The organism is Streptomyces sp. NPDC101225, assembly GCF_044767585.1.
Taxonomy (GTDB): domain Bacteria; phylum Actinomycetota; class Actinomycetes; order Streptomycetales; family Streptomycetaceae; genus Streptomyces.
In genome coordinates this window covers 294105-350659 of sequence record NZ_JBIWOE010000005.1, presented here as the reverse complement: position 1 = coordinate 350659, position 56555 = coordinate 294105, and the positions used below count along the sequence as shown (strand labels likewise).

The window sequence follows — 56555 nt, the reverse complement described above, 5'->3', positions numbered from 1 at the left end:
GGCCGGCGGCCGGACGACGCTCCTTCCGCACCACGCCCTGGTGCCGCGGCAGGCACGGGCACGGGAGCGGTGGGACCGCCCTCAGGCCCGGCTCCGGCTGCCGTCGACGCCGCGGGCCAGGGTGCGGCGCAGGGCGCGGGTGACGATCGGGGGCAGGATGTCCGCACCGATGCGGCGGACCCGGGAGCGGGGGCGCGGCCGGGGACGGGCGGGCGCGGGTGAGGGTGCGGGTGCGGCCGGGGCAGGACGCGGCGGTTCGGGCGCGGTGTGGTGGCGCGAGCGGGGGAAGGACGGCGGCTGCATCCCCTTCTGCGCGCGGGTGCGGACCAGGCGGTGCCCGGCGGCGTCCTGGACGCTCAGACCGCAGTCCGGGCGCTCCCTGAGCATCGCCAGCAGCTCCTCCTGGACGGGCTCGGGGTCCTCCCAGGTGCCGTAGAGCTTCTGGGTGCTCAGGCATATCGGGCGCAGCCCACGGTTGAGCACCGCTTCCCAGGTGGCGACCGAGACGCCGGGGGTGTGCTCGGAGCGGAAGTCGTCGAGGACGACGATGCCGCCCGGCAGCAGGAGGTCGCGGGCGGCACCGATGTCGGCGCGGACGTGCTCGTACAGGTGCGAGGCGTCGATGTGCACGAAGCGGCAGCTGTCCGCCTCGACCTCGTCGGGGATCACCGAGGTGGTGGCCTCGATCACCCTGGGCAGGGCGTCGTGGAAGGCGAGGTAGTTGCGCTCGAAGGCCCGCCGGGTCAGCGAGGAGTACGACTTGGCCGTCTCGGCCGCGTTGGCCCCGTCCGGCGCCTCGCCGCCGAACAGGTCGCAGACGGTGAACTTCTCGCCGTCCTGGAGGTGCTGCCCGAGCAGGATCGCGCTCTTGCCCATGTACGCGCCGAGCTCCACCAGGTCGCCCCCGAAGCCGCGCGTCTCCTGCCGCTCCAGGAACCAGGTGAACAGCAGCCGGTCCAGCGGCGGGAACCAGCCGGGGACGTCCTCGAGCTCGCCGGGAATCTTGTCGGTTGCTTGTGCAGTCGCCATGAGACGAGTGTGCTCATTGCGGGCCGCGGAAACTGTCACCGGGCTGAACGTCCCGTGAACACCTCGGCCTGCCGCGGCCCCCGCACGGTCACACCCGCAGGCCGTGCGGCAGAGCCGTGCAGCGGCTGGTCCACGGCGACGACCCGGTGGCCGCGCAGCGCCGGCTCGCGGCCGATCGCCGTCCAGGAGGATCCGGCGCTGTGGATGCCGTGGACGAGGACGTAGGTGCGGACGCCGTCCCGGGGGTGCCCGGCCCTGCCCGCGCGGCGGCCACGGGCGTCCCCGTGCCGGCGGCGAGCGCGGCGCCCGAGGCCCCGGCCGTCAAACGCAGCGCGCGCCGCGGCCGGCCGGCCATGGCCCATGGAATCGCGGGACCTCACGTGCACTCGCGGGACCTCACGTGGACTCGCGGACCACCAGCCTGCACGGCACCGTGTGGACGCCGGGCACCGGCTCGGCATCGATGGCCTCCAGCAGCTTCAGTGCCGCTATCCGCCCGATCTCGGACAGGTCCATGTCGATCGTGGTCAGCGGTGGTCGGCTGGCCAGTGCCATGGTGTCCCAGTTGTCGTAGCCCACGACGGCGATCTCCCCGGGCACGTCCCGGCCGCGCTCGCGCAGTGCGTCGGCCACGCCGCGGGCGATCTGGTCGTTGCCGCAGAAGAAGGCGTCGGTGTCGGCCGCCGTGCGCAGCACCGCGTCGGCGGCGCGGCGGCCCCACGCCTCGCTCCACTCACCGAAGTGCACCCGGCCACTGGCCAGTCGGGCCCCGGCCTGGTCCAGCAGGTCGACGGCGTGGCGGGCCCGGTCGCGGGCCGCCGCGTGGTGCTCCGGTCCGGTGACGTGGGCGATCCGGGTGCGTCCCGAGGCGAGCAGGTGCTCCACGGCGAGGAGGGCGCCACCCCGGTCGTCGGAGGCCACCGAGGTGTCGGCCGGGTCCGTGGACGGCGAGAGGGCGTAGACGATCGGGATGCCCTCGACGCCCTTCAGGGGTGGGCGCGGGTCGGTGCGGCGGCCGGTGACGATGATGCCGTCCACCCTGCGGTCCATGAGGTTGCGCAGGTGGTGCTGCTCGCGGATGGTGTCGCCCCGCGTGTCGCAGAGCAGCACGGAGATCTTGCCGGCGCCGAGCGCGTCCTCGGCGCCCAGCAGCACCGGGGTGCTGAAGCGGCCGATGCCGTCGGTGGTCATCAGGCCGACGCTCCAGCTGCGGCCGGCGTGCAGGCTCTGCGCGTGCTGATTGGGCCGGAAGCCGAGCGTCTCCACGGCGTCGAGCACCCGCTGCCGGGTCTCCGGCCGCATCCGGCCGCTGCCGCTCAGGGCCTTCGACGCGGTGCCGACGCTGACGCCGGCGAGGGCGGCGACGTCGGCGAGCTTGGCCCGGCCGGCAGTGGGCGGACGCGGAGCGGCTTCGGTCACGGGCAATCCTTTTCTCGCTGGTCGGGCCCCGCGGGTGCGGCCCGGCCCATGGTGGCAGGCGGCCGGATGGAGTACCAGCCCTTGAGCAAATTGAGAAACTCGGTCAGAACCCTTGACCGGAAATCCCCGACTCCACTCTACTCTTCGGCGAGGAAAACGGTTGCTCATCCACTTGCCCAACCGTGGTCCGCACCTCCCGCCGTCCAGCACCCGGAGAACCATGCCCCACGCCCGTTCCACCCAGCCCTCCCCCACGTCCTGCGGCGGCCCCGTCCGTCCCGGCCCCGGCGCCCACGCCGCCCTGCGCCCCGCCGCCGCCGAGGTGGCGGACGGTTTCTGGCACACCCGGCGCGAGGTCAACGCACGCATCTCCATCCCGCAGGGCCCCGGCCTGCTGGAATCCGCGGGCAACCTGCACAACCTGCGGCTCGCGGGGTCCGCGCCGGCGGACGCGGCAGCCGGGGACGCGTTCCAGGGCGCCTTTCCGTTCATGGACTCGGACGTCTACAAGTGGCTGGAGGCCGCGTCCTGGCAACTCGGCCAGGGCCCCTCCACGGAGCTGGAGGCCGACGTCGAGCGGATCACCGCCCTGGTCGCCGCGGCCCAGCAGCCGGACGGCTATCTCAACACCTGGTTCCAGCTGGTGAAGAACGGCGAACGCTACCGGGACCTGCGCTGGGGCCACGAGCTGTACTGCGCGGGCCATCTGATGCAGGCCGCGGTCGCCCGCCACCGCACCACCGGACACCCCGAACTCCTCGGCGTGGCACGCAAGTTCGCCGACCACATCGACTCCGTCTTCGGGCCGCCCGGCAGCGGCCGGCAGATCGACGGCATCGACGGCCACCCCGAGGTCGAGACCGCCCTGGTCGAGCTGTACCGGGAGACCGGCGAGCGGCGCTACCTCGACCTCGCCGGCTACTTCGTCGACCGCCACGGCCACGGTCTGCTCGGCGGTGAGGCCTACTGCCAGGACCACGTCCCGGTGCGCCGGGCGACGCACGTCGAGGGGCACGCCGTACGGCAGTTGTATCTGCTGGCCGCCGCCGCGGACCTCGCCACCGAGACGGGTGAGCCCGAACTGCGCGCCGCCACGGAGCGGTTGTGGCGGGCGATGACCGCCACCAAGACCCATCTCACCGGCGGCCTGGGCGCCCATCACGAGTGGGAGGACTTCGGCGACCCGTACGAACTCCCCAACGAGCGCGCCTACTGCGAGACCTGCGCCGCCATCGCCTCCGTGCAGTGGAGCTGGCGCATGGCCCTGCTCACCGGTGAGGCCCGCTACGCCGACCTGATCGAGCGCACCCTCTTCAACGGCTTCCTCGCCGGTGTCTCCCTGGACGGCGAGCGCTGGCTGTACGTCAACCCGCTCCAGGTGCGCGACGGGCACACCGATCACGGCGGCGACCAGTCGGCCCGCCGCACCCGCTGGTTCCGCTGCGCCTGCTGCCCGCCGAACGTGATGCGGCTGCTGGCCTCCCTGGAGCACTACCTCGCCACCGGCGACGGCGACGGACTGCAGATCCACCAGTACGTCACCGGCCGCTACGCCTCCGGCCCGATCGCGGTGCGCGCCGCGACGGACTACCCCTGGCACGGCACGATCGCCCTCACCGTCGAGGAGACCCCCGCCGAGAGCCCCTGGACGCTCTCCCTGCGCATCCCCCAGTGGTGCAGCGAGTTCCGGCTGCGCTGCGGGGAGCTGACGTACGACCAGACCGACGCGCCGGTCGACGACGGCTGGCTGCGCATCGAGCGCACCTGGGCGCCGGGCGACGTGGTCGTGCTGGAACTCGGCCTGGAGCCGCGGCTCACGGCGGCCGACCCGCGCGTGGACGCCGTACGGGGGTGCGTGGCGATCGAGCGCGGGCCGCTCGTGTACTGCCTGGAGCAGGCCGACCACCCCGGCGGCGGGCTCGACGACCTCGTCCTGGACACCACCCGCCCGCTCGCGGTCAAACACCGCCCGGACCTGCTCGGCGGGGTCACGACGGTCATGGCGGCCGGGCGGCGGCGCGACCCGTCCGGAGCCGGCTGGTGGCCCTACCGTCCGGCCGCCGACTCCACCCCCGCGGCGGGCGAGCCGGTCGAGCTCACCGCGATCCCCTACTACGCCTGGGCCAACCGGCAGGACGGCGCCATGCGCGTCTGGCTGCCCACCTCCTGACTCTCCCTCACCTTCGCCCTACGACAACGAGGTCACCCCGTGATACCCACCCGCCGCGGTCTCCTGGCCGCACTCGCCGCCGTCGGCACGCTCGCCTCCCTCACCGCGTGCGGAGGCGGCTCCGACTCCTCGGGCTCCTCCTCCGGCGCGTCCTCGGGCACGTACACCTTCTGGGACCCCTATCCGCAGCTCGACGCGTCCTCGGCCTGGGGCAAGCTCGTGACCTCCTGCGGCACGAAGGCCGGCGTGCAGATCAAGCGCACCCCGTTCGACACCACCGACCTGGGCAACAAGGCGCTGCTGGCCGCCCAGCAGGGCAACGCGCCCGACGTCATGCTGGTGGACAACCCGGTGGTCTCCACGCTGGTGGAGGCCGGGATCCTCAACAAGACCGGCGACCTGGGCCTGGACACCACGTCCATCCAGAAGAACATCATCGGCGCGGGCACCCTCGACGGCGCGTCGTACGGGGTGCCGATCGGTGCCAACACCCTGGCCCTGTACTACAACAAGAAGGTCCTGGCCGCGGCGCACGTCGACCCGGCCTCCGTCAAGGACTGGAGCTCGCTCACGGCCGCCCTGCAGAAGGTCAAGGCGGCGGGCGGGAAGGGCATCACCTTCTCCGCCATCAACACCGAGGAGGGCAGCTTCCAGTTCCTGCCCTGGTTCTGGGGCGCGGGCGGCGATCTGACGAAGCTCGACAGCGCCAAGGGGGTTGCGGCGCTGTCGCTGTGGCAGCAGTGGGTGAAGGACGGCTACGCGCCCAAGGACGTACTGCAGAACACGCAGACCACCGCCTGGCAGGAGTTCGCCACGGGCGACTACGCCTTCGGCGAGAACGGCACCTGGCAGCTGGGCAACGCCGACAAGGCCGGCTTCGCCTACGGTGTCATCAACATCCCCGGGCAGAAGGGCGGTTCGGCGCCCGTACCCACGGGCGGCGAGTTCGTCACCGTGCCCGTGCAGAAGGACTCGGCGCGCTACGCCGTCAGCAAGAAGATCGTCACATGTCTGACCAGCGACGCGAACCTGCTGCCCACCGACACGTCGCTGATGTACGTCGCCCCCACGGCCGCCGTGCAGGCCGAGCAGGTGAAGCGGAACCCGAAGCTGAAGCCCTGGGTGGACGCGGTGGCGTCGGCGCGCGGCCGCACCAGCGGCGGTCTGGGCACCAGGTACCCGGCCATCTCGCAGCCGATGTGGACCGCCGTGCAGGCGGCGCTCTCGGGCAGCAAGAGTCCCCAGGACGCCCTGGACACGGCCCAGTCGAGCGCGCGGAAGGGCTAGGACGGCATGACCACCGCCCGGGTCGACCGTCCGCGGCGAGCACCGGCGGCCGCGCGGACGAACGCCGGCGACGCCCCGGTCCCGCGCCGCCACCGGCGCAGGACCAGGCTGACCGCACTCGCCTTCGTGACCCCCCTGCTGGCCTATCTCGCCGCCTTCTACCTGTATCCGCTCTACCGCAACCTCGATCTGAGCCTGCGCGACTACACCGTCCGCTCGTTCGTGTCCGGGGACGCGCCGTTCACCGGCTGGGCCAACTTCCGGCGGGTGCTGGACGATCCGACGTTCGGCCCGGCGATGCGGCACACGATGGTCTTCACCTTCGTGTCGATCGCCTTCCAGTACGCCATCGGGCTCGCCCTCGCCGTCTTCTTCGACCGGCACTTCAGGCTCTCGACCGTGCTGCGGGCGCTGTTCCTCGTCCCGTGGCTGCTGCCGCTGATCGTGTCGGCGTCCACGTGGTCGTGGATGTTCAACAGCGAGTCGGGAGTGGTGAACTACTTCCTGCACTTCCTCGGCGCCGACCCGGTCGGCTGGCTCACCTCGCCGGACTGGGCGCTGACGTCGGTGATCGTCGCCAACATCTGGATCGGCATCCCCTTCAACCTGGTCATCCTCCACAGCGGCCTGCAGAACATCCCGGCCGAGCTGTACGAGGCGGCGGCGCTGGACGGGGCGAGCGGCTGGCAGCAGTTCCGCCGTATCACCTTCCCGCTGCTGCGCCCGGTGTCGGCGATCACCCTGCTCCTCGGACTCGTCTACACGCTCAAGGTGTTCGACCTGATCTGGATCATGACCAAGGGCGGGCCGGGTGACGCCTCGTCCACCCTGGCGACCTGGTCGTACCAGCTCGGCTTCGGCACGCTGCTGCCCAGGTTCGGCCCCGGGGCGGCGGTCGGCGACATCCTCATCCTCATCGCGCTCGTCTTCGGGCTGGCGTACATCCGTGTCCAGAGGAGGCAGGAGGCGTGAAGTCCCGCACGAGCAAGCGCCGTTACACGGTCATCGGGATCGTCCTGACCGCGCTGATGCTGTTCCCGGTGTACTGGATGCTCAACGTCTCCCTCACCCCCCAGCAGAACATGCGCAAGGATCCGCCGGACCTGCTCCCGCTGCACCCCACCGTCGAGGGCTACCGGGCCGTCCTGCACGACCAGGTGCCCTACCTCGGCACCAGCCTGCTCATCGGCCTGGGCACGGTCGCGCTCACCCTGCTGCTCGCGGCCCCGGCCGGCTACTCGCTGGCGAAGCTGCGCCCGCGGGGCGGCGGCGCGCTCGGCCTGGCGCTGCTGATCGCGCAGATGATCCCGGGGATCGTCATGGCCATGGGCTTCTACGGCATCTTCCTGGACCTCGGCCTGCTGGGCTCCTGGTGGGGTCTGGTCATCGCGGACTCCACCATCGCCGTGCCCTTCGGCGTCATGATCTTCACGGCGTTCATGTCGGGCATCCCGGGCGAGTTGATCGCCGCCTCCCGGATCGACGGGGCCGGGACCTTCCGCACCTTCTGGTCCGTGGTGCTGCCGGTGAGCCGCAACGCGCTGGTCACCGTCTCGCTGTTCAGCTTCCTGTGGGCCTGGTCCGACTTCGTCTTCGCCAACACCCTCGACGGCGGCGGCGACCTGAGGCCGATCACCCTCGGCATCTACAAGTACATCGGCAACAACAACCAGGAGTGGAACGCGATCATGGCCACGGCGGTGGTCGCGTCCGTACCGGCGGCGGTGCTGCTGGTTCTTGCGCAACGGTACGTGGCGGCCGGGGTTACCGCCGGGGCCGTCAAGGACTAGGCCGTCCGTCGTCCGCCGCCGGGTTGTCCGCCGCCGCGTCTGTGGCTGGTCGTGCAGTTCCCCGCGCCCCTGCAGGGCGCTTCCCCCCAACCCTCTCCGTAAGGACCCCCATGAGCCGCACCAGACCTTCAAGTCCCCTGCGCCTGACCGCAGTCCTCGGCGCTGCCGCCCTCACCGCCGCGCTCGCGACCGCGCCCGCGCAGGCGGCCCCCACCGCCGCTACCACGCTGGTCGTCGACGCGGACCGGACGCTGCGGCCCGTCACCCATGTGGCGACCGGCAGTCTCTACGGCCTCGCCGACGCCGGCACTCCGGCCGACAGCCTGGTCACCCCGCTCAGGCCGAACACCTTCGTGCAGATGGCTCCCGGCGGCTCCCAACTGCCCAACGGGGAGCCCAGGCCGGCCGGGGACGCGCTCGTGGTGGCGCCGAAGGCGGCACGCGCCGGCGCCAAGGTGGTCGTCCGCATGCCCGACTGGTATCCGGACTTCCCCTACAAGTGGGTGAGCTGGAACGACTGGCTGGCCGCCGTGGACCGGCAGGTCGCCTCCGTGCAGTCCTCGGGCGCCTCCAACATCGCCGCCTACGAGCTGTGGAACGAGCCCGACTGGACGTGGGACACCGCCGACGCGGGCGCGTTCGACGCGGGCTGGGCCCGCACCTACCGGCAGGTGCGGGCCAGGGACACCGGCACGCCCGTCCAGGGGCCGAGCTACTCGGCCTGGAACCAGTCCTGGATGAGCACCTTCCTCACGGACGCCAAGGCGAGCGGCACCGTCCCGGACGTCATCGCCTGGCACGAGCTGCAGGGCAGCAAGGACATCGCCGCGCACGTGTCCGCCTACCGCGCCCTGGAGAGCGGTCTCGGGATCAGCCCGCGGCCGATCGCGATCGAGGAGTACGGCACGCCGGGCGAGATCGGTGTGCCCGGTCCGCTGGTCGGCTACGTCGCCAAGTTCGAGCGGGCGGGGGTGCACGACGCCGAACTGGCCTTCTGGAACCACTACGGCACCCTCGGGGACACCCTGACCGACACCGGCGCCGCACCCAACGGCTCGTACTGGCTGTACAAGTGGTACGGCGACATGTCCGGGAACATGCTGGTCACCACTCCCCCGGCGCAGACCGGCATCGACGGTGCCGCCTCGCTGACGGGTGACGGCCGGCGGATCAGCGTGATCTTCGGCGGGTCGGCCGGTTCAAGTGCCGTGCAGGTCAAGGGACTCGGCTCCCTCCCGGCGTTCGGCTCCACCGTGCACGTGACGCTGGAGTACACCCCGTCCAAGGGCCGTACGACCGCCGTCTCCGGGCCGGTCACCGTCTCGGAGGCCGACTATCCCGTCTCCGACGGCTCCGTCACGGTCCCCGTGACGACGAACGCCTCCGACGGCTACCACCTGGTGATCACACCGAGCGGCTCGTCGGCCTCCCTGGCGGGGACGTACCGGATCACCAACCGGAACAGCGGGCTCGCGCTGGACACGCGGGGCGCCGGGACGGCGCAGGGCACGGCGGCCGTGCAGGCGGCGTCGGGCACGGGTACGAGCCAGTCGTGGACGCTGAGTCCGGCCGGCTCGGGTCTCTACACGATCACGAACGGGGCGAGCGGGCTGCTGCTCGGCATCGACAGCATGAGCACGGCCGACGGCGGCAAGGCCCTGATCTGGGGTGACAACGGCACCGCGGACCACCTGTGGCAGTTCATCCCGTCCGGTGACGGCTTCTACAAGATCGCCAACTACAACAGCGGGCTGCTGCTCGGGGTGGACGGCATGAGCACCTCCTCCGGCGCCCAGGTCCTCCAGTGGGACGACAACGGCACGGCCGACCACCTGTGGAGGCTGACACCCCGGTAACCCGGGCAAGGGCGGTGCGCGCGGGCCGGCGCCTGGGCACGCAGTCGGCTCCAGCCTCGACAGGCCGGTTGTCAGTGCCCGGCGCTACTGTGCCCACAAGTGACGTTCGTCCCTTTTCAGGAGGCTCTCATGACCTCGCGGCTCAACCCGTACATCAGCTTCGACGGTGACGCACGGCAGGCGATGGAGTTCTACAAGGAGGTGTTCGGCGGCACGCTGACGCTCAGTACCTTCGGTGATTTCGGCCAGTCGGAGGCGCCTCACGCCGACAAGATCATGCACGGTCTGCTGGACACGGCCGCCGGCTTCACCCTCATGGCCGCGGACACCCCACCGGGCATGCAGCACGCGCCGGGCACCAATTTCGCGGTGAGCGTGAGCGGTGACGACGACGCCGAACTGCGCGGCTACTGGCAGAAGCTGTCGGACGGCGGCGCCGTGTCCGTGCCGCTGGAGAAGCAGATGTGGGGTGATGTGTTCGGCATGTGCACGGACCGGTTCGGCATTCCCTGGATGGTGAACATCGGCGCGCCACAGGGCTGACAGATGCCGTCCGCGCCCGCTCCCGGTGTCCTTCGGGGGGACCTGCGGGCCGGGCGCGGACGGTGCGGCCGTGTGCCGGGAACTCAGCCCAGCTTCCGGAGCAGTTCCTCGGCGACCGGAGCCGAGGAGGCGGGGTTCTGGCCGGTGACGAGGTTGCGGTCGACGACGACCTTGGGTGCCCACGGCTCGCCGGCCTCGACCAGGACGCCGGCGCCGGTCAGGCGGTCCTGGAGCAGCCATGGGGCCTGGTCGGCGAAGCCGGCCTGGGTCTCCTCGGCGTTGGTGAAGGCGGCCACCCGGTACCCGGCGAAGGAGTTCACGCCGTCCCGTTCGGCGGCCAGCAGCGCCGCCGGGCCGTGGCAGACGACACCGAGCGGCTTGCCCGACTCCAGGGCCCGGGTGAGCAGCCGGCCGGACGTGGCGTCGACGGCCAGGTCCTCCATCGGGCCGTGGCCGCCCGGGTAGTACACGGCGGCGTAGTCGTCGAGGTTCACGCCGTCCAGGGGTACGGGGTGCTGGAGTTCGGCCGCGGCGCCGAGGACCGCGGCGATCCGGTCGGCGTTCTCCTGGCCGCCGTTGACCTCGGGCGCGAGGCTGGACTTGTCCACGGTGGGCACGACGCCGCCCGGGGTGGCGACGACGATCTCGTGGCCGGCCGCCTTGAACGCCTGGTACGGGGCGACGGCCTCCTCGGCCCAGAAGCCGGTGGGGTGCAGGGTGCCGTCGGCCAGAGTCCAGTGGTCCGCTCCGGTCAGCACGAAAAGGATCTTCGACATGGGGTGGGTCTCCGAGGGGTCGCGAAAGCTTGTCGGACTCCGACCGTAGGACCCTCGTGCCATTGGAATCCAATAGGCTCGTCCATGTGAGAGATAGGGAAGCCAATGGCAAGGAGGCGAGGTCCCGGAGTGGCGACGCCTCCGCGCCGGATCTCAATCTGCTGCGCACGTTCCTCGCCGTCTACCGGACCGGTTCCTTCACGGCCGCGGCCCTGGTGCTCGGACTGTCGCAGCCCACGGTGACCACGCAGGTGCGCGCGCTGGAGCGGCAGCTGGGCCGGGAGCTGTTCGAGCGCCAGGCCCGCGGCGTCTCCCCCGTTCCGTACGCGGACGAGCTCGCCTCCCGGATCGTGCAGCCGCTGGACGCGCTCGCCGAGGTCGCGCCCGGCGGGACGGGCGCCGGGCATCCGGTGGAGCCGGTGCATCTGGCCGGGCCGCACGAGTTCCTGACCCGTTCGGTCCTGCCCGGCCTGGCGCCCCTGGTCGAGCGGGGCGTGCGGCTGCGCATCGCCCCGGGCCTCACCGAGCCGCTGCTGGAGGAGCTGCGCGCGGGCCGTCACGACCTGGTGATCGCGACCTACCGGCCACGCGGTCGTACCCTGGCCTGCGTCCCGCTGGAGGACGAGGAGTTCGTGCTGGTCACCTCTCCCGGCTGGGCCGAGCGCGTCGGCGGTCCGGCCCGGATCGCCGCCGCCGGGCCCGCCGCCCTGCACGGCGTCCCGCTGCTCGCCTACGCCGAGGACCTGCCGATCGTCCGCCGCTACTGGCGCCATGTCTTCGGCCGGCGCCTGGTGCGCCGGCCCGCGGTCACCATGCCGGACCTGAACGCGCTCCTGGCCGCGGTCGCCGGCGGTGCGGGTTTCACGGTGCTGCCCCGCTACCTGTGCGCCGGCGAGCTGGCCTCCGGCGACCTGGTCCTGCTGCACGACCCGGACGACCCGCCCATCAACACGGCGTTCCTCGTCCAGCGCCCCGGCGCCGTCACCAACCCGCACGTGACCCTGGTCCGCGACCACCTGCTGGGGAGGGCGCGGGGTGCGTGACCGAGGCGTCAGTACCTCTCGGCGCCCGCCACGATCGCCTCGCGGATGCGGTGGTACGTGCCGCAGCGGCAGACGTTGCGGATCTCGTCGAGGTCGGCCTCGGTGATGTCGCGTCCCTCCTCGCGGGCCTGGCGGACCTTGGCGACGGCGGCCATGATCTGGCCGGGCTGGCAGTAGCCGCACTGCGCGACGTCGTACTCCAGCCAGGCCTCCTGCATCGGATGGAGGTCCTTGCCGACCGTGGCGGGCAGTCCCTCGATGGTCGTCACCTCGTCCGTGGGAGCGAGGTCCTTGACCGGGACGCTGCAAGGGTTGAACGCCTTGCCGTTGATGTGGCTGGTGCAGGCCTGGCAGACGCCGAGCCCGCAGCCGTACTTCGGCCCGGTGACGCCGAGGACGTCCCGCAGCACCCACAGCAGCCGTACGTCGTCCTCGATGTCCACGGTCACCGGGCTGCCGTTGAGGATGAAGGTGTGTTCGGGCACGAGAGGCCTCCTGAACTCCTAGTAGGCGCGGCTCAGGCCGTCGGTGGGGGACGCCGGGACCGGCGGGCTGGTGGGCAGCGGCTCGAAGCCGAGCGGGCCGTCGTGGTTGATCGGGAAGGTCGTCGGCATGGTGCCGGTGGCGCGTCCGTAGGCGCAGGCCACGGCCGCCGTCGCGCCGGCCACGGCGAGTTCGCCGGCGCCGCCGGGCCTGCCGCTGGTCGGCGGCATGACGACGATCTCCAGCTTCGGCGGGGTGTTCCACTGGCGGGTGTAGAAGTAGTCGTCCCAGCTGCCCTCCAGGAAGTGCCCGTCGTCCAGGTGCAGCCCCGAGCTGAGCGTGATCGCGATGCCGTCCATGATGCCGCCCATCATCTGCGCCTCCAGGCCGCGCGGGTTGACGGCGAGCCCGACGTCGACGGCGCAGACGACCTTGGTGACCCGGGGCCCGGTGCAGGCGTCGGGGACCGTGCGTCCGGTGGTCCGCGGACGGCAGTCGATCTCGGCGAGGACGGCGACGTAGCCGTGGTACTCGGGGTGCAGGGCGATCCCCTGGGCCGTCCCCGCGGGCATGTCCCGTCCCCAGCCGCCCACGTCGGCCACCTTGTCGAGGACGGCACGGGCGCGCTCCTCCTTGAGGAAGGACCGGCGGAAGTGGTACGGGTCCCCGCCCGTCCGCCGGGCCAGCTCGTCCACCACCAGCTCCTGCGCGCACCGCACGTCGGGCGAGTAGATGTTGCGCATGGAGCCGGTGTGGAAGCCCTTGCCGGTCTCGCTGAGCAGTTGGGTCACGACCCCGAAGTCGTACGGCGTCTGCTGCGTGAGCGTGAAGATCGTCTCGGAGAAGGTCAGGTCGCCGACGGGCAGTTGGGCCGCTTCGGCGGTGATGATCTCGCCGACGCCGTGGCCGAAGTCGGTGGCCACGGAGGTGTGGTGCTGCCGGTAGGTGAGGACCTGGCCGAGGGCGTAGGAGGCACGCACACGGGAGGTGGACATGGGATGGGTGCGTCCGTGCCGGAAGTCGTCGGTGCGGTGCCACATCAGCCGGACCGGCTTGCCCGTCGCCCGGGAGATCTCGGCGGCCTCGGCGGCGCCGTCGTGAAAGAGCCTGCGCCCGAACGAGCCGCCGCCCTCGGTGACATGGGTGGCGCTGCCGCCGGCGTTCCGGCGGGAGCGGGACGGTACGTGGACCGCCAAGTGGCGGCACCCGTACCTGAAGGGAAGGCCGTCGGCCAACCGCGTCGAGGGCGTCCGCGTGACGGTGGCGACCCTGCCGCGCGGCATCGCCGGGCGCGAGCACCTGACGGTCCGCCATGTCACCCGCCCGGTGGCCGGGGCGATCGGGCGACGGAGGTCGACCGTGCGGGACCGCGAGACCCTTCCGGCGGGCAAGGGCCCTCGCGTCTCGTCACGCGAGGGCCCTTCGCGCTGCCGTGAGGGCCTGCTCGGCATAGCCGCGGCCGAAGAGCACGGCATGCACCAGCAGGGGAAAGAGCTGGTGCAGCCCGATCCGGTCCGCCCAACCGTCCGCGAGCGGGGCCGTCTGCCGGTAGCCGTCGAGGATCTGGTCCAGGTGCGGGCAGCCGAAGAGGTGGAGCATCGCGAGGTCGGTCTCCCGGTGTCCGCCGTGCGCGGCCGGGTCGATCAGCCAGACGGCACCGTCGGCGCCCCACAGCACGTTGCCGCTCCACAGGTCGCCGTGCAGCCGGGCGGGTGGCTCGGCGGGCCCGGCCAGTTCGGGCAGCCGCTCGCAGACGCGCTCGACCACGGCCGTCTCGGCGGACCGGATCGTGCCCTGGTCGACCGCTGCGCGCAGATAGGGCAGCACGCGGTGCTCGGCGTACCAGAGGGGCCAGTCGGCGCCGGCGATGTTCCGCATGGGGGCGAGTCCGATGTACGCCTCGACAAGGCCGCCGGGCGGTGGCGCGCCGAACGCGGGAGCGCCCGCGGCATGCAGCGCGGCCAGCCCGATCCCGAACTCCCGTGCCGCACGGGCCGACGGCCGGCCCTGCGGGACGAGGTCGGTCACCAGCCAACGTGCCTCGTGGCCGTGGACCTCGGGAATGCGGACGGTGCCGGCCTCGGCCAGCCAGCGCAGTCCCGCCGCCTCGGCCTGCGCCGCGCCTGGATCGTCCGCGCGTTTGACCATGACCGACGGCCCGCCGTCGAGGCCGACTTCGGCGAGCGCCGCGGACCGGGGGCGCTCGCGGCGCACGCCACGGCCGGTGATCCGGGCGGCGGCCGCGGCCGGTCCGCCGCCGATGCCGTCGCCGTGGCAGGGGTCCGTGTGGGAGGAGGAGCCGTCGGTGGGTGAGTCCTCGGAGGGGATGCCGCTGTGCACGGGGCCAGGGTAGGACCGCCGGAGAGCCGGCCGGGGTCAGCCCGGGCGCTCCTGCTCGTCACCGCCGCGGCCACCACTGCCTCCGTCGCCGTCGCCCTCTTCGCTGTCGTCGTGCGTGGCGTACGGATGCACGTACCCCTCGTCCCCGAAGGGGAGGAACCAGTCCTGGACGAGTCCCTTGCCCGCGCCGTTCCCGGCCGGCGCGTAGAGCCACTCGTGGTCCATGTCGTCGCCCACGCCGTCGGCGAAGACCTGGAGCGCCGTCTCGACCTCCTCGCTCAGCAGCTCGTACAGGTCGGCCGTCGCCTCGGCCTGTCCGACGAGGAACTTGAGCAGCAGTTCCTCGGCCACGCAGCTCAGCCGGCCGAAGTGGGGCTGGGTGAGGCGGCCGGTCAGTGCCACGGCGGTGACGGTCAGACGGCGCGCGAACAGGACCGAGTACTGCTGGGCGAACTGCCGTGGCAGTTCGTCGAGGATCATGAACGGCGCGTCGGTGTCCGCGACGGTGGGCCCGTCCTCCTCCAGGCCCGCCAGGTCGGTGAACAGCTCGTCGACCAGAAGATCGATGGCGTACACGACGGCGCCGGCCGCGATCTCGGCCGCCTCACGGCTGACGATCCGTTTCTCCTCGTCCTCGGAGTGGCCGAAGGACGTGAGCGGGAAGGCCCGCAGGCCGGGCGCGAGGAGACGGAGCCTGCGCCGCATGTCCGCGACGTCGGTGTCGTCGCGTCGGCCGGTGTCGCCGGAGGGGGTGCCCGCCGCGTGCCTGCGGGCGCGCTCGGCGGGGTCCGCCGGCGGCGCGTCGGGGCCGTCGGCCGCGTCGAGGCTCTCCTGGAGCACCTCGGGGGCCAGCTCCACGCCGCAGCGGGTGATCTCCCAGGCGGTGAGCGGTTCGGTCCGCTCCAGCAGTTCCGCGACGACCTCGCGCGCGGCGTCCTCGGCGAACTCCAGCGCGGGCGCGTCGACGCAGAGCTTGAGCCGGGCTCCCCGGGGGTGGACGGTGATGACGTCGTCCACCAGGTCGACCTCCATCCCGTCGGGCCCCTCGATCGCAGCGATCGAATCGAGGCCCTTGCGCAGCAGGAAGACCACGCCCTCCCGCTGCAGAACGTCGAGCTCGGAACCGCCCTTGGGCAGCTCCACGTCCACCGTCACCGCGTACGTCACACGATCATGGTGCCCGAGGAAGGACATCTGGGGGGAGGGAACCGGAAGGAACCCCTCTTCGGGGACGGAGGCGCGAAGGCCGCCGGACGCGCTCGGGGAGACCCGGGGAAAGGCCGCCTGGACACGGCCTTTGCATGACCATGCGAGATGATGCATACTCTTCCCATGTCCAAGGTCCTCACCTCCCTTCCCGCCGGCGAGCGCGTCGGCATCGCCTTCTCGGGCGGCCTCGACACGTCCGTCGCGGTCGCGTGGATGCGCGACAAGGGCGCCGTCCCGTGCACCTACACCGCCGACATCGGTCAGTACGACGAGCCCGACATCGCCTCGGTGCCCGGCCGCGCGAAGACCTACGGCGCGGAGATCGCGCGCCTGGTCGACTGCCGTGCGGCGCTGGTGGAGGAGGGCCTGGCCGCGCTCACCTGCGGCGCGTTCCACATCCGGTCGGGCGGACGGGCGTACTTCAACACCACCCCGCTCGGCCGGGCCGTGACCGGCACGCTGCTGGTGCGGGCCATGCTCGAGGACGACGTGCAGATCTGGGGCGACGGCTCGACCTTCAAGGGCAACGACATCGAGCGGTTCTACCGCTACGGCCTGCTCGCCAACCCGCACCTGCGGATCTACAAGCCCTGGCTGGACGCCCACTTCGTGACCGAGCTCGGCGGCCGCAAGGAGATGTCGGAGTGGCTGGTCGCCCACGGCCTGCCCTACCGCGACAGCACGGAGAAGGCGTACTCCACCGACGCCAACATCTGGGGCGCCACCCACGAGGCCAAGACCCTGGAGCACCTGGACACCGGTGTCGAGACCGTGGAGCCCATCATGGGCCTGCGGTTCTGGGACCCCGAGGTCGACATCGTCACCGAAGACGTGACGATCGGCTTCGACCAGGGCCGCCCGGTGACGATCAACGGCAAGGAGTTCGCCTCCGCCGTCGACCTGGTCATGGAGGCCAACGCCATCGGCGGCCGGCACGGCCTCGGCATGTCCGACCAGATCGAGAACCGCATCATCGAGGCCAAGAGCCGCGGCATCTACGAGGCCCCGGGCATGGCCCTGCTGCACGCCGCCTACGAGCGCCTGGTCAACGCCATCCACAACGAGGACACCCTCGCCCAGTACCACAGCGAGGGACGGCGGCTCGGCCGGCTGATGTACGAGGGCCGCTGGCTGGACCCGCAGGCGCTGATGATCCGCGAGTCGCTGCAGCGCTGGGTCGGCGCGGCCGTCACCGGCGAGGTGACGCTGCGGCTGCGTCGCGGTGAGGACTACTCGGTCCTCGACACCACGGGCCCGGCGTTCAGCTACCACCCGGACAAGCTGTCGATGGAGCGCACCGAGGACTCCGCGTTCGGCCCGGTGGACCGGATCGGCCAGCTCACCATGCGCAACCTGGACATCGCCGACTCGCGCGCCAAGCTGGAGCAGTACGTCGGACTGGGCCTGATCGGCACCGGCAGCCCCACCATCGGCGCCTCCCAGGCCGCCGCGACCGGCCTGATCGGCACCATGCCGGAGCTGCCCGAGGGCGGCGCCGAGGCGATTGCCTCCCGCGGTGAGGTCTCCGAGGAGGACGCGCTGCTGGACCGCGCGGCGATGGAGGCCGGTACGGACTGACTCCGAGGGACCCGGAGCGGAACGCACCTCCGGAAGGGGCCGGTTCGACGGGGCGTGGGCGCCGTCGAACCGGCCCCTTCCGCCACGCTCAGGAATCGGCCTCCGCGTGCAGGGTCCGCAGCACGTCCTCGTCCGTGAGCTGGTCGAACTCCTCGTAGAAGGCGCCCACCGCCATGAAGGCGGGCGGACGGTGCAGGCAGAGCACCTCGTCGGCCTCGGGCCGCAGGCGGTCGGCCGCGTCGGGCGGGCCGACGGGCACGGCCAGGACCAGGCGGGCGGGTTCCCTGCGCCGTACGAAGCGCAGGGCCGCGCGGGCCGTCACTCCGGTGGCGAGCCCGTCGTCCACGACGATCACGGTCCGGCCCCTGAGCTCGGGCACGGGGCGCCCCTGCCGGTACAGGCGCTCGCGACGGCGGAGCTCCTCGCGCTCCCGTCCGACCACCGGGGCGAGTTCCGCGTCGCCGAGGCCGAGCGCGCGCAGGGACTGCTCGTCGTAGAGCGGCTCGTCGTCGCCGACGATCGCGCCGACGCCGAGTTCCTCCTCGTACGGAACCCCGATCTTCCGTACGACCAGGACGTCGAGCGGTGCGTCGAGCGCCGACGCCACCTGCCGGGCCACGGTGACGCCGCCACGCGGCAGGGCGAGGACGAGGGGATCGCACAGCATGCCCTTCTCCTGCTCGATCCGCAGTCTCGCGGCCAGTTCCCGCCCGGCCTGTTCACGGTCATGGAACCGCATCCGGTCGCCGCTCCCTTCCCGTTCGGTCGCGCTGGACGTTCCTCGGGCTCCGGGCGTGCGGGCACCCGCACGCGGTGAAGCTCCTCCGCAGATGATGTCAAGGATCCGCGCAGACGGACCCGTTCCGCGACCCGGCCGGGCGTCCCGGACCGGCCGGCATCCGCCGGGGGCGCGCACCGGGCCGGACCGCAGCGTGCGGCGCCACGGTTCACGGGCGGTGCGCCTGGGCACGGATGCGGCGGAGACCGCGCGGGACGCGCCGTAGCGATATGGCCAGATTCAGCAGCTCATCGTGTGCGGGGTGACATTGTTCGGTCACTGGGCGCTTCTACCAGTGTCGAGTGTTTTCGACGGCAATAGGGAGGGATGCGTGTGGGGCATCGGGGAGGGACGCGTGCGCGCGAGTCGGGAGGGGTGTCTGTGCTGAGACGCAAGACGTTGCGGCTTCCCCGGCATCCGGCCTCGGTGGGGCTGGCCCGGTACCGGGTACGGCAGCATCTGGCCGCCTGGGGGCACGCGAGGGGGGACGAGATCACGGAGCGGGTGGTCCTGCTGGCCTCGGAACTGGCGGCGAACGTCGTGCGCCACGGTCCGATCATGGAGCGCGAGTTCGAGATGGCGGTGACGGCACGGGCCGACGGCTCCTGCTTCATAGCGGTCTCCGACGAGAGCGGGGAGAACCCCGTCCTGCACGAGATACCCACCGAGGACGACGAGCGGGGCAGGGGCCTGCACCTCGTCGACCAGCTGGCCCAGAACTGGGGCGTACGCCACCGAGGACGGCACGGCAAGACGGTGTGGGCGGTGGTGCGCAACCCGCGTCCCCACGGCGCGGTCCAGTCGCCGCAGACGCGGCAGCACAAGTAGGGGCGCTCCCGGCGCCTCGGGCTCCCGTTCCCGCGGCGCGGCCGGGGTGAGCGTCGCCGCCGAGAGCTCGGCCGGGGTGGGGGGGGCGTCGCCGCCGGGGGCGCGGCCCGGACCGGCGGCGGAGCGAGCACCGGGCCTGGTCCGGTACGGTCCTGATCGTCCTCACCCGAGCGCGTGCCGGCCGCCGCACCGCCCGGAGCGCATCGGATCCCGGACGCGCACGCCCCGCCCGTCCGCCGCACCCACCCCACAGGACCTCGCCGCATGACCGTCTTCCGCATCAGCCCCGCCGTCGCAGACGCCTTCCCCGACGTCCTCGTCGCCCTGGTCGCCGCCACCGGCCTGCGCGGCCACGAACCCTGGCCCGCCACCACCGCCGCCGTCGAGGACCTGGAACGGCGACTCGCGGCCGGCACCTGGCAGCCGGCCGACGAGGGCGACCCCCGCATCGAGGCGTGGCACACCGCCTACCGCTCCTTCGGCACCAACCCCCGCCGCGTCCGGCCCAGCGTCGACGCGCTCGGCCGGCGAATGGCCAAGAAGGGCACCTTGCCGCGCGTCAACCCCGCCGTGGACTCCTACAACTCCGTCTCCGTCCGCCACGGCCTGCCCGCCGGCGCCTTCGACCTGGACCGGGTCGCCGGGGACGTCGACATCCGGCACGCCGACGGCAGCGAGGAGTTCGTCCCGCTCGGCGAGCCCGGCACGGTGGAGAACCCCAGGTCCGGCGAGATCATCTACGCCGACGCCGACGGCGTCCTCACCCGGCACTGGAACCACCGCGACGCCCACCGCACCCGGGTGACCGAGGACTCGCTGCGCGTCGCCTTCGCCCTGGAGACCCTGCACGCCACCCGCGACGGCGGCATCCTCAAGACGGCGGCGGACGAACTGCGGTCCCTGCTCGCCCCGCACACCGAGCAGGTAACGGTGCACCTCCTGAGCGCCGGACGGCCCGACGCCGGCGTCTGATCGGCAGGGCGCCGGAGGGCGGACCTACTGCGCCAACTGCGGGTAGAGCGCGGCCAGTTCCCCGGACAGTCCCGCCTTCACCTGGCGCGATACGTCGTCGGCCAGCACCTCGTGGGCTCCGGCCTCGACGCCGTCCAGGGCGAGCGCGGCGACCGTGCGGGGATCCGACTTGGGGGCGTCGATCCGCGTGGTCAGGTCGGTGTCCACATAGCCCACGTGCAGGCCGGTCACGGCGATGCCGCGCGGCCGCAGCTCCAGGCGCAGGGAGTTGGTCTGCTGCCACAGCGCGGCCTTCGAGGCACTGTAGGAGCCGGCGCTGCCGAGCCAGGACAGCACCGAGTGGACGTTGAGGATGTGCCCGCCGCCGTTGCGCTCGATGATCGGGGCGAAGGCGCGCGTCACCAGCAGCGGACCGTAGAAGTTGATGTCGAACTCGCGGCGCACGTCCTCCACCGGGGTGTCCAGGAAGCTCCCGCCGACCGAGTTCCCCGCGTTGTTGATCAGAACGGTGACGTCCTGCGCCTGCTCGGCGGCAGCGGCCACCGAGGCCGGGTCGGTGACCTCCAGCGCCAGCGGGACGGCGTCGGGGTGCGTCACCGTCCGCGGGTCGCGCGCGGTGGCGTACACCTTGCCCGCGCCACGGGTGTACAGCTCCTCCACCAGCGCCTTGCCGATGCCCCGGCTGCCGCCGGTGACGAGGACGACGGCGTTCTTGAGAGCGGTCATGACAGAGTCCTTCCAGGGACAGGAAACCGATCGGTTTCACCCTGATGGTAAACCGATCGGTTTCCTCCGCTCAACCCGTCCCTGCCGCCGCGCTCAGCCTCCCTGCGCCCGACCGGCCGCGGCGGCGCGCTCGCCGAGCCTCTTGAGGGCCGTCTCGCTCCAGCGGAGGTTGGCCCGCTCGTAGGCGATCCCGCCCTGCAGGGTCAGATAGGGGCCGATGCGCTCGGCGGTGGCGAGGTACTCCTCCTCGTCGCGCCCGTCGAGCATGCGCTCCTGCATCCGCAGGTAGCGGGCCAGTTTGGCGGTGGCCCGCTCATGGCGCTCGGCGACCGCGGCCCGTACGGCGTCGAACTCCGCGCCCTCCACGATGTCGACGCACTGCACCTTGACCATCAGCTCGTCCCGCATGGCGGGCGGCCTGTCCGGAGCCGCGCCGACGTAGTCGCGCAGGACCTGAAGGCCCGCTTCGGTGAGCGAGAAGAGCCGTTTGTTGGGCCGGCGTTCCTGCTGGACGACCCGGGCGGAGACCAGCCCCTCCTGCTCCATCCGCTCCAGCTCGCGGTAGAGCTGCTGCGGGGTGGCCATCCAGAAGTTGGCCACCGAGGCCCCGAAGCCCTTCGCGAGGTCGTATCCGGATGCCTCACCCTCCAGAAGCGCGGCCATCACCGCGTTGCGCAGAGCCATGGGCCCAACGTATCAGCGAGTTGATTAATCAACAGATCGACCAGGGCGACCACCGGGTACTACGACGGCCCCTCGGCGACCGCGGTCACCGGGAGCAGCGCGGGCCGCTTGGCCTGCCGTCCGTCGCCGGACGAGCGGCCCCGGGCCCGACGCACGAGCCAGGGGCCGAGGAAGGTGCCCAGCCAGCGCAGTTCGTCGCGGGCGGCCCGCAGGCCCGTGCGCGCCGCCGGGTCCGCGGGCAGGGGCCGCGTCCAGCTGTCGTCGGTGCCCGGCACCTCCAGCGCGTGGGCGACCGCGGCGGCGATGCGCGCGTGGCCGGCCGGGCTGGCGTGCAGCCGGTCCGTGCTCCAGAACCGGGGATCGGTCACCGCGAGGTGCGGTTCCGAGTCGGCCACCACGACGCCGTGCCGGCGGGCCGCCTCCCGGATACGGGCGTTGAGCGCCACGACGCGCGGCGCGAGCGGCCGGGCCAGCGGTGCGATCCGGCCGATGTCGGGGAAGGTGAGCGTCGCGACACGGGCCCCCTGCCCGGTGAGCGCGGCGAACACGGCCTCCAGGTGTCCGGCCACCTCGTCCGGGTCGAAGCGGGGCCGCAGGACGTCGTTGATCCCGGCGACGACCGTGGCCAGGTCGGGCTTCAGCTCCATCGCGGGCGCGAGCTGTTCGGCGCGCACCTGGCCGGCCAGCCGGCCGCGCACGGCGAGGTTGGCGTACCGCAGGCCGGGGCTGTCGTGGGCGAGCTGCTCGGCGAGCCGGTCCGCCCATCCCCGCAGGCCCCGTTCCTCGTCACCGTCGCCGAGCCCTTCGGTCTGACTGTCCCCCAGGGCGACGTAGCGCAGATATCCGCTGCCTGCCACGGCTCGACCGCCTTCCGCCGTCGTCACACGCCGAATGACCACATTGTTGCCTATTCGCATTGTTGACTATACAGCCCGGACGGCACCGCTGCTCCCGTACACGGTCGGGCATCGCCTGATCGGCGCGAACGGCATCCGCCCGCACATCGCAAACCACACCGCACCACCACCGACTGCCGAGCCGCCGGGTCTTATGGCGACCGGGGCCTTGGGCGGCGGGGCCGGGGGCTGCGGGGACGCGGGGCCGAGGCCCCCGGGGGGCTGCGGGCCGCACGACGACGAGCCGCCGGCCCACGAGCCGCGGGGCCGCACGGTCACCGACTGCCGGGCGCCAGGCCACACAGCGAGCGGGTTCTCAGGCCGCGGGGCCCCAGGCCATAGAGCCACCCGGCGACAGGGCCGAGGGGCCACCCGGCCGTCAGGCCGCCGGGCTTCCGTCGCCGGGCCGTCAGGTCGGCTTCAGGCCGGCGCGTCAGTGCACGGACAGGCCGCCGTCGACGAAGATGGACTGGCCGGTGATGTACGCGGAGGCGCGGCTTGCCAGGAAGACCGCGGCGCCTGCGAAGTCCTCGGCCAGGCCGTTGCGGCCGATCATCGTGCGGGCGGCCAGCTCCGCCACCTTCCGCGGGTCGGAGGACAGCCGCGCGTTGAGCGGAGTCATCACGAAGCCCGGCACGAGCGTGTTGCAGGTGACTCCGTGCGGCGACCACGCCTCGGCCTGCGAGCGGGCCAGCGATTCGAGCGCCCCCTTGGACACCCCGTAGGCCCCGCTCCGGACGAACGCGCGGTGCGCCTGCTGCGAGGTGACGTGGATGATCCGCCCGTGGCCGCGCTCGGCCATGCCGGGCCCGAACCGCTGCCCGAGCAGGAAGGGTGCCTCCAGGTTCACCGCCATCGTGCGGTCCCAGACGTCCTCGCCCAACTCTCCCATCGGCGGACGCAGGTTGACGCCCGCGCTGTTGACGAGGATGTCGGGCTCCCCGAAGACCCCGGCCGCCCGGTCCGCGGCGTCACGCACACCGTCGCGGCTGCCCAGGTCGCCCCTCACCCAGGCCGCCCTGCCCCCGTCGGCCGTCAACTCGTCCACCGCGGCGCTCAGTTCCGCCTCCCGGCGGGCCACCACCACGACGCTCGCCCCGGCGCCCGCGAGGGCGCCCGCGATGGCGCGGCCGATGCCGGAGCTGCCGCCGGTCACCACGGCGACCCGGCCGTCCAGCGCGAACAGTTCGGAGAGATACGTCTGCGAGGTCATGCCCGCACCCTAGATCGCCGGGGGGCCTGCCCGGGTCCGGGGCGCCCGAGCGGGTGTAGCGGAAGGCCGTACCGGAAGGCCGTACGGCCGATCAGCCGGCGGTGTAGCCGAGTTGGCGCCTCATGTACGGCGTCATCAGCGTCTTCGCCTTGGCCAGCACCGACGTACGGCCGCCGAGGACCGCGCTCTCGCCGCCCGGCACGGGCAGCAGGGTCAGCCCGTCGCCCGCGCCGAAGGGCACGATGAGCGGAGTGCGGTGCGTCGCCCGGTAGCGGCGCAGCTGTTTGCGGTGCCGGCCCGAACTGGTCAGGTGGGCGCGGATGTTCCAGGCGGCGAGGTCCGCCTGGGCCAGCGCGGCGGGGGTGATCTTGAGCTCGGTGGCGTCGTTGACGTCGCCGACGGCGAACACGTCGAGCCGTCCCGCGACGCGCAGCGTGCGGTCGACCTTGACGTGCCCGGTCTCGTTCAGCCACGCGCCGTGTCCGCCCAGCCGCATCCAGAGGGTGTTGGGCGTGGTGCCGGTCGCCCAGAAGGAAAGGTCCGCCTCGATGACCGTGCCGCGGCTGTCGCGGTAGGTGCCGAAGTCGTTGCCGGGCGACATGAAGGAGTCCAGGCGTACCTCGACGTCGTGCGCCTCCAGCCAGTCCCGCGCCCTGCGACCGGCCCGCTCGACGCCGGTCGAGTGCAGCAGCGCCGGGCCGGCGTGCGCGAGGGTGACCCGGGCGTCCGGCCGTGCGAGGCGTATCTCCGCGCCGAGTTCCACGCCGGAGGGGCCCCCGCCGACGACGAGGATGTGCCCGGCGGTGGCGATCTTCTGCTGGTGCCCGGTCAGTGCCTTCACCGCCTCGTCGGTGGTGGTGCCGGTGAAGCGGGCCGGTTCGGGGTAGTCGGCGCCGCTGGCGATCACCGCCACGTCGTACGGCAGCCGCTCGCCCGTCGCCAGTACGACCTGGCGCTCGGCGGTGTCGATGCGGACCGCCTTGCCCACCGCCACGCGGCCGTTGCGCAGCAGCCGGTCGTAGGGGATGAAGGGAGTCACCGACCACTCGGGGCGCACGCCCGCGCGCAGGGACGCGATGCGGTGGAAGAAGACCTCCTTGCGGTCCACCAGGGTGACCCGCGCGACCGAGTCCAGACGCCGGGCCAGCCGGACCCCCGCGTACCCGCCGCCGATCACCACTACGTCGCCGTCGTGCACCTCGGGTCTCCCGTGCCTGCGGAGGGAGCGGTGCGAGGTGGACGCACTCGGCCGCTCGGACTGCGGTCGAGCGTAGCGCTTGAAACCTAAAGTTCACCCTGGGATGTGTGGGCATTCTGTGAAGCGTGGGCCCGGCCTCGAGGAGCACCCGTACGTTCTCCCGCCACTGGACCGGAGCGAGCGCGGCCCCCGCGGCGACGGCGTCGGCGACGTCCACCAGGACATTCGCACGCGGAAGAACCGGAGGTCGAAGCCGAGAAGCCGCCGTCGGTTCCCTGCTTCAGGAAGCCGGGCGAGAGGTTCCGAGGATCTCGCCGCGTCCGAGGATCTCGCCGCACAGGACCACGCACTCGGAGCAGATCCACACATCGGGTCCGGCGGCGAGGCGGCGTTCCGCACTGGATGCGTGCCCGCAGAACGAGCAGCGGTCCGTCTGCTTCTTGCCGGGACGGCCGCGGCGGGAGCGGCGGCCGAAGGGGGTGCGGGGCACGTTGACGTAGCAGTGCAGCAGGCGCTTGACGTCGGCGACGTCCACGCCGAGGTCGTTGAGGACACGGCGGGCGCGGGAGCCGGGGTCGGTGGCGATGACGGCGAGCAGCTGCGGTGTGGTGACGACGACCGGTGCGCAGGCCGGGGTGCGTTCGGCGGCCAGCTGCTCGGCTCCGGCCAGAGCGGCCTGGGCCTCGGCGGAGAAGACGGGCCGGCCCCGGTGCGCGGGGTGGTCGGGGTGGTCGAAGAGGCGGTGGCCGGCGTCGCGGACCGTGGCACGGCTGACGCCGAGCTGTTCCAGGGTGGCGGCGGCCACCCCGTCCGTGAGCAGTCCCAGCAGGATGTGTTCGGTGCCGGCCTGCGCGAGGTGGTCGGCCTCAGCCGCGTCCAGCGCGGCGGTCAGTCCGGCCTCCAGGTCGCGGCCGCGGACCAGGCCGACGGTCGCGGGGGCGTGGGCAACGCGCTCGGCGTATCGCTGACGCGCTCCCTGACGGGAGACGCCGAGCCGTTCACCGATCACCGTCCAGGAGCAGCCCGCGTCGCGGGCCTGCCGTACGACCTGGTCGAGGGCGGCGTCGGCTCGGCCGGACAGGTCTCGGGTCAGGGCCAGGACGGCGTCCAGCAGGTCGAGCGGGTCGTCACCGGTGGCGCGGTTGCGGGCCGCTTGGATGAGCTGGTCCACGGTGGGCTCTTGGCTCATGGTGACAACAGTAGGTTGTCACTCCCCGGCTGACAATCCCTCGTTGTCACGCGGCCGGGACATGACGCCGGCAAGGCGGATGTCCGCGCGGGCGTGGGCGCCCGGTTCGACGTCGGTCGCCCGGTGAGCCGGCGTGGGCAGGGCGGTGCGGGTGGCGGGCGGTTCGGCCGTGCGGTGTCCGGTGCCCCGGCCGCAGCTCTCGTCCGTTACCGCCGGCTCACCTGGAGAAACTCTCGTCCGGCAACCGCTCCAACGTCGTCGCGATCCCCGCCTGTTCCACCGCGTCGATCAGGGCCTGGCCTATCACCGAGACCGGCTCGCGGGCCGGGAGGACCAGGCCGATGCGTTCGGTGCGGACCGGGCGGACCAGGGGGACGGCGTGCATGCCTGCCGGGACGCCGAAGACGTGGAGCCAGGCGTGGGGCACGATGCTCGCCCACTGCCCGGATCTGACCTGGGCGAACAGGGAAGCGATCGAGTCGGTCTCCACGCGCGGGGTCACGGAGACGCCGACCGCCTCGAAGGCCGCCTCCAGGACCTGGCGTCCCTGCATGCCGGGGTGCAGCAGGCAGAGCGGGTACTGGGCCGCGTCCTCCCAGGAGATCTCGTCCGCACGAACGTCACGGGCATCGCGGGCGTCGCGCCGGATCAGCAGGACGTAGCGCTCCCGGTACAGCGGGACGAACTTGAAGCCGTGCTCCACGACGGTGCTGTGGTAGGTGACGGCGGCGTCGAGTTCGTAGGCATGGAGGCGGTCGACGATGTCCACGGACTGCAGGTCCGCGAACACCTGCACCGTGGCCAGCGGGTTGGCGGCGCAGAACGGCTGGGTGAGCAGCGCGACCGCCGTGGCCGCGGTCGGCACGGTGCCGATGCGCAGCCGGCCGCTCAGTCCGGCCTGCAGCGCCTGGATCTCGTCCTGCATCGCGTCCCGGTCGGCCAGGATGCGCTGGGCCCACAGCACGACGCGCTCGCCCTCGGGCGTCAGGCCCTCGAACCTGCGGCCGCGCTGCACGAGGGGGATGCCGAGTTCCTCCTCCAGTTTCCGGATGCCTTCGGACAGCGCCGGCTGGGAGACGTAGCAGGCCTGCGCCGCCTTCGCGAAGTGACGGGCTCGGGCGAGGGCGACGAGGTACTCGAGTTGGCGGAGCAGCACCCTCCAATGATCCACCGCGGCGCGCCGTCCGGCACCGGTGCCGTCGCCGGCCCACCGGCCGTCCGCGCACGGATCACACACGCGGCAGTCATCGGTGCCGCCTCTCAGCCGATAAGAACTTCCGCTTTGACCATGGCCGACGCCCTGGCGAAGAGTGGGCGCGACGCATGGGCGGGACGGGGCCCGGCACGGAGAGGGCGTGGTACTCGATGCGGGACTTCGACGAACCGGACGAGGGCGACCTGTCGGTCTCGGCCCCCAGGACATGGGCCACCGGCGCTCCCGCGGTCGTCCACGCCCTGACGTACGCGCTGGGCCAGACCTCGCCCAGGCGGACCGCGCTGACCCTGCTCAACATCAACCAGGCGAAGGGCTTCGACTGCCCCGGCTGCGCCTGGCCCGAGCCGGCTCCCGGCCGCCGCCACCGCAACGAGTACTGCGAGAACGGCGCCAAGCACATCAGCGACGAGGCCACCTCGCGCCGGGTGACCGCAGAGTTCTTCCGGCAGCACTCGGTCGACGAGCTGAGCCGCAGGTCGGATTACTGGCTCAACCAGCAGGGCCGGCTGACCGAGCCGATGGTGCTGCGCGAGGGCGCGACGCACTACGAGCCGATCGGCTGGGACGAGGCCCTGGACCTGCTCGCCGGCGAACTGCGGGCCCTCGACCACCCGGACGAGGCCCTGTTCTACACCTCCGGCCGGCTGGCCAACGAACCCGCCTTCCTGCTCCAGCTGTTCGCGCGCGCCTTCGGCACCAACAACCTGCCGGACTGCTCCAACATGTGCCACGAGTCGAGCGGTTCGGCCCTCGGTGAGACCCTGGGCATCGGCAAGGGCAGCGTCAGCCTCGACGACCTGTACGAGTCCGACCTGGTGTTCGTCGTCGGGCAGAACCCCGGCACCAACCACCCGCGCATGCTGTCCGCGCTGGAGGAGACCAAGCGCCGCGGCGGCCAGGTCGTCGCCGTCAACCCGCTGCCCGAGGCCGGGCTGCTGCGCTTCAAGCACCCGCAGAAGGCGCGCGGTCTCGTCGGCCGCGGCACGGACATCGCCGACCAGTTCCTGCAGATCCGGCCGGGCGGCGACCTCGCCCTGTTCCAGGCCCTGAATCTGCTGCTGCTGGAGGCCGAGGACAAGGAGCCGGGCACCGTCCTGGACCGGGAGTTCATCGAGGCACACACCACCGGCTACGACGCCTTCGCCGAGCAGCTGCGTGCCACGACGTCCTGGGACGCGGTCCTCCAGGCCACGGGGCTGAGCCGGGACGAGATCGAGCAGGTCCATGAACGCGTGCTGAACAGCCGCAGCGTCATCGTCTGCTGGGCGATGGGCCTGACCCAGCACAAGCACGGCGTGCCGACCATCCGCGAGGTGGTCAACTTCCTTCTGCTGCGCGGCAACATCGGCCGGCCCGGCGCGGGGGTGTGCCCGGTCCGCGGGCACAGCAACGTCCAGGGCGACCGCACCATGGGCATCTGGGAGCGCATGCCGCAGGCGTTCATGGACCGCCTCGGCGCGGAGTTCCGCTTCACCCCACCGACCCGGCACGGCCTGGACTCGGTCGACTCCATCCGGGCCATGCGCGACGGCCGGGCGAAGCTCTTCGTCGGCGTGGCCGGCAACTTCGTGCGGGCCACGCCCGACAGCGACGCCACCGAGCGCGCGCTGCGCAACTGCCGTCTGACCGCGCACATTTCGACCAAGCTCAACCGCTCGCACGCGGTGTGCGGCCGCACCGCGCTGATCCTGCCGACGCTCGGCCGCAGCGACCGGGACGTCCAGGCCGGCGGCGAGCAGTTCATGACGGTCGAGGACTCCATGAGCGAGGTGCACGCCACGCGCGGCCGCCTCGCCCCCGCCTCGGAGCACCTGCTGAGCGAGGTCTCCATCATCACCCGGCTGGCCCGCCGCGTCCTGGGCTCCCGACCCGCCGTCCCCTGGGCCGACTTCGAGGCCGACTACGACCTCGTACGCGACCGTATCGCCCAAGTCGTCGAGGGATTCGAGGACTTCAACGAGCGGGTGCGGCTGCCGGGCGGGTTCCGCCTGCCCAACCCGGTCAACGAGCGGGTGTTCCGCACGCCCGGCGGCAAGGCCGTCTTCACCGTCAACGACTTCACGATGCTGCAGGCGCCCGAGGGCCACCTCGTCCTGCAGACACTGCGCTCGCACGACCAGTGGAACACCGTCCCCTACGCGATGGACGACCGCTACCGGGGCGTCAAGGGCGGCCGGCGCGTCGTCCTGGTCAACCCGGCCGACCTGGCCGGTCTCGGGCTCACCGACGGCGGGCTCGTCGATCTGGTCAGCGTCTGGTCCGACGGCTCCGAGCGCCGCGCGGAGGGTTTCCGCCTCGTCGGTTACCCCACTCCCCCGGGTTCGGCGGCCGCGTACTACCCGGAGACCAACGTCCTCGTACCGCTCGACAGCGTCGCCGACATCAGCAACACGCCGACGTCGAAGGCCGTGATCGTGCGCCTGGAGCGGGCGGAGGAACGGGCCACGGCTTGACCCGGCACCCGGCACCGGCACCCGACACCGGGGCCCCGGGACCGGCCGTCAGGAGTCGAGGTCGTCGGCGAAGTGGCGGTAGCCGTGGCGGGTGCGGTGCATGTCCCACAGCGTGTCCGCGAGCAGGACCGGGTCCTTGCGATGGTGCCCGGGGATGATCGCACCGGGGATGATCAGCTGGGCGACGTGAATGCCCTCGCCGGCGAGCACGTCGTGCAGCAGATGGCCGTAGGCGCTCTCGGCGGCGAAGGCCACGGAGGTGCCGGCCCGGTCGGCGTGCGGCACGACGGCGCTGCCGCCGTTCACGAGGAGGACGGTGCCGCGCCCCAGGGCGCGCATGCCGGGCAGCACCTGCTGGACGGCGGCGACGGGGCCGTAGACGGAGAACTCGATCGGCCCGATGAGGTCGATGTACGTGGTCTCCAGCACCGGCCGCATGAACTCCTGTTGCGGGAGCGGACTGTACTGCAGGACCTCGATCGGGCCCAGCTCGGTGTGCGCCGTGTCGAGTGCGGCCGCCAGGGCCTTCGGATCGCGTACGTCGGCGGCGAAGCCGCGCGCCGTGACGCCCTCGTCGGCCAGCTTCGCGGCGAGCTCGTCCACCCGCTGCCGGCTGCGGGAGACGAGCGCCACGTCGAATCCCTCACGGCCGAAGCGGCGGGCGACGGCGGCGCCGAGCCCGGGGCCGGCTCCGATGACGGCGATGGTGGTCATGGCGGCACTTCCTTCGTCCGGACGATCACTGCTGCGGGCTTAGCGGGATTACAGGACTGCGGGACAGCGGGACTGCTCGACTGCTCGACTGCGGGTCCGGGCCCAGGGCCCGTCAGGATCCACCCGTCCAGGACACCACTCGCCGCACGAACCCGCTCCCGCACCCCGCATCCCGTCGCAGCACTAGCTCCGCAGGTGGTGGCTCAGATCGCCCGCCAGATGGATGCCGACCCGGCGCTCCGCGAACCGCCACCGACCGTCGCGGCGCACGAAGCGGTCGGTGTAGCGGCCCGCGGCGATGGACTGCAGCGGGAGGCCGGGCACGGCCTGGAAGATGGTGACGTAGGAGCGCGCGGCGGCCGTGCCGGCGGCACCGTCGACCTCCACGGTGACGTTGGTCGTGACGTGGTGGGTGCGGGGTGTGCCGTCCTCGTAGAGGATCACGGTGTTCCGGAGCATCCGCTCGACGGCCTCGCCTCCTTCCAGCGGTGCCCCGCTGCCGATGAACACGGCGTCGGCGAACAAGGCGCCGACCCCGGCGAAGTCGCCGGTGTCGACCAGTTCCGCGTACCTGGCGATCAGATTCGTGACGGCGGACGTGTCCGCGGCTGCGCTCATGACCTGTGAGGATATGCGCCCGGGTTCACCCTAGGGCCGTCCGCCGAACTGCCATGTGTGGACCTCGACGACGGCATGGCGGTCGGCCGCCAGGACGGCCCGCGCCGCCTTCTCGTCCGGGGCCCGCAGCAGCGCCGCCGTACCGAGCCAGGTGGCACCGTCGTCCGACAACAGGGGCCCGTACGCGATGAGTTCGTCCGTGTCGTGCGGTACGGCGGGGCCGGCGCCCCCCGCCGGACCGAGACCCAGCACGAGATGGCGGGTGCCGCCCTCCCGGCCGCCGCGGAAGTCCCACATGGTGCGCCCCAGCAGGTTGCGCCACCGGCGCAGCAGCACGTCACGGTAGACGCCGGCCTGATGGTTGGGCTCGTCGAAGGCGAACGCGCGGGCGGCGGCGGGATCGGGCAGATCGAGGATGTGCACGCTGCCGCTGGGGGTGTCGCCGTCGGCGGCGAGGGTCGGACCGCGGGCGATCATCCCGGCCGCGTACCGGTCCATGTAGGACCAGTGCTCCTCCAGCAGTTCGTGACGCAGGGCCGCCGATCCGGCCCGGTCGCGGTGGTAGCAGAAGTACTCCATGACCACGGAGCCTTTCCCATCGGCGGGCACCGCCTCAACCGGGTTACGGCTCAGCGGACGGCGGGAAGGCCGGCGAGCCAGTCGGTCAGGAGGCGGTTGACCTCCTCGGGGCGTTCCTGCTGGATCCAGTGGCCGCAGCCCTCCAGGAGGTGGCAGGAGACCAGACCGGGCAGGGTGACCGGATACGCCTCGATCGCGTCGGACAGCCAGGCCGTGGACGCGTCCAGGGTGCCGCCGGCGAACAGGGACGGCTGGGTGACGGGGGCGCCGTCGTAGGCCACGAGGTCCTCCCAGTCGCGGTCCATGGTGCGGTAGCGGTTGAGGGCTCCGGTGAGGCCGGTGCGTTCGAACTCCCCGGCGTAGACGTCGAGTTCCGCCTCGCTGAGCCATGCGGGCAGCGGCCCGGCGGGGAACCGGTCGCGCAGTGTCCCGCCCTTGCCGACGAAGTGCGGGTCGGGCGCGCCGGGTGCGGGCATGGTGTCGGCGGACAGGGCGGCGTAGAAGCCCGCGAGCCAGCCGCGGACGTCGGGTTCGATCTCGGCCTCGGCGCGGCCCGGCTCCTGGAAGTAGGAGACGTAGAACTCCTCGTCCCCGCCCATGCCGGCGAAGACGTCGCTGGGACGGGGCCCACCGCGCGGGGTGTAGGGGACGCTCAGCAGCCCCACCGCGCGGAAGACCTCGGGCCTGAGCAGGGCGGAGTTCGCGGCGACGGCCGCGCCCCAGTCGTGGCCGACGATCACCGCCGACTCCTCGCCCAGGGCGTGCACGACCGAGACGCTGTCCTCGACCAGTTCGAGCATGCGGTACGCGTCCGCCGCGGCCGGCCTGGAGGAGCGGCCGTAGCCGCGGACGTCGACGGCGACCGCGCGGAATCCCGCCGCGGCGAGGGCGGGCAGCTGGCGGCGCCAGGAGTACCAGGATTCGGGGAAGCCGTGGACGAGCAGCACCAGCGGTCCGGTCCCCTGTTCCGCGAGGTGGATCCGGCCTGCCGGCGCGGGGATCAGCCGGTGTGTGATCTCGGGGACATGGTGCGTCATGGGGTGCGTCATGCGGGCTCTCCTCCAGGACCGTTCCTCTGTGCATGTGCCTCGTACCTGCGCATGCGCCTCGTACGCCGATCATGCGGAAGGCGCGCCTCGGAGGAGGAGCGCGTTTGCCGGTTCGGCAAGTCCTTCGGCGCGCCCCGCACCCCACCGACACGCATCCTTGATGACTTGATTCATTCGAACGAATACTCGAATATGGAGCCATGTCCGCAAGACCGGTGGCGAGCGTGGAAGCACATGTCGGCCCTGCCGGGTCGACGTACCCGTCGCCGCTCGGAGCCCTGCTCCCGGAGGGACGTATCCGCCCGGGAACGACGGTCAGCGCTGGTGGAGACATGCCGCTCCTGCTGGCTCTCGCCGCCGAGGCGGCCGGCGGCACGGCCGGCTGGGCGGCGGTGGGCCTGCCGCAGATGGGGGCGCCGGCGGCGCAGGCGGCCGGGCTGGAGCTGGCGGACGGGATGCGGATCGATGATCCGGGCCGCCAGTGGGCACAGGTTCTCGCCACCGTGGCCGAGGCCGTGCCGGTGGTCCTCGTCGGCCGGCCCGGACCGGTGCCCGACCGGATCGCCCGCCGGCTGGCGGCCGTGCTGCGGCGCAGCGGATCGGTACTTCTGGCCGCGGACTCCTGGCAGGGTGCCGAGGTGCGGATGAGCGTGGTGTCCGCCGTCTGGGAGGGCGTCGGCGGCGGCCACGGCCTGCTGCGCGGACGGCGGGTGCGGGTGGCGTCCGCCGGACGCGGTGCGGCGGCCGCGCCACGCCATGCGGACCTGTGGCTGCCCGGGCCCGACGGCCGGGTCGCCCCCGCAGACGGCGGCACGGGCGCCACGGGCACAGCGGGCACCACGGAACCCGGCCTGCGCGAGGCGGTGGCCCCGGACGGGGCCTCGCGCCCGGCACGGCCGGTCCTGCGCGTGGTGGGCTGAGCCCGTACCCGGTCCGGGGACCGCCTCCCCGCGGGGACCGCCCCCCGGGGCGACGGACCGTTGGGGCAGGCGTTACTGGTTGCCACCCCGCATACCGTGGAGCCAATCTGGAGCAGACGGTCGGGAAGGGACCGCAGTCCGGCGGAAGGATCGGCCGCATGGCACAGGACCCGGCGCCGCCACTGCGCGGCCGTGGCACCACGCCCGGCGCGGCCCTCACCGTGCGGTCGGCGGCCGGCCAGGCGGACATCCTGTGCCGGTCGGGCGTCCTCGACGACGAGGCCGCCACCGCGCTGAGCCAGGACCTGGCCCGCCACGCCGACCGGGCGAGCCGCGCGGGACGGCACCTCGTCCTGGACCTCACGGACCTCCGGCTCGTCAGCGCGGCGGCCGTCCGGGTCCTCGACGCCGGCACGCGCCATCGCACCGAGGACCCGGTCCTGGTGATCGCGGCGGCTCCGCATGTGCAGGCGCTGTTCTCCCCCTCGCCGCCGCCGGGGCTGCGCGTGCACCCCACGCTCGCGGCGGCTCTCGCCGCGGTGGCCCCCGCGGAGTCCCGGGTGCACGTGCCGGGCGGCGGCGAGGACCTGCAGGCCGAACTGTTCGGCCTGCACGCCAAGATCCGCACCGGCCCGCTGATCGGCATGGCCCAGGGCGTCCTGCTGGAGCGCTACGCCCTGGCCGACGCGGACGCGGCCTTCGGCCTGCTGAAGCAGGCGTCCCAGCGGTACAACGCGCCGATGCGGATCCTCGCGTCGGCCGTCGTGACCGCTCCGCCGCCGGGCACGTCCTCGCCCCGGTGGTTTCCCGGGCGCCTGCGCACCGCGCCGCCCCGGCTGGAACTCCTCGGCAGGCAGGGCCTTCGGGCCGACGACCGCAAGCACGTGCTGCGCAGCCTCGTCTACGAGGCCGTCACGCTCGCGGACGCGGACGGCGCGGAGGTGCACCTCCCCGACCGCGCCCTGGAGAACTCCCTGGTACTGGAGGCGCAGGCCGGCCTGGACGCCGCCTATCGCGACCGCCTCGCGCTGGTGAGCGGCCCGCCCGCCGTGTGCGCGCAGGCCAGGGACCTGGGCGAGCCGATCTTCGTCGCGGACGTCGCCGCCGACCCCGATCTCGCCGGGGCCGAGGAGGGGCTGGCCGCACTCGCCACCGGCAGCCGCGCCCTGTACGCCGTGCCCGCCCTGAGCGAGACCGGCGAGTGCACGGGCGTCATCTGCGTCCACCGGATGCGGCCCGGAGGCTGGATGACGGCCGCACAGCACACCGCCCTGTCCGTCCTCGCGGACGACCTGGCCGCCTGGCGCTCCTGGTACCGACGCACGGTCGTCCTCGAAGCGCTGGAGTACGTGCACACGCACGCCCCGCACCACGACCGACCCGCCGGGACGGGACGGACCGGACGCCCGCCGAAGGGTGTGTGAGGCGCCCGCGAAGGGGCTACCCGAGACGGAGAGGGGTTGGGAGAACAGCTCCTCTGGTTCTCCGGGGCCGTTCCGCCCCGGGGAGCCGCCTTCCCGTCGCGTGGGCGCCGCGCGGCGGGACCTTCGCGTGACGCCCGGCGGAATCTTCGCGTGCGGGGAACCGACTTGATTTAATCGCACGCACATTCGAATATCAGTCCATGAACGACGGCCGGAGCAGCAGGATCATCGTCGGCTGGGTGCCCGACTACCCGGTCCTGGCGGCCGGCCCCCGGGGCGCCGAACCGGTCGCGGTCGTCCACCGCGACGAGGTGGTGGCCTGCTCGGCCGCCGCACGGGCGGCAGGCGTACGGCGGCGGATGCGCGTGCGGGTCGCACGGTCCCGCTGTGCACGGCTGCGGGTGGTGGAGCGGGACCTCGCCGCCGAGATCCGGGTGTTCGAGCCCGCCGTCCGTCATGTCGAGGGCACCGTCATGCCGCGCCTGGAGGTGATCCGGCCCGGCCTGATCGCCGCGCCCGCCCAGGGCCCGTCCCGTTACTGGGGCGGTGAGCCGCAGCTGGCCGACCGCCTGGTCGCCGCCCTGGGCGAGGTGGATCTGCCGGCCGGTGCGGGCATCGCCGACTCGGTCTTCGCGGCGGCCCTCGCCGCCCGCACCGGGGCCGTCGTGCCCCACGGCGGCGAGGCGGCCTGGCTCGCCCCGTATCCGGTGGGCATCCTGGGCGCACCCCGGCTGGCCGAGCTGCTGCGCCGCCTGGGCATCCGCACGGTCGGCGCGTACGCGGCGCTGCCCGAGGCCAAGGTGCTGGCCCGGTTCGGCGCCGAGGGCATCACCGCCCACCGCACCGCCCGCGGCCGCCACGACCGCCCGCTCGCCCCGCGGGAGGACACGGAGGCACACACCGTGGCGTACGCCTTCGAGCCGGCCGCCGGTCTCCTCGAACCCGTGGTGTTCGCCGCGAAGGCGAGCGCCGGGCAGCTCCATGAACGCCTCGCCTCGGCCGGGCTGGTGTGCGCCCGGCTGGAGGCCGCCGTGGAGCTCGCCGACGGCCGCACCCTGTCGCGGATCTTCCGCCACGAGGGCCGTCTGTCCGCGCTCGCGGTCGCCGAGCGGGTGCGCGGAGTCCTGCAGGCGTGGGCGGACGCGGGACTGCTCGACACCGGCGGTGAACAGGGCATCGTCCGCCTCGCGCTGCGTCCCGAGCAGCTGACCACGGCCACCGGCCGCCAGACCGCGCTGTTCGGCGAGCGTCACACCCCCGAGGAGATCGAGCGGGCCGCCGCCCGTGTGCAGGCGATGCTCGGCCACCGTGCCGTGGTGCGCGTGGAGCTGGGCGGCGGCCGGGGCCCTGCGGACCAGGTCCGGCTCGTCCCGTTCGGCGACCTGGACACCGGCCCGCGTCCGCCCGACGGCCCCTGGCCGGGCCGGTTGCCGGCCCCTCACCCGGCCACGGTCTTCCCGCGCTGGCTGCCCGCCGATCTCACCGACGCGGGCGGCCGACGGGTGGCGGTCTCCGGCCGCATGTCGCTGTCCGCCGCCCCGGCCCGCCTCGCCGTGGAGGGCTACGGCGAGGCCACGGTCGAGGGCTGGGCCGGCCCCTGGCCGGTACTGGAGTGGTGGTGGGACCACGACCGCTCCCGCCGCATCGCGCGGATGCAGATCACCGCCGCCGACGGCCGCGCCTGGCTCCTGGTCGTCGAACACGGCCGCTGGTGGGCCGAGGCCCACTACGGCTGACACCGGCAGCGAGGGACGCGGGAGACGCGAGCCCTCCGGTCGAGGCTGCCGCCGCGGCGACGAACGGCGCCCCCGGGCCGCGGGACTGGCCGCGGCAGGCGCGTACGAGGTGCCGGCTCCGCCGACCACCGCACCGGTCGAACCGCCCGGATCGCGCCGGGCCGGCCCGCCGACCGCCCCCTCGAGCCCCAGGAGCTCCACCGTGACCGGGCGCCGCGCGCCGGCCGTCAAGGACGCCGACGGGGACGGCCCGCGCCAACCGCTCCGCCGTGAAACCCATGGACACGCCACCCGCCGGGCGGACCCGACAGCCCGCCCGACGGCCCGAAGGAGGACTCGCGGCACTGGCCCGGGCCGCACGACCGGCCGTCAGGCGCGGCGGGTCCGCCCGCCGGGTGCCCGACGTCGGCGTACCGCGGATGGGCCGGTGGCCGACGGCCCTCCTCGGACGCGGCCTCAAGCCGTACATTGAGGACCGATGACCGCACACGATCACTCCGCCGCTCCGGCCGCAGCCGTCGACTTCGATCACACCTCGTTCGCCGTAGGGGACGCGCTGGCCTGGGCGAGGCGGCTTCGCGCGGGACTCGGCGCGACACCCGTCGTCGGGGAAACCCTCCAGGAGTTCCGGTATCTCCTGTTCTACGTCGGCACCCGCCACGGCGGCGGCCGGGTCGAACTCCTCGAACCGAACGGGCCCGGCTTCCTCAGCCGCTTCCTCGACAAGCACGGCGAGGGCGCGCATCACGTGACCTTCACGGTTCCCGACCTGCGCGAGACCGTGGAACAGGCACGGTCCATCGGCGCCACCGTCGTCGGCGAGGACTACGGGCACCCCGCCTGGCAGGAGGCCTTCCTGCTGCCCGACGCCAGGCACCGCGTCGTCGTCCAGCTCGCCCAGACGGACCGCGCCTACCCGTCCGCCGAAGAACTGCTCGGCACTCGCGAGCGCGACGTCACGGCCCTCCCGAGCACCGGTGCCGCGACCGGCACGGACTGGTGGACCTCCCTGTGGAGCACCGCTCCCGGGCCCGCCGTCACCCTCGGGCCGACGCGGCTGAGCACCACCGACCCCGCGTTCAGCAGGGACCTCTTCGCCTCCGTCCTCCGGGCCGACGTCACCGAGCACGGCGACGAACTCGTCTTCACCTGGCCCGGTGGAGCGCTGCGCGTCCGCACCGCGGAACGGGCAGGGATCACCGGCGTCGACCTGGAGGACGCGTCCGCCGCGGGCCTGACGATCGGATCGGTACCGCTGGGACATCCCGGCCCTTCCGGATGACGTGCTGCCGCCGCGCGGCAAAGCGGACTCGGCGGGTGCGGCATCGGTCCGCCCTCTCCCGCACGAGACGGGCGGGGCCCGTACCCGGTCCGGGCGCGGGCCCCGCTTGCCTCATTCGCACATCTATTCGAAAATTGCGCTATGGGTGTGTCGGGGAAGGGTGCGGGGACGGGGGCGGCCGAGGCACAGATCATCGGCTTTCCCGCACCTTCCGGCGCGGAGGACGGTCCGGGCTGGGCCGAGCTGCACGTCCACACGGCCTTCTCCTTCCTCCAGGGAGCCGCCCAGCCGGACGAGCTCGTCGCCGAGGCCGTCCGGCTCGGCATCAAGGTCCTCGCGGTCACCGACCGGGACGGTCTCTACGCCGCGCGACGCCTGGCCGAGGCCGCGGCCCCGGCCGGCATCGGCACCGTCTACGGCGCCGAACTCACCCTCGATGAGCAGGAGTTGGGTACGCCCGTGGTGCTCGCCCGCACCCTGGAGGGCTTCCGGCTCCTGTCGGCGGCGATCAGTGCCGGCCAGCTGGCGGGAGCGAAGAACGCCCCCGTCCACGACCTGCACGCCCTGTCCACGGCGGCGAGCGGCGGACACTGGGCGGTACTGCCCGGCTGCCCGGCCCCCGGCACGGAGCGCTGCGACGTCGCCGCGGTCGCCCACCGACTGGAGCGGCTGGCCGACGTCTTCGGCACCGGCAGTGTGTACGCCGAGATCGTCGACCACCACCTGCCGCAGGACTCCGTCGCCGCCGATGTCACCGTCGTCGCCGCGCGCCGCCTCGGCCTGCCGGTGGTGGCGACCGGCGCGGTCCACTACGCCGCCCCGCGCCAGGCCCGCCTCGCCCAGGCGCTCGCCGCGTTGCGCCGCCGCGAGACCCTGGACCGCGCCGCCGGCCATCTGATGCCGGCCCCGACGGCACACCTGCGCTCGTACGCGGAGATGCGCCGCGCGCTCGCCCGCCATCCGGGCGTGCTGGAGACCACGCTCGAACTCGGCCGCTCCTGCGTGATCCACCTCGGTGGCCTGCGTCCGCGGCTGCCCGGCTTCCCCACCCCGCCCGGCTTCACCGAGAACACCTGGCTGCGCCACCTCGCCGAGCGGGCCTGCGCCGCCCGCTACGGCGAACGCGACTCCCGCTCCCCCGAGGCCGCCGCGGCCTGGAAGCAGCTCGACCACGAGCTCGCCGTGATCGGCGAGCTGGACATGGCGGGCTACTTCCTCATCGTCCACGACATCGTCCAGTTCGCCGTCGGCCGCGGCATCTGGTGCCAGGGCCGCGGCTCCGCGGCCAGCAGCGTGGTCTGCTACGTCCTCGCCATCACCGCGGTCGACGCCCTCAGGAACGGCCTGCTGTTCGAGCGCTTCCTGTCCGTGGAGAAGGCCGGACCGCCCGACATCGACATCGACTTCGAGGCCGGCCGCCGCGAGGAGGTCATCCAGTACGTCTACAGCCGCTACGGCCGCGACCACGCCGCGCAGGTCGCCAACGTGATCACCTACCGGCCCCGGCTGGCGGTACAGGACGCCGCCAGGGTCCTCGGCCATCCGGCCCCGCACATCCGCGAGATGACCCGGCACATCGACCACGGCCCACCCGGCCCGGACCTCGGCCTGCCTGCCGACGTACGCGAACTCGCCGCCCAACTCCACACCCTGCCACGGCACATGGGTATCCACGTCGGTGGCATGGTCCTCACCCGGCAGCCGCTCGGCGAGGTGATGCCGCTGGAGTGGGCCACCGCCGAGGGCCGTTCGGTCCTGCAGGGCGACAAGGACGACGTGGCCGCCGCGGGGCTGATCAAGATCGACCTGCTGGGCCTGGGCACGCTCGGCGCCCTGCACACCGCCTGCGACCTGATCGCCGAGCACTACGGAGTACGCCTCGACCTCACCTCGATCCCGCCCGACGACCCCGCCGTCTACGACATGATCGCCCGCGCCGACACCATCGGCGTCTTCCAGGTGGAGTCCCGTGCCCAGATCAGCACCCTGCCCCAGCTGCGGCCGAAGACCTTCAACGACCTGGCGATCGCCGCCTCGATCATCCGTCCCGGGCCGATCCAGGCCGGCTCCAAGCACCCTTTCCTGCGCCGCCGGCGCGGCGAGGAGCCGGTCAGCTACCCCCACCCGCTCGCCCGCCGTGCCCTGGAGAAGACCCTCGGCGTCGCGCTCTACCAGGAGCAGGCCATGCAACTGGCCATCGACTGCGCCGGGTTCACCCCCGGCGAGGCCGACCGCCTGCGCAAGGCGATGGCCGCCAAGCACGCGCCCGAGAAGGTCTCCGCACTGCGCGACCGCCTCCTCGCAGGCATGGCCGCGAGCGGCATCCCGGCCGCGGCCGCCGCCCGGATCACCTCCATGATCGAGGCGTTCAGCGACTACGGCTTCCCCGAGAGCCACGCCCAGTCGATGGCCCACATCATCTACGCGAGCGCCTGGATCAGGCACTACTACCCGGCCGCCCTCACCGCCGGGATCATGGCCAACCTGCCCATGGGCTTCTACGACGTCCAGACCCTCATCCAGGACGCCCGGCGCCACGGCATCGGCGTCCGCAACGTCGACGTGCGGACCTCCGGGGTGCACGCCACCCTCGAACCCGACGGCGCTGAGCGGCGGTTCGCCGTCCGCCGGGGGCTGACCGGCGTCAACGGCCTCAGCGAGGAGATCGCACGCCGTATCGTCGCCGCCCGTGACGTGCGGCCCTTCAGCGGTCTGGAGGACTTCGCCCGCCGCACGCGGCTGCCCGCGCGGCTGATGGAACAGCTCGCCACCGCCGGGGCGTTCGCCGGCTTCGACGACCACCGGCGCAGCGCGCTGTGGACGGCCGGCGCCTTTCCCCGAAGCCTGCAGCCCTACCTGCCCGGCCTCGGCGCCCTCGCCCCCGCCCCCGACCTGCCGGTGATGACCCCGGCCGAGGAGACGGTCGCCGACCTGGCCGCCACCGGAGCCAGCACCACCGGCCACCCGGTGCACCATGTCCGGCCGGTGCTCGAACGCCGGGGCGCCCAGACCGCCGCGGCCGTCCGCGCGATGTCCGACCAGGCCCGCGTACGGCTCGGCGGGCTCGCCAAGTACCTGCAACGCCCGCCCACGGCCAACGGCGTGGCGTTCGGTGCCCTGGAGGACGAGACGGGCATGGTCAACCTGGTCTTCTCCCCGCCGGTCTGGGAGCGCTGCCGCCGCGTCCTGCTCGACGCCCCGGCGGTCCTGCTCGACGGGCATGTCGAGCGCGAGCACGGCTCCTTCAACGTCATCGTCCACCGGGCCGGGAGCCTGGCGGTGCCGGCGTCGCCGCGTCCGCCGCGCCGCGGGCCCGGTCGCCGATGAGTTCCTCGGCGACCCAGCGTGCGGCGCCGGCCGGGTAGGGCGACGGCAGTGCGAGGACGATGTGCCGGAAGCCGGAGCCGAGCGCTGCGGCGATCGCGTCCCGGGTGGGTCCGGGCCGCTCGTAGTCGACGGGCAGATGCAGGGAGCGGGTGATGGTCGCCGGGTCGCGGCCGATCTCGGCGCAGTAGCGGTCGAGGAGCGCGCTGCGGCGCACGACGTCGTCGATGTCACCGCCGGGGATGTTCCACAGGTCGGCGTGCTCGGCGACGACACGCAGCGTCGCGGACGAGCGGCCGCCGATCAGGATCGGCGGGTGCGGGCGCTGGACCGGTTTCGGGTTTCCGAACGCCCCGGTGAGCTGGACGTACTCGCCGTGGAAGTCGAACGGCTCGGCCTCGGTCCACAACCGCCGTATGACGGTGCAGGCTTCGGCGAGGCTGCCCACGGCGTGGGCGGTGGAGTGGAAGGGCAGGCCGTGGGCGGCGTACTCGCGCCGGGCCAGTGGATGGCCGGGGCGGGAGCCGACGCCGATGCCGAAGTCCAGCCGTCCGCCGGAGACGGTGTCGACCGTGGTGGCGATCTTGGCGAGCAGCGCGGGCGGCCGGAACCGGTTGCTGGTCACCATCACGCCCAGGCGCAGCCGGCGGGTCTGCGCGGCCAGCGCCGAGAGCAGCGTCCAGCCCTCGAACGCCGGCCCGCCGGGGTCGCCGCCGATCGGCATGAGGTGGTCGAACAGCCACGCGTGCTCGATCTGCGCGAGGCCGTCCGCCTCGCGCCAGACGCGCAGGAGGTCGTGGTAGTCGACCTGTTGGGGGGCGGTCATGATGCCGAATCTGGGACGGGTGGTGTGCGGCATGACGATCTCCGTCCTCAGCGGCGTCGGAGTGACGGGTCGAGCAGCGCGGGCGGGGTGTCGTGCTTCTCGTCCGGGGCGAGGTCGGTGCCGGGAGCGACGATCGCGTCGACGGCGTCGAGCACGTCGGCGGAGAGCACGGTGTCCGCGGCGGCCAGGTGGGAACGCAGGTGGTCCAGGGTGCGCGGGCCGATGAGCGCGCTGGTGACGGCGGGGTGCGCGGTGACGAAGCCGAGCGCGAGCTGGATCATGGTCAGGCCGGCCTCGTCGGCGACGCCGGCCAGCCGCTCCACGGCGTCGAGCCGGGCCCGGTTGGCCGGGACGGTGGTGTCGAAGCGCTGCGGCATGAAGGCCGCGCGGTTCCCGGTGATCTCGCGGCCCTCGCGGATCGCGCCCGACAGCCAGCCCGAGGCCAGCGGGCTCCACACCAGCACGCCGAGCCCGTACTCCTCGGTCACCGGCAGGACGTGGGTCTCGATCCCGCGCTGCAGGACGGAGTAGCTGGGCTGCTCGGTGACGTAGCGGCTCAGATGGTGTTCGCGGGCGGCCCACTGGGCCTGCACGATGCGGTGGGCGGGGAAGGTCGAGGAGCCGAAGTAGCGGATTTTCCCCGCGCGTTGGAGGTCGGTCAGGACCGACAGCGTCTCCTCGTCGCCGGTGCGCGGGTCCCATCGGTGGATCTGGTAGAGATCGACGTGGTCGACGCCGAGGCGGCGCAGGCTGCTGTCCAGCTCGGTGACCAGCCACCGGCGCGAGCTGCCCTGGTGGTTGCGTTCGGCGCCCATCGGCATGCCGGCCTTCGTGGCGAGCACGATGTCCTCCCGGCGGCCGGCGATGGCCTTGCCGACCATCTCCTCGGACTCACCGTCGCCGTACATGTCGGCCGTGTCGATGACGTTGACGCCGGCTTCGAGGGCGGCGTCGACGAGGGCGGTGGCCTCGTCCTGGGTGGTGCGCCCGATCCTGCCGAAGTTCATCGCGCCGAGCGCGAGGGAGCTGACCTGCACACCGGTGCGGCCCAAGGTGCGGTACTGCATGAGCGTATTCCTCCATCGAGGCGTGCATCGAGGCATGGCTTGGTGGCCGGGCCCCGGCTCTGCCATCATGAACAAACGGAACCCCGTTCCGGAAACGACGATACGGAACACGGTTCCGTTTTGGCAAGAGAGAGCACGGGAGCGACAGGGTGAACGACGGCGACGAGGGCACGGGACAGGCGCCCCGGTCCAGGCGGGCGGACGCCCGGCGCAACAAGGAGACGCTGCTCAGCGCGGCCGCCGAGGTCTTCGTGACGTCGGGCGTGGAGGCACCGGTACGCGACATCGCGGCCAAGGCCGGCGTCGGGCTGGGCACGATCTACCGGCACTTCCCGACGCGGGCGGATCTCATCGTCGCCGTCTACCGGCACCAGGTCGACGCCTGCGCCGAGGCCGGACCGGCGCTGCTCGCGAGCCGTCCGACTCCCTATGCCGCACTGCGCGACTGGATCAGCCTGTTCGTCGACTTCCTCGTCACCAAGCACGGTCTGGCCGCCGTCCTGCACTCCGACAGCGCCGGATTCGAGACGCTGCACGCGTACTTCCTCGACCGTCTCGTCCCCGTGTGCGGCCAACTCCTGGACGCGGCGGCCGAGTCGGGCGAGATCCCGTCCGCTCCGGGGGCCTACGAGCTGATGCGCGGCGTCGGGAACCTCTGCGCGGGCGCGGACAACGATCCCCGCTACGACGCCCGCCGACTGGTCGGCCTCCTCATCGCGGGACTGCGCCGGCCGTAGCCGGCCGTCATCGCGGGACCGCGCGGGCCGCAGCGGCGACTTCGCGGGCGGAAGGGGCCGGGCAACAGAAAGGGCAAGGAGGTCAGCCACTCCTTGCCACTCTCAACTTATAGCGCACTGGGGGGCTTGCGGCAAGGCCGGGGGCGTGCCGCACAATCGCAGGCCGAAGCCAGAACCTGCGGAAATGAGGGATTCCCGAGGTGCGCACCTCTTTGTCAGCATTCGATCTGCCCGATCGCCTCTCCGCCAAGGCCGACCCGGCGCTGATCGCCCGCGACGAGCGGCATTTCGCGGCCGTCGCGCGGTGTCTGGAGCAGACCGTCGCCGAGCTGTCCGAGCAGCTCGCCGCGGAGCTCAGGGCACCGGGCGGCCTGGGCCGGCAGGCGATGGACCGCGACGCCGAGGTCCACCGGCTCAACAGCCGTCTGCGCACGCTGCGCCGCTTCGGCCTGGACCTGTGCCTCGGCCACATCGTCGCCGCGGACGGCGCCGAGCCCCTGTACATCGGCCGGCTCGGCCTCACCGACAGCGAGGGCCGCCGGCTGCTGGTCGACTGGCGCTCCCCGGCGGCCGAACCGTTCTTCGCGGCCACCCACGCCGACCCCATGGGCCTGGTGAGCCGCCGCAGGTACCGCTGGACCGGCGGCCGGATCAGCGACTACTGGGACGAGGTGTTCACCGCCGACGGACTGGAGGGGCACGCCGCGCTCGACGACCAGTCCGCCTTCATCGCCGGCCTCGGCGGCCACCGGTCGGACCGGATGCGCGACGTGCTGGCCACCATCCAGGCCGACCAGGACGCGATCATCCGGGCGGGTTCCCGCGGCGCCCTGGTCGTCGACGGTGGTCCCGGCACGGGCAAGACCGTCGTCGCCCTGCACCGCACCGCCCACCTGCTGTACGCCGACCCGCGGCTCGGACACCGGCGCGGCGGCGTGCTGTTCGTCGGCCCGCACCAGCCCTACCTGGCCTACGTCGCCGACGTCCTGCCCAGCCTCGGCGAGGAGGGCGTGCAGATCTGCACCGTCCGCGACCTCGTCGCCGAGGGGGCGGCGGCGGCGACCGAGACCGACCCGGACGCGGCCGCCCTGAAGTCGTCCGCGGACATGGTGCGGGCGATCGAGACGGCCGTCCGGTTCTACGAGGAACCGCCCACCGGGGCCACGACGGTGACGGTCGGCTGGACCGAGATCCCGCTGACCGCAGAGGACTGGACCGAGGCGTTCGAGGCACCGGAACCGGGCACCCCGCACAACGAGGCGCGCGAGCAGATCTGGGAGAAGCTCGCCGCGATCCTGCTGGACAAGTACGCCGGCGACGACGTCACGCCCGAGCAGTTCCTCGGGGCCCTGCGGCAGGACAAGGAGCTGGTCGGCACCCTCAACGGCGCCTGGCCGCTGCTCGACGCGGCCGACCTCGTGGGCGACCTGTGGTCCGTGCCCGCCTATCTGCGGATGTGCGCGCCCTGGCTGGAGCGTGACGAGGTCGGCACGCTGCAGCGCGCCGAGGCCCAGGCCTGGACCGTGTCCGACCTGCCGCTTCTGGACGCGGCGCGGCAGCGGCTCGGAGACCCCGAGGCGGCCCGGCGGCGGCTACGGCACACGGCCGTCCTCGCCGCCCAGCGCGAGCGGATGACGCAGGTCGTCGACAACCTGATCGAGGCCGCGTCCGTCTCCGGCGCCGACACCGACGACGGCGAGGGCCTGGTGGTGATGCTGCGCGGTCAGGACGCCAGGGCCAGTCTGGTCGACGAGTCCGAACTGCCCGCCGCCGAGCCGGACCTGCTGGCGGGCCCCTTCGCACACATCGTGGTGGACGAGGCCCAGGAGCTGACCGACGCCGAGTGGCAGATGCTGCTGCCGCGCTGTCCGTCCCGCAGTTTCACCATCGTCGGGGACCGCGCCCAGGCACGGCGCGGTTTCGCCGAGTCGTGGCGGCAGCGGCTCGAACGGATCGGGCTCGACCGCGTCGAGGTGGCGTCCCTGAGCATCAACTACCGAACCCCGGAAGAGGTGATGACGGAGGCCGAGCCCGTCATCCGGGCGGTGCTCCCGGACGCCAACGTACCGACGTCGATCCGCAGCAGCGGCATCCCGGTCGCGCACGGATCGGTCACGGAGCTGGAACCGGTCCTCGACGCCTGGCTGGCCGCCCACGACGAGGGCATCGCGTGCGTCATCGGCGCCCCCGCGTACCGGGCGACACCCCGGGTCCGCTCGCTGCCGCCCGAACTGTCGAAGGGACTCGAGTTCGACCTGGTCGTCCTGGTCGACCCGGAGTCCTTCGGCGAGGGGGTCGAGGGGGCGGTCGACCGCTATGTGGCGATGACCCGGGCGACCCGGCGGCTGGTCGTCCTCACGAGTTCCTGACGCGGACCGGCTCGACCGCGGGGGGAGGCCGAGGCCGATCGGCAGGCGTGCGTCAGGCCCCCGCGGTCACGGTCTTGAGCTGGTCCAGGGACTCCCGCATCAGCTCGTCCATCGGGCGTTCCTCGCCCTCCGCGACCCAGCGCTCGAAGCCGATCTTGAACACGGCGAGGCCGGCCTCGGCGGTCAGGCTCGCGGCCGGTTCGCCGATGCCCCGGCGGCGCAGCGCACCGGAGAGCGCGGCCGACAGCGCGGCGAGCTTGATCAGTTCGCGTTCCTGGAGTTCCGCGTTGGCCATGATCACGGCCTGCCGCTTGCGGGCGAAGGGCCGGCGGTCGACGAACATCGCGCAGACCGCTTCGAGCCCGGCCGCCACCATCTCGATCGGCGCCGCGGACTGCGGCGCCTCGGCGACGGACGTCACGAACAGCTCCTGCAGCGCGCCCGTGCCGTCGAAGAGCACCTCGCGCTTGTCGGCGTAGTGCCGGAAGAAGGTCCGCTCGGTCAGCCCGGCCCGTTTGGCGATCTCCGCCACCGTCGTGCGTTCGTAGCCGCGCTCGCTGTAGAGCTCCAACGCCGCTTCGGCCAGGCGTTCCCGCGCGTTCGGCTCCCATCTCACCATGCGCCAGATCCTACGCGATGACAGTCACTGACATCAGGTGCTAGCGTTGATGACAGTCACTGACATCGACAGTTTGGGGCTTTGCCATGCGTATCTTCGTGACCGGCGCGTCCGGCTGGATCGGCTCCGCGCTCGTTCCCGAGCTCCTCGAAGCGGGCCACCGGGTCACCGGCCTCGCCCGCTCCGACTCCTCCGCCGCCGCCCTCACCACCGCCGGGGCGGACGTGGTGCGCGGCACCGTCGACGACCTCGACGTGCTGGCCGGCGCCGCCGCCGAGGCGGACGGGGTGGTCCACCTCGCCTTCAAGCACGACATCGCCTTCAGCGGCGACTTCCAGGGCGCCGCCGAGGCCGACCGCCGCGCCGTCGACGCCCTCGCCGAGCCGCTGGCCGACACCGACCGGCCGTTCGTCCTGGCCTCCGGGCTGGCCGGTCTGAAGCCGGGCAAGGTGGCGGGCGAACGGGACATGCCCACGGTCGACGGCTCGGCGATGTCCATCCGCGCGTCCACCTCCCTGGCGGTGCTCGCCCTCGCGGAACGCGGCGTGCGCTCGTCGGTGGTGCGGCTCGCCCCGACCTGCCACGGCGAGGGGGATCACGGGTTCATGGCGTCCCTCGTCGCGGTGGCCCGGGACAAGGGCGTCTCCGGTTACCTCGGCGACGGCGCCAACCGCTGGCCGGCCGTCCACCGCCTCGACGCCGCGCGGCTGTTCCGGCTGGCGGCCGAGAAGGCCCCGGCGGGATCCGTGCTGCACGGCGTGGCGGAAGAGGGCGTCGCCCTGCGCGACGTGGCCGAGGTGATCGGACGGCACCTCGACCTGCCGGTCACCTCCGTGACGCCGGAGGCCGCGCCGGGGCACTTCACCTGGCTGAGCGGCTTCCTCGGGCTCGACGCTCCCGCCTCGAACACCCTCACCCGCGACCTGCTGGACTGGCACCCGACCCGGCCTGGGCTCCTGGAGGACCTCGACAAGGGGCACTACTTCCACAGAGCCTGAGCGGCGACGGCGGCCGGCAGAAACACCCGGCCGCGAGCGCCACGACGGGGCCGGTCCGGTCTGTGGCCGGAGGGTGGGTGGCGTGTACCGGTACGGCTGCGGCGCAGCGCAGGTGACCGGACCGGACGGGGGGGCCGACGATCGGTGGGCGGTCGGGGGGCGGTCGGGGGGCGGTCGGGGCCCCCGGGGGGGCCGAGCGGGCGCTCAACTGCCGTCGCTGCCGAAGCGGCCGACGGCCCACTGCCGTAGCGGTGGCCGGTGAACGGTCGGCCCTCCCCCGACACCTGACACCTGACGCCTGACGCCCGCCGCCCGACGCCCGACGCGGCGAACGGCGGCGGCAGGTGCGGCCTGCGACCGACGAGCGATCCGCCGACCGACGGCAAACGTAGGTCCGCCCGGCTCGACAGCGACAGCGACAGCGACAGCGAACGGCCCGCAGCCGGCGGCCGGTTCGGCGGCGCCGAGGGCGAACGTAGGTTCATTCGGCGAGCGGCGGCGGGACCGGCCCGCGGCCGGTGGCCGATCCGGGCGCCGGCAGCCGTAGATGGGCTGGTTCGGCGAGTGGCCGACGGAGGATCCCGCGGCCGGCGGCCGAGGGGTGGTCCGTCTGCCGCCGGTGGCCAAAGTGGCCCGTGCCGGCGGTCAGTTCGGCCGGCGGCGTGCCCTCCTCAGCTCGCGGTCGAGGGCCCAGGCGTCGGCGACCGGGCCGATGTGGGCGAGCTTGTCGGGGTTGATCACCGAGCGGATGGCGCGGATCCGGCCGTCCAGGACGTCCAGCACCATGACGTTCACCACCCTGCCCTCCCGGTCGCGGAAGACCGCGCCGGGCTGGCCGTTGATCTCGTGGGGCTCGAAGGTCACGTCGATCCGGGTCATCCAGGGGAAGACGGAGGCCAGCAGCCGGGCCACGTTGTCGGCGCCGACGACGGCCCTGGCCAGCTGCGGGGCCTTGCCACCGCCGTCGCCGGCCATCGACACGTCCGCGGCGAGCAGGTCCTGCAGCGAGGCGACGTCGCCTTCGCGCAGAGCGTCGAAGAACCGCGACGCCAGCTCCTCCCGCTCGGTGCGGACCGCCTCGAAGCGCGGCCGCCCCTCCCGCATGTGCCGCCGCGCCCGTACCACCAGCTGCCGGCACGCCGCCTCCGTGCGCCCGACCGCCGCCGCGACCTCCTCGAAGCCGAAGCCGAACACCTCACGCAGGACGAACACCGCACGTTCCAGCGGGCTGAGCCGCTCCAGCAACAGCAGCGCCGCCAGCGACACCGAGTCGGCCAGCTCCACCGCCCGCGCCGGATCCTCGTACGGGTCGTTCAGCAGCGGCTCGGGGAACCACGGGCCGACGTACTGCTCACGCCGTACGCGCGCGGAACGCAGCACGTCGATGGCGATCCGCGTCACCGTGGTCGAGAGATACGCCTTGGTCGAGGTGGGCCGGGTCGCCGTACCGTCGAAGCGCAGCCATGTCTCCTGCACCGCGTCCTCGGCCTCGCCCACGCTGCCCAGGATCCGGTACGCGATCGAGAACAGCAGCGGCCGCAGCTCCTCGAACTCCTCGACCTTGCTCACGTCCACTCGACTCCCCTGCGCGCTCATCCGTCACGACCCGTCGGAACCCGTACCGGTCAGTGGAACTGCCCGGGCTCGTAGTCCCCGGCCGGCTGCCGGCTGATGACGTTGAGCCGGTTCACCATGTTCATGAAGGAGACCAGCACCACCAAGGCGGTGAGCTGCTCCTCGTCGTAGTGCTTGGCGGCGTACGCCCACACGTCGTCGCCGACCCCGCCGGCGCCGTCCGCGACCCGGGTGCCCGCCTCAGCGAACTCCAGCGCCGCGCGCTCGGCCTCGGTGAAGACCGTGGCCTCCCGCCACGCCGCGACCAGGTTCAGCCGTACCGAGGTCTCCCCCGCCGCGGCGGCCTCCTTCGTGTGCATGTCGATGCAGACCGCGCAGCCGTTGATCTGGCTCACGCGCAGCGCCACCAGCTCCTGCGTCGCGGCCGGCAACGGTGCCTCCTTCAGCGCCCGTCCCGCCGGCATGAGGTACTTGACGGCCTTGCCGGCGGTCGGGCTGGTGAAGTAGTTCACTCGCGCTTCCATGGTCTGCTCCCCTGTGGTCGTCGGGTGGTCGGCATGTCGCCGTCACCGGCTACACCCCCTGGGACGAGGTGGCCCGAACCCCTGTGACATGCCCCGATGTGACCTGCGTCTCCTCGACCGGGGTCAGAGGGCGACCAGGCGGCTGCTGTGCCCGCGCAGCCGTGCGGAGGCCAGCGCACCGCACAGGAGCGCGACCCCGAGGAGCGTGCCGCAGGCCGTCGCGGCGGTGTGCGCGTCACCGTCGAGCGCGGCGCGCAGGCCGCGGGCGGCCCAGTAGCCGGGCGAGGCCGGGGCGATGTGGGCGACCCAGGCGGGCAGCACACTGAGCGGTACGAGCGCGCCGCCGACGCTGCTGAGCAGCATGCCGCCGATGTCGTAGGCGGCCGAGAGCTCTCCCATGCTGCGCACCAGCACACCGAGGAGCGTGCCGAGGCCGAGCAGGGTACCGCTCCAGCTGAGCAGCACACCCAGCAGCAGGAGCGGATGCGGGACACTCAGCCCGAAGGCACACACCCCGAAGCCGATGATCAGCAACTGCTGCGCCAGCAGGGCCCCGAGGACCGGAAGCGCCTTGCCGACGAGCATCTCCACCGGGTGCAGCGGCGTGGAGCGCAGACGGTCCCAGGTGCGGCCGATGCGCTCGGTGAGGATCGCGCTGCCCGCGATGCTGAGCGCCAGCAGGGAGAAGGTCACCAGCGTGCCCACGACGGCCTGTTGAGTGCCGGCGGTGCGGCCCTGGGCGGCCAGGTAGAGCGGGCGCAGCAGGGTCATGAAGACGAGCGGCAGGATCATCCGGCTCAGCAGCGGACCGGGCTCACGCAGCATCAGCAGCGCGTTGTGGCGCACGAGGGCGCCCAGGCGGACGGCGGATTCACGCGGCAGCATGATCGGACTCCGGCACGGTGGTCTCCAGGGATCGGTAGAGATCGTCCAGGCTGGGACGGCGGACGTCGACGGACGCGGGCGTACGGCCCGAGGCGAGCAGGGCGGCCAGATCCGCTCCCGGATCCGTGGTGGGCCGGCGCAGCTCGGGTACGGCCGGATCGGCGAAGGTGACGTGGAGTTCGCCGGGCAGGTCGCGGGTGAGCTCCTCCTGCGTGCCGCGCGCGATGACGCGCCCGGCGCGGGCGAGCGCCAACGTGGCGCCGAGATCGACGAGTTCGGGCAGGTAGTGGGTCGTGTAGACGACGGCCGCACCGTCCTCGGCGCGGGCCTTCACGGCGGCCAGCAGTGCCGTGCGGGTCTCCGGGTCGGCCCCGGCGGTCGGCTCGTCGAGCAGCAGGAGGGGCGGGGAGGCGACCATGGCGGTGGCCGCCTGGACGCGGCGGCGCTGACCCCCGGACAGGACGCCGACCGGGCGGTCCGCGACGGCGGTCAGCTGCAGTTCCTCCAGGACGCGGTCGATCTCCGCGGCCCGGCGCCGGCCGCGCAGCCCGGCAAGGCCGGCGAGCAGCCGCAGGTTCTCGCGCGCGGTGGCAGTGCCGTACAGGGCCAGCTCCTGGGGAGCCGCGCCCAGCAGCCGCCGGGCGGCCCGCCCGTCGCGCAGGGCGTCGTACGGCCCGATGCGGATGCGGCCCGCGTCGGGCCGCACGAGACCCGTGACGATCTCGACGAACGTGGTCTTGCCCGCGCCGTTGTGGCCGATGAGGCCGACGATCTCACCGGGCGCGACCGTGAGGTCGAAGCCGTCGAGGGCCCGCTGCCGGCCGTAGCGTTTCACCAGTTCCTGGGCGACGAGCATGCATGCCTCCATGAGGTCTACACCGTATACGTCTACACTGTAGACCCATGAGCGGCAGACGGGAAGAGATTCTGGACGCGGCGCTGGACATCGCCGACGAACACGGGCTCGAAGCGGTCTCGATGCGGGCACTGGCCGACCGCGTCGGCGTCACGCCGATGGCGCTGTACCGGCACGTCAAGGACAAGGGGGCGCTGCTGGACGGCATGCTCGGACGCCTGCTGGCCGCCCTGCTGCCGTCAGAGCCCCCGGGCGAGCAGAAACAGAACTGGGAGGAAAGGCTCACCGCGCTCGCCCACGCCTCCCGCGCGGTGACGCAGCGTCACCCCTGGGCGGCGCAACTCCTGTTCTCCCGGCCGGCCATCACCCCGGACGCCGTGCGCGCGGTGGACATCATCTTCCTCGCCCTCCTCGAGGCCGGGGTCCCGGAACCCGAAGTGCCCCGGCTGGAGCGGATGATCAGCACCTTCCTGATCGGGTTCGCCGCCTCCGAGGCGTCGGGCCGCTTCGCCCCCGGAAGCCTCGATCCACGCGGCCGGCGCGGCCAGCTCCCGGACGGCGAACTCCCCGGCCACGGCACCCTCGCGCCCTGGCTCGACCTGCCCGTCGACCTCACGGCCGAGTTCGAGGCGGACCTGGCCGACATCGGACGGCTGATCAGGGCGGCGGCCGGACGAACGGACTGACCGCCGCCGCTCCGCGCGGACGCGAGATGCTCTAACGGCCCTCGTCCGCAACGATGTTGGAGTGAGCCGCCACCGCAGGTACCGCCACACGGTCCGCCGTGCGGCGGCGCGGGAAACGGCCCGCGCACCAGGTGCGTGCGGCGCGCGGGAGGCGGTGCAGGCCGACCAGCGCGTGGAAGCCGATCACGATCCACACGAAGTTCGACGTGACCGACGGCCACGCGCCGCTGGCGGCGGCGGACACGGCGAGCAGCGCGCCGCCGAGGATGTTCATCGCCTGGAACAGACGGGAATCGGGTTCGACCCGCCGACGCGAGACGAGGCCGTAGGCGGCTGCCGTGCACAGTGCACCGGCCCACCCCGCCGCACTGGCTCCGGGAACGAGCATCTCCTGCATGACGCCATCGTGACGGAGGCGCGGGTGTAGTGCAATTGAAGTTGTCTACCCCCCGGATTAAGCTGTTGTGAATGGATCTGGATCCGCGGAAACTGGCAGTCCTGCTGGCCGTCCACCGGGCCGGCGGAGTGCTGGCGGGGGCCGCCATGCTGCATCTGACGCCCTCGGCGGTGTCCCAGCAGATCTCCCGGCTGGAGGATGCGGTCGGCACCGCCGTACTGGACCGCCAGCCTCATGGGGCGGTGCTCACCCCTGCGGGACGGGCCCTCGCCGAGGCGGCCGAGCGGATCGAGACGGAGCTCACCGAAGCCCGCAAGTCGCTGTCGGCCCTGCAGGGCGAGGTCGCGGGCACGGTGGTCATCGGCGCTCCCCAGACGCTCATCGGGACGCTGCTCGTTCCGCTGGTGCATCAGTTGCGGGAGAGGTTTCCGGGCCTGGAACTGGCCGTGCGGCAGACGGAAGGCGACAAGGGCCAGCAGGAACTCCGCTCCGGCGCGCTCGATCTCCTCGTCCTGGAGCAGGAATCTCCTCTGGGGCGCCGTTCGGTCCAGGGCACCCGCGACGTCCCGTTGCTCGACGAACCGTGGCTGGTCGTCCTGCCGAGCGGCCTGCCGACCCCCACGACCACGGCGGAGCTCGAGAACATGACCTGGCTCGCGGTGGACCCGGACTCCGCGGCCCACGACGCCAACTCCCAGCTGCGCAGGGGCCTTTCCCTCGCACCGACGGCCGCGCACAGCTACTCCGACTACAACGTCGCACTGTCCATGGTCGCCGGCGGACTGGGCATCGCCGTCGTGCCCTATCTGGCGGTGCTGGGTTCGCACCCCGAGGGCGTCACCGCCGTCTCGCTGCCCGGGCTCGGCACCCGGCGGCTCATCGCGCGCCACCGCACGACCCGTTCCGAGCCCCGCGAGGAAGTCCTCACCGTCCTGGACGCCATGCTCTCGGCCGCCAACGCGCTGGCCACGCACCGCACGGAGTGACGGACGCCGTGGACGGTGGTGTCGCAGCACCCCGCGGGATCGGTGAGGTCACGGAAACGGGCCGTTCACGACGCGATCAACCTGCGGGAAACAAGGGGTTTCTAGCGTGTCCGCCCATGGATGCAGAGTCGTATACGGCCCGGACACCCATCGGCGCCCCGAGCACCACCGCGCCCTGCCCGCCCCCGCCGTCGGCTCGACGGCCGTGGTGACCGGGCACACCCGCCGCGCGATGCGGCCTCTCGTCAACCAGCGCTGAAATCAAGGGACTTCATCTCTCACCTCGCCCTCGACTCCCTGGCTGCCGACGACGCCACCCCGGGACGCCCACCGCTCACCGCCCCGCCCCCCACCGGAGCACCACTCCACCCCGAAGGGCCGACCATGAGTGCAACCCAGTCCCCGCAGACCGCCACCGCACCGGAATCCCCGCCCGGCCAGGCGACCAAGGAGACCCTGGAGGACTACACCCTCCGTTTCGCACCGCGCAGTTACCGTCGCTGGACCCCGATGGTCGTGGCGACGACGGCGCTCGGCGGCATCGCCTACATGGCCGACTTCTCCATAGGCGCCGGCATCGGCCTGGCGCACGGCACGGGCAACGCGCTCGTCGCGATCGCCGTCGCCGCGGTCGTCATCTTCGTCACGGGCTTCCCGCTCGCCTACTACGGCGCCCGCTACAACATCGACCTGGACCTGATCACCCGCGGCTCCGGCTTCGGCTACTACGGCTCGGTCCTCACCAGCGTCATCTTCGCCAGTTTCACCTTCATCTTCTTCGCGCTCGAGGGCTCGATCATGGCGCAGGGCCTCAAACTGGGCCTCGGGCTGCCGCTCTGGCTGGGCTACGCCGTCTCCACACTCATGGTGATCCCCCTGGTCATCTACGGCATGAAGGCGCTCAGCAAGCTCCAGGTGTGGACCACCCCCATCTGGCTGCTGCTGATGGTCGGTCCGCTCATCTACCTGATCGCCACCGACCCCGGCACCGTGGACCGCTTCCTCGCGTACGCCGGCACGGACGGCGACGGCGGTGTCGGCGTCGCGCCCGTCCTGCTCGGCGCCGGCGTCTGTCTCTCCCTCATCGCACAGATCGGCGAGCAGATCGACTACCTCCGCTTCATGCCGCCCAAGACCGAGGCCAACAAGCGCACTTGGTGGACCGCGGTGGTCATGGCGGGCCCCGGCTGGGTGGTGCTCGGCGCGCTGAAGCAGGCGATCGGCGTCTTCCTCGCCGTCTACATCCTCGCCGCGGTGGGAGCGAAGGCGGCCCCCGAGCCGATCCAGCAGTTCCGCGGCGCCTTCGACGCGATGATGCCCTCCTGGTTGGTCGTCCCGCTGGCCGTGGCACTCGTCGTGATCAGCCAGATCAAGATCAACGTGACGAACGCGTACTCCGGTTCGCTCGCCTGGACCAACTCCTTCACACGCGTCACCAGGCACTACCCCGGGCGCATGGTGTTCGTCCTGGTCAATCTGGGCTTCGCGCTGGCCCTGATGGAAGCCGACATGTTCAGCTTCCTCAACAGCATCCTCGGCTTCTACTCCAACTGCGCCATCGCCTGGGTGGTCACCGTCGCCACCGACATCGCCGTCAACAAGTACCTGCTCAAACTCTCCCCGCTGCGGCCGGAGTTCCGCCGCGGCATGCTCTTCGCCGTCAACCCGGTGGGCGTGGTGGCCTTCGTCGCCGCCTCCGGTCTGTCGATCGCCATGTACTTCCATCTGCTCGGCGACACCCTCCAGCCCTACTCCCCCGTCGCCGCGGCCGTCATCGCCTTCGTCCTCACCCCCCTGATGGCCGTCGTCACCAAGGGCAGGTACTACCTGCGCCGCACCGACGACGGCATCGAGGAGCCCGTACTCGACGCGGAGGGCAACCCGACCGCGACGACGTACGACTGCCACGTCTGCCACCAGCCCTACGAGCGGCCCGACCTGGCCGCCTGCGCCACCCATGACGCGGTGGTCTGCTCGCTGTGCCTGAGCACGGACAAGATCGGCGACCATGTGCTGCCGGCGACGGCCTAGGTGTTCCGTCCGGGGAGGTTGTTGACGCGGGGCAGGACACCCAGCACGTGACGGCGAGCGGGGCGCATGGCCGCCCCGCTCGTCAAGCGTGAGCCGGGGCGGGCTCGTCCGCTCGTCAAACGGGAGCCGGGGGGGCGGGCTCGTCCGTTCGTCAAACGGGAGCCGGGGGGAGCCGGGGGGAGGCGGGCTGGTCCACGTGCCGTGCGACGCACGCCTGACCGCCACGACCCGACCTCACGGGTGCCCACCTCCTTCCCGACCGCCAGGCCCGGCACCTCCTTCCCGACCGCCAGGCCCGGCACGCCTTCCCGGCCGCCAGGGCCAGCAGCTCCCTACCTGACCACCAGGGCCGACACCTCCTTCCCGACCGCCAGGCCCGGCAGCACCTCCTTCCTGACCGCCAGGGCCAGCATTTCCCTACCTGACCGCCGGGGCCCGCGCTTCCTTCCCGGCCGTCAAGGCCGGCACCGCACCGTTCGTCCGGCCGACGGCCCCGGCGCGCACCGGGGCCGGCCGGGGTCTGTCCGCCCACCTGGCTGATCGCGCGTGCGCCAGACGGGCGCACGAGGCGCGCCGTGCCCGGGCGGGGCGTGGCGGGGTGGGGGGTGGGGGGGCGGGGCCGCCCCCCCCCCAGGGCGCCCCCCGCGCCGGGGGGGGGGGCGGGGAGGGGGCGGCGG

At 72.8% G+C, this 56555-nt stretch carries 49 protein-coding genes and 1 pseudogene; 23 read left to right on the top strand and 27 right to left on the bottom strand.

Annotated features, from left to right (window positions below; all coding sequences use genetic code 11):
• Positions 1-81: 81 nt before the first annotated feature.
• Complete coding sequence (locus ACIRPX_RS10320; RefSeq protein WP_404191061.1) at positions 82-1029, bottom strand: class I SAM-dependent methyltransferase; 948 nt, start codon at positions 1027-1029, stop codon at positions 82-84.
• 396 nt (positions 1030-1425) lie between these two features.
• A complete protein-coding gene (locus ACIRPX_RS10315) occupies positions 1426-2448 on the bottom strand; it encodes a LacI family DNA-binding transcriptional regulator (protein ID WP_404191058.1) in 1023 nt (340 codons plus the stop codon).
• 220 nt (positions 2449-2668) lie between these two features.
• On the opposite strand from ACIRPX_RS10315, the gene ACIRPX_RS10310 reads away from it, so the two are divergent.
• From ACIRPX_RS10310 to ACIRPX_RS10285, 6 genes are all read left to right on the top strand, one after another.
• Positions 2669-4618 (top strand): glycoside hydrolase family 127 protein, encoded by a 1950-nt coding sequence (locus tag ACIRPX_RS10310; RefSeq protein WP_404191056.1) that lies wholly within the window; start codon positions 2669-2671, stop codon positions 4616-4618.
• 39 nt (positions 4619-4657) lie between these two features.
• Positions 4658-5905, top strand: coding sequence for an extracellular solute-binding protein (locus ACIRPX_RS10305; RefSeq protein ID WP_404191054.1), 1248 nt, complete (start codon positions 4658-4660; stop codon positions 5903-5905).
• A 6-nt stretch (positions 5906-5911) separates the two neighbouring features.
• Positions 5912-6877, top strand: coding sequence for a carbohydrate ABC transporter permease (locus tag ACIRPX_RS10300; protein WP_404191051.1), 966 nt, complete (start codon positions 5912-5914; stop codon positions 6875-6877).
• Positions 6874-7695, top strand: coding sequence for a carbohydrate ABC transporter permease (locus tag ACIRPX_RS10295; RefSeq protein ID WP_404191049.1), 822 nt, complete (start codon positions 6874-6876; stop codon positions 7693-7695). The genes ACIRPX_RS10300 and ACIRPX_RS10295 overlap by 4 nt, the downstream gene beginning before the upstream one ends.
• Positions 7696-7805: 110 nt before the next feature.
• Positions 7806-9551 carry an RICIN domain-containing protein gene (locus ACIRPX_RS10290; protein ID WP_404191046.1) on the top strand — a complete coding sequence of 582 codons (1746 nt, stop codon included), beginning with the start codon at positions 7806-7808 and terminating at the stop codon, positions 9549-9551.
• Positions 9552-9680: 129 nt separating this feature from the next.
• The gene (locus tag ACIRPX_RS10285; RefSeq protein WP_404191043.1) at positions 9681-10094 is read left to right on the top strand and encodes a VOC family protein; all 414 of its coding nucleotides are present in this window, start codon (positions 9681-9683) and stop codon (positions 10092-10094) included.
• An 83-nt stretch (positions 10095-10177) separates the two neighbouring features.
• Here ACIRPX_RS10285 and ACIRPX_RS10280 read toward each other — a convergent pair whose 3' ends face one another.
• Positions 10178-10870 (bottom strand): type 1 glutamine amidotransferase domain-containing protein, encoded by a 693-nt coding sequence (locus ACIRPX_RS10280; RefSeq protein ID WP_404191040.1) that lies wholly within the window; start codon positions 10868-10870, stop codon positions 10178-10180.
• Between the two features lie 86 nt (positions 10871-10956).
• Here ACIRPX_RS10280 and ACIRPX_RS10275 point away from each other — a divergent pair, with 86 nt between their 5' ends.
• Positions 10957-11913 carry a LysR family transcriptional regulator gene (locus ACIRPX_RS10275; RefSeq protein ID WP_404191037.1) on the top strand — a complete coding sequence of 319 codons (957 nt, stop codon included), beginning with the start codon at positions 10957-10959 and terminating at the stop codon, positions 11911-11913.
• A gap of 8 nt (positions 11914-11921) precedes the next feature.
• On the opposite strand, the gene ACIRPX_RS10270 is transcribed toward ACIRPX_RS10275, so the two are convergent.
• The 4 genes and pseudogenes from ACIRPX_RS10270 to ACIRPX_RS10255 form a co-directional block, all read right to left on the bottom strand.
• Positions 11922-12398, bottom strand: coding sequence for a (2Fe-2S)-binding protein (locus ACIRPX_RS10270; RefSeq protein ID WP_404191035.1), 477 nt, complete (start codon positions 12396-12398; stop codon positions 11922-11924).
• An 18-nt stretch (positions 12399-12416) separates the two neighbouring features.
• A pseudogene (locus ACIRPX_RS10265) lies at positions 12417-13553 on the bottom strand (molybdopterin cofactor-binding domain-containing protein); the annotation flags it as partial.
• Between the two features lie 250 nt (positions 13554-13803).
• On the bottom strand, positions 13804-14658 hold the full coding sequence (locus ACIRPX_RS10260; RefSeq protein ID WP_404191239.1) for a fructosamine kinase family protein: 855 nt from the start codon (positions 14656-14658) through the stop codon (positions 13804-13806).
• A 114-nt stretch (positions 14659-14772) separates the two neighbouring features.
• Entirely contained in the window at positions 14773-15903 is a 1131-nt protein-coding gene (locus ACIRPX_RS10255; protein ID WP_404191032.1) for a hypothetical protein, read from the bottom strand.
• Positions 15904-16068: 165 nt separating this feature from the next.
• Between ACIRPX_RS10255 and argG the strand changes: the two genes are divergently transcribed.
• Positions 16069-17523 carry an argininosuccinate synthase gene (argG, locus tag ACIRPX_RS10250; RefSeq protein WP_404191030.1) on the top strand — a complete coding sequence of 485 codons (1455 nt, stop codon included), beginning with the start codon at positions 16069-16071 and terminating at the stop codon, positions 17521-17523.
• 88 nt (positions 17524-17611) lie between these two features.
• Here the strand turns inward: argG and ACIRPX_RS10245 are convergent, their stop codons facing one another.
• Complete coding sequence (locus tag ACIRPX_RS10245; protein WP_404191027.1) at positions 17612-18262, bottom strand: phosphoribosyltransferase; 651 nt, start codon at positions 18260-18262, stop codon at positions 17612-17614.
• A gap of 420 nt (positions 18263-18682) precedes the next feature.
• Between ACIRPX_RS10245 and ACIRPX_RS10240 the strand changes: the two genes are divergently transcribed.
• The gene (locus tag ACIRPX_RS10240; protein ID WP_404191236.1) at positions 18683-19129 is read left to right on the top strand and encodes an ATP-binding protein; all 447 of its coding nucleotides are present in this window, start codon (positions 18683-18685) and stop codon (positions 19127-19129) included.
• Between the two features lie 264 nt (positions 19130-19393).
• On the top strand, positions 19394-20101 hold the full coding sequence (locus ACIRPX_RS10235; protein WP_404191025.1) for a B3/4 domain-containing protein: 708 nt from the start codon (positions 19394-19396) through the stop codon (positions 20099-20101).
• Positions 20102-20125: 24 nt separating this feature from the next.
• On the opposite strand, the gene ACIRPX_RS10230 is transcribed toward ACIRPX_RS10235, so the two are convergent.
• The 7 genes from ACIRPX_RS10230 to ACIRPX_RS10200 form a co-directional block, all read right to left on the bottom strand.
• Complete coding sequence (locus tag ACIRPX_RS10230) at positions 20126-20827, bottom strand: SDR family oxidoreductase (protein ID WP_404191023.1); 702 nt, start codon at positions 20825-20827, stop codon at positions 20126-20128.
• 93 nt (positions 20828-20920) lie between these two features.
• Entirely contained in the window at positions 20921-21511 is a 591-nt protein-coding gene (locus ACIRPX_RS10225) for a PadR family transcriptional regulator (protein ID WP_404191020.1), read from the bottom strand.
• 59 nt (positions 21512-21570) lie between these two features.
• A complete protein-coding gene (locus ACIRPX_RS10220; protein ID WP_404191018.1) occupies positions 21571-22368 on the bottom strand; it encodes an SGNH/GDSL hydrolase family protein in 798 nt (265 codons plus the stop codon).
• A gap of 472 nt (positions 22369-22840) precedes the next feature.
• Positions 22841-23620: an SDR family NAD(P)-dependent oxidoreductase gene (locus tag ACIRPX_RS10215; protein ID WP_404191015.1), complete on the bottom strand. Its 780-nt coding sequence runs from the start codon at positions 23618-23620 to the stop codon at positions 22841-22843.
• A 91-nt stretch (positions 23621-23711) separates the two neighbouring features.
• Complete coding sequence (locus tag ACIRPX_RS10210) at positions 23712-24818, bottom strand: NAD(P)/FAD-dependent oxidoreductase (protein ID WP_404191012.1); 1107 nt, start codon at positions 24816-24818, stop codon at positions 23712-23714.
• 280 nt (positions 24819-25098) lie between these two features.
• Positions 25099-26007 (bottom strand): Clp protease N-terminal domain-containing protein, encoded by a 909-nt coding sequence (locus ACIRPX_RS10205; protein WP_404191009.1) that lies wholly within the window; start codon positions 26005-26007, stop codon positions 25099-25101.
• Positions 26008-26224: 217 nt separating this feature from the next.
• Positions 26225-27163 carry a LysR family transcriptional regulator gene (locus ACIRPX_RS10200; RefSeq protein ID WP_404191007.1) on the bottom strand — a complete coding sequence of 313 codons (939 nt, stop codon included), beginning with the start codon at positions 27161-27163 and terminating at the stop codon, positions 26225-26227.
• Between the two features lie 209 nt (positions 27164-27372).
• Between ACIRPX_RS10200 and ACIRPX_RS10195 the strand changes: the two genes are divergently transcribed.
• Positions 27373-29676, top strand: coding sequence for an FdhF/YdeP family oxidoreductase (locus tag ACIRPX_RS10195; RefSeq protein WP_404191233.1), 2304 nt, complete (start codon positions 27373-27375; stop codon positions 29674-29676).
• Positions 29677-29724: 48 nt separating this feature from the next.
• Here the strand turns inward: ACIRPX_RS10195 and ACIRPX_RS10190 are convergent, their stop codons facing one another.
• The 4 genes from ACIRPX_RS10190 to ACIRPX_RS10175 form a co-directional block, all read right to left on the bottom strand.
• Positions 29725-30390, bottom strand: a complete 666-nt coding sequence (locus ACIRPX_RS10190; RefSeq protein ID WP_404191005.1) for an SDR family NAD(P)-dependent oxidoreductase — start codon at positions 30388-30390, stop codon at positions 29725-29727.
• Between the two features lie 183 nt (positions 30391-30573).
• Positions 30574-31008, bottom strand: coding sequence for a nuclear transport factor 2 family protein (locus ACIRPX_RS10185; protein WP_404191002.1), 435 nt, complete (start codon positions 31006-31008; stop codon positions 30574-30576).
• 30 nt (positions 31009-31038) lie between these two features.
• Entirely contained in the window at positions 31039-31587 is a 549-nt protein-coding gene (locus ACIRPX_RS10180; RefSeq protein ID WP_404191000.1) for a YciI family protein, read from the bottom strand.
• Positions 31588-31637: 50 nt separating this feature from the next.
• On the bottom strand, positions 31638-32636 hold the full coding sequence (locus ACIRPX_RS10175) for an alpha/beta fold hydrolase (RefSeq protein WP_404190997.1): 999 nt from the start codon (positions 32634-32636) through the stop codon (positions 31638-31640).
• Positions 32637-32968: 332 nt separating this feature from the next.
• On the opposite strand from ACIRPX_RS10175, the gene ACIRPX_RS10170 reads away from it, so the two are divergent.
• From ACIRPX_RS10170 to ACIRPX_RS10150, 5 genes are all read left to right on the top strand, one after another.
• On the top strand, positions 32969-33556 hold the full coding sequence (locus ACIRPX_RS10170) for a hypothetical protein (RefSeq protein ID WP_404190995.1): 588 nt from the start codon (positions 32969-32971) through the stop codon (positions 33554-33556).
• A 158-nt stretch (positions 33557-33714) separates the two neighbouring features.
• On the top strand, positions 33715-34980 hold the full coding sequence (locus tag ACIRPX_RS10165) for a GAF domain-containing protein (RefSeq protein WP_404190993.1): 1266 nt from the start codon (positions 33715-33717) through the stop codon (positions 34978-34980).
• Between the two features lie 200 nt (positions 34981-35180).
• Positions 35181-36716, top strand: coding sequence for a DNA polymerase Y family protein (locus ACIRPX_RS10160; protein WP_404190990.1), 1536 nt, complete (start codon positions 35181-35183; stop codon positions 36714-36716).
• A gap of 478 nt (positions 36717-37194) precedes the next feature.
• Entirely contained in the window at positions 37195-37998 is an 804-nt protein-coding gene (locus ACIRPX_RS10155) for a VOC family protein (protein ID WP_404190987.1), read from the top strand.
• Between the two features lie 141 nt (positions 37999-38139).
• Positions 38140-41325, top strand: coding sequence for an error-prone DNA polymerase (locus ACIRPX_RS10150; protein ID WP_404190984.1), 3186 nt, complete (start codon positions 38140-38142; stop codon positions 41323-41325).
• On the opposite strand, the gene ACIRPX_RS10145 is transcribed toward ACIRPX_RS10150, so the two are convergent.
• Positions 41249-42181, bottom strand: a complete 933-nt coding sequence (locus ACIRPX_RS10145) for an LLM class flavin-dependent oxidoreductase (protein WP_404190981.1) — start codon at positions 42179-42181, stop codon at positions 41249-41251. The genes ACIRPX_RS10150 and ACIRPX_RS10145 overlap by 77 nt on opposite strands.
• 14 nt (positions 42182-42195) lie before the next feature.
• Entirely contained in the window at positions 42196-43215 is a 1020-nt protein-coding gene (locus tag ACIRPX_RS10140) for an aldo/keto reductase (protein ID WP_404190978.1), read from the bottom strand.
• Between the two features lie 149 nt (positions 43216-43364).
• Between ACIRPX_RS10140 and ACIRPX_RS10135 the strand changes: the two genes are divergently transcribed.
• Together ACIRPX_RS10135 and helR are read left to right on the top strand one after the other, a co-directional pair.
• On the top strand, positions 43365-43952 hold the full coding sequence (locus ACIRPX_RS10135) for a TetR/AcrR family transcriptional regulator (protein WP_404190975.1): 588 nt from the start codon (positions 43365-43367) through the stop codon (positions 43950-43952).
• A 212-nt stretch (positions 43953-44164) separates the two neighbouring features.
• The gene (gene helR / locus ACIRPX_RS10130) at positions 44165-46321 is read left to right on the top strand and encodes an RNA polymerase recycling motor ATPase HelR (RefSeq protein WP_404190972.1); all 2157 of its coding nucleotides are present in this window, start codon (positions 44165-44167) and stop codon (positions 46319-46321) included.
• 52 nt (positions 46322-46373) lie between these two features.
• On the opposite strand, the gene ACIRPX_RS10125 is transcribed toward helR, so the two are convergent.
• Positions 46374-46940 (bottom strand): TetR/AcrR family transcriptional regulator, encoded by a 567-nt coding sequence (locus tag ACIRPX_RS10125; protein ID WP_404190969.1) that lies wholly within the window; start codon positions 46938-46940, stop codon positions 46374-46376.
• An 86-nt stretch (positions 46941-47026) separates the two neighbouring features.
• Between ACIRPX_RS10125 and ACIRPX_RS10120 the strand changes: the two genes are divergently transcribed.
• The gene (locus ACIRPX_RS10120) at positions 47027-47938 is read left to right on the top strand and encodes an SDR family oxidoreductase (RefSeq protein WP_404190966.1); all 912 of its coding nucleotides are present in this window, start codon (positions 47027-47029) and stop codon (positions 47936-47938) included.
• A gap of 645 nt (positions 47939-48583) precedes the next feature.
• Here ACIRPX_RS10120 and ACIRPX_RS10115 read toward each other — a convergent pair.
• The 4 genes from ACIRPX_RS10115 to ACIRPX_RS10100 all read right to left on the bottom strand — a co-directional run bounded on the left by ACIRPX_RS10115 (position 48584) and on the right by ACIRPX_RS10100 (position 51778).
• The gene (locus tag ACIRPX_RS10115; RefSeq protein ID WP_404190963.1) at positions 48584-49507 is read right to left on the bottom strand and encodes an RNA polymerase sigma-70 factor; all 924 of its coding nucleotides are present in this window, start codon (positions 49505-49507) and stop codon (positions 48584-48586) included.
• A gap of 56 nt (positions 49508-49563) precedes the next feature.
• Complete coding sequence (locus tag ACIRPX_RS10110) at positions 49564-50037, bottom strand: carboxymuconolactone decarboxylase family protein (protein ID WP_404190960.1); 474 nt, start codon at positions 50035-50037, stop codon at positions 49564-49566.
• Between the two features lie 123 nt (positions 50038-50160).
• Positions 50161-50922: an ABC transporter permease gene (locus ACIRPX_RS10105; protein WP_404190958.1), complete on the bottom strand. Its 762-nt coding sequence runs from the start codon at positions 50920-50922 to the stop codon at positions 50161-50163.
• Positions 50909-51778 (bottom strand): ABC transporter ATP-binding protein, encoded by an 870-nt coding sequence (locus ACIRPX_RS10100; RefSeq protein WP_404190955.1) that lies wholly within the window; start codon positions 51776-51778, stop codon positions 50909-50911. The genes ACIRPX_RS10105 and ACIRPX_RS10100 overlap by 14 nt, the downstream gene beginning before the upstream one ends.
• Before the next feature lie 47 nt (positions 51779-51825).
• Here ACIRPX_RS10100 and ACIRPX_RS10095 point away from each other — a divergent pair, with 47 nt between their 5' ends.
• The gene (locus tag ACIRPX_RS10095) at positions 51826-52464 is read left to right on the top strand and encodes a TetR/AcrR family transcriptional regulator (protein WP_404190952.1); all 639 of its coding nucleotides are present in this window, start codon (positions 51826-51828) and stop codon (positions 52462-52464) included.
• Between the two features lie 31 nt (positions 52465-52495).
• Here the strand turns inward: ACIRPX_RS10095 and ACIRPX_RS10090 are convergent, their stop codons facing one another.
• Positions 52496-52861: a hypothetical protein gene (locus ACIRPX_RS10090; protein WP_404190949.1), complete on the bottom strand. Its 366-nt coding sequence runs from the start codon at positions 52859-52861 to the stop codon at positions 52496-52498.
• Between the two features lie 71 nt (positions 52862-52932).
• On the opposite strand from ACIRPX_RS10090, the gene ACIRPX_RS10085 reads away from it, so the two are divergent.
• The 3 genes from ACIRPX_RS10085 to ACIRPX_RS10075 all read left to right on the top strand — a co-directional run bounded on the left by ACIRPX_RS10085 (position 52933) and on the right by ACIRPX_RS10075 (position 55878).
• Positions 52933-53847, top strand: a complete 915-nt coding sequence (locus tag ACIRPX_RS10085) for a LysR family transcriptional regulator (protein WP_404190946.1) — start codon at positions 52933-52935, stop codon at positions 53845-53847.
• Positions 53848-53953: 106 nt separating this feature from the next.
• Entirely contained in the window at positions 53954-54106 is a 153-nt protein-coding gene (locus ACIRPX_RS10080; protein WP_404190944.1) for a hypothetical protein, read from the top strand.
• A 125-nt stretch (positions 54107-54231) separates the two neighbouring features.
• Positions 54232-55878 carry a purine-cytosine permease family protein gene (locus tag ACIRPX_RS10075; protein WP_404190941.1) on the top strand — a complete coding sequence of 549 codons (1647 nt, stop codon included), beginning with the start codon at positions 54232-54234 and terminating at the stop codon, positions 55876-55878.
• The last annotated feature ends 677 nt before the right edge of the window (positions 55879-56555 follow it).

Bases quoted from the DNA above. Each gene is read 5' to 3' on its own strand.
- ACIRPX_RS10105 (WP_404190958.1), bottom strand. From the start codon at position 50,922: ATGCTGCCGCGTGAATCCGCCGTCCGCCTGGGCGCCCTCGTGCGCCAC.
- ACIRPX_RS10190 (WP_404191005.1), bottom strand. From the start codon at position 30,390: ATGACCACCATCGCCGTCATCGGAGCCGGCCCCGGGCTCGGCGCCGCC.
- ACIRPX_RS10170 (WP_404190995.1), top strand. From the start codon at position 32,969: ATGCCGCTCCTGCTGGCTCTCGCCGCCGAGGCGGCCGGCGGCACGGCC.
- ACIRPX_RS10290 (WP_404191046.1), top strand. From the start codon at position 7,806: ATGAGCCGCACCAGACCTTCAAGTCCCCTGCGCCTGACCGCAGTCCTC.
- ACIRPX_RS10140 (WP_404190978.1), bottom strand. From the start codon at position 43,215: ATGCAGTACCGCACCTTGGGCCGCACCGGTGTGCAGGTCAGCTCCCTC.
- ACIRPX_RS10205 (WP_404191009.1), bottom strand. From the start codon at position 26,007: ATGAGCCAAGAGCCCACCGTGGACCAGCTCATCCAAGCGGCCCGCAAC.
- ACIRPX_RS10180 (WP_404191000.1), bottom strand. From the start codon at position 31,587: ATGGAGTACTTCTGCTACCACCGCGACCGGGCCGGATCGGCGGCCCTG.
- ACIRPX_RS10285 (WP_404191043.1), top strand. From the start codon at position 9,681: ATGACCTCGCGGCTCAACCCGTACATCAGCTTCGACGGTGACGCACGG.
- ACIRPX_RS10160 (WP_404190990.1), top strand. From the start codon at position 35,181: ATGAACGACGGCCGGAGCAGCAGGATCATCGTCGGCTGGGTGCCCGAC.
- ACIRPX_RS10100 (WP_404190955.1), bottom strand. From the start codon at position 51,778: ATGCTCGTCGCCCAGGAACTGGTGAAACGCTACGGCCGGCAGCGGGCC.
- ACIRPX_RS10150 (WP_404190984.1), top strand. From the start codon at position 38,140: ATGGGTGTGTCGGGGAAGGGTGCGGGGACGGGGGCGGCCGAGGCACAG.
- ACIRPX_RS10310 (WP_404191056.1), top strand. From the start codon at position 2,669: ATGCCCCACGCCCGTTCCACCCAGCCCTCCCCCACGTCCTGCGGCGGC.
- ACIRPX_RS10235 (WP_404191025.1), top strand. From the start codon at position 19,394: ATGACCGTCTTCCGCATCAGCCCCGCCGTCGCAGACGCCTTCCCCGAC.
- ACIRPX_RS10230 (WP_404191023.1), bottom strand. From the start codon at position 20,827: ATGACCGCTCTCAAGAACGCCGTCGTCCTCGTCACCGGCGGCAGCCGG.
- ACIRPX_RS10215 (WP_404191015.1), bottom strand. From the start codon at position 23,620: ATGACCTCGCAGACGTATCTCTCCGAACTGTTCGCGCTGGACGGCCGG.
- ACIRPX_RS10280 (WP_404191040.1), bottom strand. From the start codon at position 10,870: ATGTCGAAGATCCTTTTCGTGCTGACCGGAGCGGACCACTGGACTCTG.
- ACIRPX_RS10075 (WP_404190941.1), top strand. From the start codon at position 54,232: ATGAGTGCAACCCAGTCCCCGCAGACCGCCACCGCACCGGAATCCCCG.
- ACIRPX_RS10125 (WP_404190969.1), bottom strand. From the start codon at position 46,940: ATGGTGAGATGGGAGCCGAACGCGCGGGAACGCCTGGCCGAAGCGGCG.
- ACIRPX_RS10185 (WP_404191002.1), bottom strand. From the start codon at position 31,008: ATGAGCGCAGCCGCGGACACGTCCGCCGTCACGAATCTGATCGCCAGG.
- ACIRPX_RS10145 (WP_404190981.1), bottom strand. From the start codon at position 42,181: ATGCCGCACACCACCCGTCCCAGATTCGGCATCATGACCGCCCCCCAA.
- ACIRPX_RS10225 (WP_404191020.1), bottom strand. From the start codon at position 21,511: ATGGCTCTGCGCAACGCGGTGATGGCCGCGCTTCTGGAGGGTGAGGCA.
- ACIRPX_RS10085 (WP_404190946.1), top strand. From the start codon at position 52,933: ATGGATCTGGATCCGCGGAAACTGGCAGTCCTGCTGGCCGTCCACCGG.
- ACIRPX_RS10300 (WP_404191051.1), top strand. From the start codon at position 5,912: ATGACCACCGCCCGGGTCGACCGTCCGCGGCGAGCACCGGCGGCCGCG.
- ACIRPX_RS10195 (WP_404191233.1), top strand. From the start codon at position 27,373: ATGCGGGACTTCGACGAACCGGACGAGGGCGACCTGTCGGTCTCGGCC.
- ACIRPX_RS10120 (WP_404190966.1), top strand. From the start codon at position 47,027: ATGCGTATCTTCGTGACCGGCGCGTCCGGCTGGATCGGCTCCGCGCTC.
- ACIRPX_RS10165 (WP_404190993.1), top strand. From the start codon at position 33,715: ATGGCACAGGACCCGGCGCCGCCACTGCGCGGCCGTGGCACCACGCCC.
- ACIRPX_RS10090 (WP_404190949.1), bottom strand. From the start codon at position 52,861: ATGCAGGAGATGCTCGTTCCCGGAGCCAGTGCGGCGGGGTGGGCCGGT.
- ACIRPX_RS10155 (WP_404190987.1), top strand. From the start codon at position 37,195: ATGACCGCACACGATCACTCCGCCGCTCCGGCCGCAGCCGTCGACTTC.
- ACIRPX_RS10095 (WP_404190952.1), top strand. From the start codon at position 51,826: ATGAGCGGCAGACGGGAAGAGATTCTGGACGCGGCGCTGGACATCGCC.
- ACIRPX_RS10110 (WP_404190960.1), bottom strand. From the start codon at position 50,037: ATGGAAGCGCGAGTGAACTACTTCACCAGCCCGACCGCCGGCAAGGCC.
- ACIRPX_RS10245 (WP_404191027.1), bottom strand. From the start codon at position 18,262: ATGCGGTTCCATGACCGTGAACAGGCCGGGCGGGAACTGGCCGCGAGA.
- argG (WP_404191030.1), top strand. From the start codon at position 16,069: ATGTCCAAGGTCCTCACCTCCCTTCCCGCCGGCGAGCGCGTCGGCATC.
- ACIRPX_RS10175 (WP_404190997.1), bottom strand. From the start codon at position 32,636: ATGACGCACCCCATGACGCACCATGTCCCCGAGATCACACACCGGCTG.
- ACIRPX_RS10320 (WP_404191061.1), bottom strand. From the start codon at position 1,029: ATGGCGACTGCACAAGCAACCGACAAGATTCCCGGCGAGCTCGAGGAC.